The organism is Micromonospora maris AB-18-032, assembly GCF_000204155.1.
Taxonomy (GTDB): domain Bacteria; phylum Actinomycetota; class Actinomycetes; order Mycobacteriales; family Micromonosporaceae; genus Micromonospora; species Micromonospora gifhornensis.
Genome location: NC_015434.1, coordinates 1,202,452 through 1,259,428, shown reverse-complemented (window position 1 = coordinate 1,259,428; position 56,977 = coordinate 1,202,452). Strand labels below are relative to the sequence as shown.

Annotated in this window: 53 protein-coding genes (2 of these 53 running past the window's edge); 26 read left to right on the top strand and 27 right to left on the bottom strand. The window is 71.2% G+C overall.

Features of this window, described 5'->3' with window-relative positions; all coding sequences use genetic code 11:
* Positions 1-955, bottom strand: the 5' portion of a protein-coding gene (locus VAB18032_RS05790) for a P-loop NTPase family protein (protein WP_013731860.1). It extends 503 nt beyond the left edge of the window; the window shows 955 of its 1,458 coding nt (coding positions 1-955); the start codon lies at positions 953-955; its stop codon lies beyond the left edge, outside the window.
* Between the two features lie 199 nt (positions 956-1,154).
* Here VAB18032_RS05790 and VAB18032_RS05785 point away from each other — a divergent pair, with 199 nt between their 5' ends.
* The 4 genes from VAB18032_RS05785 to VAB18032_RS05770 all read left to right on the top strand — a co-directional run bounded on the left by VAB18032_RS05785 (position 1,155) and on the right by VAB18032_RS05770 (position 7,038).
* Positions 1,155-3,833, top strand: a complete 2,679-nt coding sequence (locus tag VAB18032_RS05785; protein WP_043719795.1) for a LuxR C-terminal-related transcriptional regulator — start codon at positions 1,155-1,157, stop codon at positions 3,831-3,833.
* Between the two features lie 16 nt (positions 3,834-3,849).
* The gene (locus tag VAB18032_RS05780; protein WP_013731858.1) at positions 3,850-5,136 is read left to right on the top strand and encodes a nicotinate phosphoribosyltransferase; all 1,287 of its coding nucleotides are present in this window, start codon (positions 3,850-3,852) and stop codon (positions 5,134-5,136) included.
* Positions 5,137-5,149: 13 nt separating this feature from the next.
* Entirely contained in the window at positions 5,150-5,731 is a 582-nt protein-coding gene (locus VAB18032_RS05775; RefSeq protein ID WP_013731857.1) for an isochorismatase family protein, read from the top strand.
* Between the two features lie 71 nt (positions 5,732-5,802).
* Positions 5,803-7,038 (top strand): MFS transporter, encoded by a 1,236-nt coding sequence (locus VAB18032_RS05770; protein ID WP_013731856.1) that lies wholly within the window; start codon positions 5,803-5,805, stop codon positions 7,036-7,038.
* 235 nt (positions 7,039-7,273) lie between these two features.
* Here VAB18032_RS05770 and ctaD read toward each other — a convergent pair whose 3' ends face one another.
* Both ctaD and VAB18032_RS05760 read right to left on the bottom strand, forming a co-directional pair.
* Positions 7,274-9,031, bottom strand: a complete 1,758-nt coding sequence (ctaD, locus tag VAB18032_RS05765; RefSeq protein ID WP_013731855.1) for an aa3-type cytochrome oxidase subunit I — start codon at positions 9,029-9,031, stop codon at positions 7,274-7,276.
* A 114-nt stretch (positions 9,032-9,145) separates the two neighbouring features.
* Positions 9,146-10,252, bottom strand: a complete 1,107-nt coding sequence (locus tag VAB18032_RS05760) for an FAD-dependent monooxygenase (protein ID WP_013731854.1) — start codon at positions 10,250-10,252, stop codon at positions 9,146-9,148.
* A gap of 365 nt (positions 10,253-10,617) precedes the next feature.
* Here VAB18032_RS05760 and VAB18032_RS05755 point away from each other — a divergent pair, with 365 nt between their 5' ends.
* Positions 10,618-11,739, top strand: a complete 1,122-nt coding sequence (locus VAB18032_RS05755; RefSeq protein ID WP_013731853.1) for a glycoside hydrolase family 12 protein — start codon at positions 10,618-10,620, stop codon at positions 11,737-11,739.
* Between the two features lie 45 nt (positions 11,740-11,784).
* Here VAB18032_RS05755 and VAB18032_RS05750 read toward each other — a convergent pair whose 3' ends face one another.
* Positions 11,785-12,573 carry an aldo/keto reductase gene (locus VAB18032_RS05750; RefSeq protein WP_013731852.1) on the bottom strand — a complete coding sequence of 263 codons (789 nt, stop codon included), beginning with the start codon at positions 12,571-12,573 and terminating at the stop codon, positions 11,785-11,787.
* Between the two features lie 141 nt (positions 12,574-12,714).
* Between VAB18032_RS05750 and VAB18032_RS05745 the strand changes: the two genes are divergently transcribed.
* Both VAB18032_RS05745 and VAB18032_RS05740 read left to right on the top strand, forming a co-directional pair.
* Positions 12,715-13,761, top strand: coding sequence for a DNA polymerase ligase N-terminal domain-containing protein (locus VAB18032_RS05745; protein WP_013731851.1), 1,047 nt, complete (start codon positions 12,715-12,717; stop codon positions 13,759-13,761).
* Between the two features lie 16 nt (positions 13,762-13,777).
* Positions 13,778-14,971 carry a threonine synthase gene (locus tag VAB18032_RS05740; RefSeq protein WP_013731850.1) on the top strand — a complete coding sequence of 398 codons (1,194 nt, stop codon included), beginning with the start codon at positions 13,778-13,780 and terminating at the stop codon, positions 14,969-14,971.
* 7 nt (positions 14,972-14,978) lie between these two features.
* On the opposite strand, the gene VAB18032_RS05735 is transcribed toward VAB18032_RS05740, so the two are convergent.
* The 4 genes from VAB18032_RS05735 to VAB18032_RS05720 form a co-directional block, all read right to left on the bottom strand.
* Positions 14,979-16,772: a glycoside hydrolase family 15 protein gene (locus VAB18032_RS05735; protein WP_013731849.1), complete on the bottom strand. Its 1,794-nt coding sequence runs from the start codon at positions 16,770-16,772 to the stop codon at positions 14,979-14,981.
* A 30-nt stretch (positions 16,773-16,802) separates the two neighbouring features.
* Positions 16,803-17,192 carry a cupin domain-containing protein gene (locus VAB18032_RS05730; RefSeq protein WP_013731848.1) on the bottom strand — a complete coding sequence of 130 codons (390 nt, stop codon included), beginning with the start codon at positions 17,190-17,192 and terminating at the stop codon, positions 16,803-16,805.
* A 244-nt stretch (positions 17,193-17,436) separates the two neighbouring features.
* The gene (locus VAB18032_RS05725) at positions 17,437-17,811 is read right to left on the bottom strand and encodes a hypothetical protein (RefSeq protein WP_013731847.1); all 375 of its coding nucleotides are present in this window, start codon (positions 17,809-17,811) and stop codon (positions 17,437-17,439) included.
* Between the two features lie 303 nt (positions 17,812-18,114).
* Positions 18,115-18,618: a septum formation initiator gene (locus VAB18032_RS05720; RefSeq protein WP_013731846.1), complete on the bottom strand. Its 504-nt coding sequence runs from the start codon at positions 18,616-18,618 to the stop codon at positions 18,115-18,117.
* Between the two features lie 103 nt (positions 18,619-18,721).
* On the opposite strand from VAB18032_RS05720, the gene VAB18032_RS05715 reads away from it, so the two are divergent.
* The 3 genes from VAB18032_RS05715 (at position 18,722) to VAB18032_RS29935 (ending at position 21,421) form a co-directional block, all read left to right on the top strand.
* Positions 18,722-19,417 carry a response regulator transcription factor gene (locus VAB18032_RS05715; RefSeq protein WP_013731845.1) on the top strand — a complete coding sequence of 232 codons (696 nt, stop codon included), beginning with the start codon at positions 18,722-18,724 and terminating at the stop codon, positions 19,415-19,417.
* A complete protein-coding gene (locus VAB18032_RS05710; RefSeq protein WP_013731844.1) occupies positions 19,414-20,688 on the top strand; it encodes a sensor histidine kinase in 1,275 nt (424 codons plus the stop codon). Before VAB18032_RS05715 ends, VAB18032_RS05710 begins: the two co-directional genes overlap by 4 nt.
* 205 nt (positions 20,689-20,893) lie before the next feature.
* On the top strand, positions 20,894-21,421 hold the full coding sequence (locus VAB18032_RS29935) for a PepSY domain-containing protein (RefSeq protein WP_013731843.1): 528 nt from the start codon (positions 20,894-20,896) through the stop codon (positions 21,419-21,421).
* A 144-nt stretch (positions 21,422-21,565) separates the two neighbouring features.
* Here VAB18032_RS29935 and VAB18032_RS05700 read toward each other — a convergent pair whose 3' ends face one another.
* Positions 21,566-22,450, bottom strand: a complete 885-nt coding sequence (locus tag VAB18032_RS05700; RefSeq protein WP_013731842.1) for a sulfotransferase domain-containing protein — start codon at positions 22,448-22,450, stop codon at positions 21,566-21,568.
* A 115-nt stretch (positions 22,451-22,565) separates the two neighbouring features.
* On the opposite strand from VAB18032_RS05700, the gene VAB18032_RS05695 reads away from it, so the two are divergent.
* On the top strand, positions 22,566-23,624 hold the full coding sequence (locus tag VAB18032_RS05695) for a beta family protein (protein WP_013731841.1): 1,059 nt from the start codon (positions 22,566-22,568) through the stop codon (positions 23,622-23,624).
* Positions 23,625-23,632: 8 nt separating this feature from the next.
* On the opposite strand, the gene VAB18032_RS05690 is transcribed toward VAB18032_RS05695, so the two are convergent.
* The 5 genes from VAB18032_RS05690 to VAB18032_RS05670 all read right to left on the bottom strand — a co-directional run bounded on the left by VAB18032_RS05690 (position 23,633) and on the right by VAB18032_RS05670 (position 26,717).
* A complete protein-coding gene (locus tag VAB18032_RS05690; RefSeq protein ID WP_013731840.1) occupies positions 23,633-23,914 on the bottom strand; it encodes an adhesin in 282 nt (93 codons plus the stop codon).
* 300 nt (positions 23,915-24,214) lie between these two features.
* Positions 24,215-24,529, bottom strand: coding sequence for a hypothetical protein (locus VAB18032_RS05685; RefSeq protein ID WP_013731839.1), 315 nt, complete (start codon positions 24,527-24,529; stop codon positions 24,215-24,217).
* 99 nt (positions 24,530-24,628) lie between these two features.
* The gene (locus VAB18032_RS05680) at positions 24,629-25,066 is read right to left on the bottom strand and encodes a nitroreductase family deazaflavin-dependent oxidoreductase (RefSeq protein ID WP_013731838.1); all 438 of its coding nucleotides are present in this window, start codon (positions 25,064-25,066) and stop codon (positions 24,629-24,631) included.
* A gap of 75 nt (positions 25,067-25,141) precedes the next feature.
* Entirely contained in the window at positions 25,142-26,002 is an 861-nt protein-coding gene (locus VAB18032_RS05675; RefSeq protein WP_013731837.1) for a hypothetical protein, read from the bottom strand.
* Between the two features lie 118 nt (positions 26,003-26,120).
* On the bottom strand, positions 26,121-26,717 hold the full coding sequence (locus VAB18032_RS05670; RefSeq protein ID WP_013731836.1) for a pentapeptide repeat-containing protein: 597 nt from the start codon (positions 26,715-26,717) through the stop codon (positions 26,121-26,123).
* Between the two features lie 70 nt (positions 26,718-26,787).
* Here VAB18032_RS05670 and VAB18032_RS05665 point away from each other — a divergent pair, with 70 nt between their 5' ends.
* The 3 genes from VAB18032_RS05665 (at position 26,788) to VAB18032_RS05655 (ending at position 30,281) form a co-directional block, all read left to right on the top strand.
* Positions 26,788-28,020 (top strand): serine hydrolase domain-containing protein, encoded by a 1,233-nt coding sequence (locus VAB18032_RS05665; protein WP_013731835.1) that lies wholly within the window; start codon positions 26,788-26,790, stop codon positions 28,018-28,020.
* Positions 28,021-28,090: 70 nt separating this feature from the next.
* Positions 28,091-28,732, top strand: coding sequence for an NAD(P)-dependent oxidoreductase (locus VAB18032_RS05660; protein WP_013731834.1), 642 nt, complete (start codon positions 28,091-28,093; stop codon positions 28,730-28,732).
* 106 nt (positions 28,733-28,838) lie between these two features.
* Positions 28,839-30,281, top strand: coding sequence for a M28 family peptidase (locus tag VAB18032_RS05655; protein WP_198408924.1), 1,443 nt, complete (start codon positions 28,839-28,841; stop codon positions 30,279-30,281).
* A gap of 84 nt (positions 30,282-30,365) precedes the next feature.
* Here VAB18032_RS05655 and VAB18032_RS05650 read toward each other — a convergent pair whose 3' ends face one another.
* Complete coding sequence (locus tag VAB18032_RS05650) at positions 30,366-30,830, bottom strand: PPOX class F420-dependent oxidoreductase (protein ID WP_043719790.1); 465 nt, start codon at positions 30,828-30,830, stop codon at positions 30,366-30,368.
* A gap of 69 nt (positions 30,831-30,899) precedes the next feature.
* The gene (locus VAB18032_RS05645) at positions 30,900-31,529 is read right to left on the bottom strand and encodes a DUF6642 family protein (RefSeq protein ID WP_013731830.1); all 630 of its coding nucleotides are present in this window, start codon (positions 31,527-31,529) and stop codon (positions 30,900-30,902) included.
* Between the two features lie 302 nt (positions 31,530-31,831).
* On the opposite strand from VAB18032_RS05645, the gene VAB18032_RS33140 reads away from it, so the two are divergent.
* Positions 31,832-32,620: a M15 family metallopeptidase gene (locus tag VAB18032_RS33140; protein WP_013731829.1), complete on the top strand. Its 789-nt coding sequence runs from the start codon at positions 31,832-31,834 to the stop codon at positions 32,618-32,620.
* A gap of 83 nt (positions 32,621-32,703) precedes the next feature.
* Here the strand turns inward: VAB18032_RS33140 and VAB18032_RS05635 are convergent, their stop codons facing one another.
* The 3 genes from VAB18032_RS05635 to VAB18032_RS05625 all read right to left on the bottom strand — a co-directional run bounded on the left by VAB18032_RS05635 (position 32,704) and on the right by VAB18032_RS05625 (position 35,316).
* Positions 32,704-33,249, bottom strand: a complete 546-nt coding sequence (locus VAB18032_RS05635) for a hypothetical protein (RefSeq protein ID WP_013731828.1) — start codon at positions 33,247-33,249, stop codon at positions 32,704-32,706.
* Between the two features lie 115 nt (positions 33,250-33,364).
* Positions 33,365-34,099: a response regulator gene (locus tag VAB18032_RS05630; RefSeq protein WP_081476030.1), complete on the bottom strand. Its 735-nt coding sequence runs from the start codon at positions 34,097-34,099 to the stop codon at positions 33,365-33,367.
* The gene (locus VAB18032_RS05625) at positions 34,075-35,316 is read right to left on the bottom strand and encodes a sensor histidine kinase (protein WP_013731826.1); all 1,242 of its coding nucleotides are present in this window, start codon (positions 35,314-35,316) and stop codon (positions 34,075-34,077) included. Before VAB18032_RS05625 ends, VAB18032_RS05630 begins: the two co-directional genes overlap by 25 nt.
* Before the next feature lie 133 nt (positions 35,317-35,449).
* On the opposite strand from VAB18032_RS05625, the gene VAB18032_RS05620 reads away from it, so the two are divergent.
* Genes VAB18032_RS05620 through VAB18032_RS05610 form a run of 3 tightly spaced genes read left to right on the top strand, consistent with a single transcriptional unit; the run spans position 35,450 to position 37,901 of the window.
* Positions 35,450-36,421: an ABC transporter ATP-binding protein gene (locus VAB18032_RS05620; RefSeq protein WP_013731825.1), complete on the top strand. Its 972-nt coding sequence runs from the start codon at positions 35,450-35,452 to the stop codon at positions 36,419-36,421.
* Positions 36,418-37,203, top strand: a complete 786-nt coding sequence (locus tag VAB18032_RS05615) for an ABC-2 transporter permease (protein ID WP_013731824.1) — start codon at positions 36,418-36,420, stop codon at positions 37,201-37,203. Before VAB18032_RS05620 ends, VAB18032_RS05615 begins: the two co-directional genes overlap by 4 nt.
* Positions 37,200-37,901, top strand: coding sequence for a YqeB family protein (locus VAB18032_RS05610; RefSeq protein WP_013731823.1), 702 nt, complete (start codon positions 37,200-37,202; stop codon positions 37,899-37,901). Before VAB18032_RS05615 ends, VAB18032_RS05610 begins: the two co-directional genes overlap by 4 nt.
* A gap of 95 nt (positions 37,902-37,996) precedes the next feature.
* On the opposite strand, the gene VAB18032_RS05605 is transcribed toward VAB18032_RS05610, so the two are convergent.
* The 6 genes from VAB18032_RS05605 to VAB18032_RS05580 form a co-directional block, all read right to left on the bottom strand.
* Complete coding sequence (locus VAB18032_RS05605; protein ID WP_013731822.1) at positions 37,997-39,601, bottom strand: M28 family metallopeptidase; 1,605 nt, start codon at positions 39,599-39,601, stop codon at positions 37,997-37,999.
* A 232-nt stretch (positions 39,602-39,833) separates the two neighbouring features.
* Positions 39,834-40,484, bottom strand: a complete 651-nt coding sequence (locus VAB18032_RS05600) for a 4Fe-4S single cluster domain-containing protein (RefSeq protein ID WP_013731821.1) — start codon at positions 40,482-40,484, stop codon at positions 39,834-39,836.
* Positions 40,477-41,391, bottom strand: coding sequence for a ComEA family DNA-binding protein (locus VAB18032_RS05595; RefSeq protein ID WP_081476029.1), 915 nt, complete (start codon positions 41,389-41,391; stop codon positions 40,477-40,479). Before VAB18032_RS05595 ends, VAB18032_RS05600 begins: the two co-directional genes overlap by 8 nt.
* Complete coding sequence (locus VAB18032_RS05590) at positions 41,375-41,587, bottom strand: DUF2997 domain-containing protein (RefSeq protein WP_013731819.1); 213 nt, start codon at positions 41,585-41,587, stop codon at positions 41,375-41,377. The genes VAB18032_RS05595 and VAB18032_RS05590 overlap by 17 nt, the downstream gene beginning before the upstream one ends.
* Entirely contained in the window at positions 41,587-42,039 is a 453-nt protein-coding gene (locus tag VAB18032_RS05585; protein ID WP_013731818.1) for a hypothetical protein, read from the bottom strand. Before VAB18032_RS05585 ends, VAB18032_RS05590 begins: the two co-directional genes overlap by 1 nt.
* A gap of 28 nt (positions 42,040-42,067) precedes the next feature.
* On the bottom strand, positions 42,068-43,714 hold the full coding sequence (locus VAB18032_RS05580) for an AAA family ATPase (RefSeq protein ID WP_013731817.1): 1,647 nt from the start codon (positions 43,712-43,714) through the stop codon (positions 42,068-42,070).
* A 147-nt stretch (positions 43,715-43,861) separates the two neighbouring features.
* Between VAB18032_RS05580 and VAB18032_RS05575 the strand changes: the two genes are divergently transcribed.
* From VAB18032_RS05575 to VAB18032_RS05565, 3 genes are all read left to right on the top strand, one after another.
* Positions 43,862-44,701, top strand: coding sequence for an aldo/keto reductase (locus VAB18032_RS05575; protein ID WP_013731816.1), 840 nt, complete (start codon positions 43,862-43,864; stop codon positions 44,699-44,701).
* Between the two features lie 255 nt (positions 44,702-44,956).
* The gene (locus VAB18032_RS05570) at positions 44,957-45,970 is read left to right on the top strand and encodes a daunorubicin resistance protein DrrA family ABC transporter ATP-binding protein (protein WP_013731815.1); all 1,014 of its coding nucleotides are present in this window, start codon (positions 44,957-44,959) and stop codon (positions 45,968-45,970) included.
* On the top strand, positions 45,967-46,824 hold the full coding sequence (locus tag VAB18032_RS05565) for an ABC transporter permease (protein ID WP_013731814.1): 858 nt from the start codon (positions 45,967-45,969) through the stop codon (positions 46,822-46,824). Before VAB18032_RS05570 ends, VAB18032_RS05565 begins: the two co-directional genes overlap by 4 nt.
* Positions 46,825-46,907: 83 nt before the next feature.
* On the opposite strand, the gene VAB18032_RS05560 is transcribed toward VAB18032_RS05565, so the two are convergent.
* Together VAB18032_RS05560 and VAB18032_RS05555 are read right to left on the bottom strand one after the other, a co-directional pair.
* Complete coding sequence (locus VAB18032_RS05560) at positions 46,908-50,156, bottom strand: ATP-binding protein (protein ID WP_013731813.1); 3,249 nt, start codon at positions 50,154-50,156, stop codon at positions 46,908-46,910.
* Between the two features lie 65 nt (positions 50,157-50,221).
* Entirely contained in the window at positions 50,222-51,559 is a 1,338-nt protein-coding gene (locus tag VAB18032_RS05555; protein ID WP_013731812.1) for an AAA domain-containing protein, read from the bottom strand.
* A gap of 448 nt (positions 51,560-52,007) precedes the next feature.
* Between VAB18032_RS05555 and VAB18032_RS05550 the strand changes: the two genes are divergently transcribed.
* From VAB18032_RS05550 to VAB18032_RS05530, 5 genes are all read left to right on the top strand, one after another.
* The gene (locus VAB18032_RS05550; protein WP_050814547.1) at positions 52,008-52,760 is read left to right on the top strand and encodes a Crp/Fnr family transcriptional regulator; all 753 of its coding nucleotides are present in this window, start codon (positions 52,008-52,010) and stop codon (positions 52,758-52,760) included.
* A 153-nt stretch (positions 52,761-52,913) separates the two neighbouring features.
* On the top strand, positions 52,914-53,417 hold the full coding sequence (locus VAB18032_RS29930) for a Pycsar system effector family protein (RefSeq protein ID WP_050814546.1): 504 nt from the start codon (positions 52,914-52,916) through the stop codon (positions 53,415-53,417).
* Between the two features lie 13 nt (positions 53,418-53,430).
* Complete coding sequence (locus VAB18032_RS30520; RefSeq protein WP_081476028.1) at positions 53,431-54,153, top strand: Crp/Fnr family transcriptional regulator; 723 nt, start codon at positions 53,431-53,433, stop codon at positions 54,151-54,153.
* Positions 54,154-54,265: 112 nt separating this feature from the next.
* The gene (locus VAB18032_RS05535; RefSeq protein WP_148272204.1) at positions 54,266-55,051 is read left to right on the top strand and encodes a hypothetical protein; all 786 of its coding nucleotides are present in this window, start codon (positions 54,266-54,268) and stop codon (positions 55,049-55,051) included.
* A protein-coding gene (locus VAB18032_RS05530; RefSeq protein ID WP_148272203.1) for a hypothetical protein crosses the window boundary here: on the top strand, positions 55,048-56,977 show its 5' portion. The gene runs 398 nt beyond the window's last position; the window shows 1,930 of its 2,328 coding nt (coding positions 1-1,930); its start codon is at positions 55,048-55,050; its stop codon lies beyond the right edge, outside the window. Before VAB18032_RS05535 ends, VAB18032_RS05530 begins: the two co-directional genes overlap by 4 nt.

Genomic DNA, 56,977 nt, shown 5'->3' with positions numbered 1-56,977 from the left:
CGACCAGTTGGGGCAGGCCGGCGCAGCCGCCGCCGAAGAGGATGTCCTGCACCACGCGCAGGTGCACCCTGGCCAACTCCAGCGCCAGACACTGACGGATCCGCTGGGCGGCCGCACGCGACTGCCGGTCGAGTTGTTCGGACCAGGCCCCCGGCTCCGCCACCACCGGCACCCGACCGTGCGTACCGGGCAGCTCCGGCGGCTCGCCGCTGGCGCGGCACAGCCCTTCGTCGGCGGCCCAGGCGACCATGGCCCGCTTCAGGTCGGCCGCGTCACCGTTGATGATCGGGAACCAGCGGGCGTCGGCCAGTCCCGGCACAGCGGCGAGCAGCGCGGCCCGGCACGCGTCGACGGCGGCCGGATCGATCGTGGGGTTGCCGGTGCCCGGCGTGACCGCGAAGAAGACCTGCACCGGGGTTCCTGCGATCTCGGCGAGCAGGTTCAACTCGGCGGAGCTGAAGGACTGGTCCGCCGCGATCACGAAGAGCAGGGCACCGGCCCGACCGACCGCGTCCAGCAGGATCTGTCCGCCGGCCGGGCCCATCGTCCCGGTGTCCGGCGTGTCGACCAGGGCGAAGTGCTTCAGCAACGGCTCGGGAAGGTTCAACTCGACCCGGCGCGGCGGCCGCGCCAGGGCCGGCCCCACCGTGGGCAGGTCCACCCGGTACGAGTGCGGCTGCCGGTAGCCGGGCACGAAGGCGGCCCGGGAAGGCTGTAGGGCATGGCGTACCACCAGCCAGCTACCGGCCAGGGTGGTGAGCATGCCGGCGTCGAGTTCCAGCAGCGCGGCGAGCACCTCGGTGCGGCCGGCACCGGCCGGGCCGACGGCGATCACCGCGAGCGGCTCGCGCGGGCTGGTGGCGCTGACCCCGAGCCGTTCCGGAAACGGACCGGTGCCCGATAGGCCCGGCGTGCCGTCGGTCGTACCCAGGTGATGGAGAGGGCCCGGCTTCATCAGGCGGCGGCCTCCGTGGCAAGGCGACCGGCAGCGCCGGCCGCGTGAGCATCCGGTGGCGACATCCGGATGCCGGAAGAGTACGGCCGCCAGCGTCGCGTACGAGACAAATCGAGTACTCAGCGGTAACTGTGGCACTACTCAACTTCGCCCGGTCGGGCTACCGGTCGACGCGCAGTAACGTCGATATGCTGCGCGGATGACTCCGTGGAGGTTCGTGGGCCGCACGATGGAACTCGACCGCCTGCATGCGGCGGTGACCGGCCCTCAGGGACGGGGGATGTTCTTCACCGGCAGCGCCGGCATCGGCAAGAGTCGCCTGCTGCGGGAGGGCATGGCCGCCCTGCCCGCCGAGAACTACGCGGTCTGGTGGATCGCGGCCAGCGCCACCACCGCGGCGATGCCCTTCGGTGGCCTGGTGCAGGTCCTTCCCGTCGAGCAACCGCAAGGGCTCTCGCCCGCCGGCATCCTGCGGTGGGCGGTCGACGTGTTGCAGCAGCAGGCCGCCGGTCGACGGATCGTGCTCGCGGTCGACGACGCGCATCTGCTGGATCCGCCGTCGGCGGCCCTGGTGCACCTGGTGGCCCGTTCCGAGAACGCCTGCGTGGTAGGCACGCTGCGCGACGGTGAGCAGATCCCGCTGCCGATCAGGGCACTGTGGACGGACGGGCTGGTCGAGCACGCCGAGCTCAGTCCACTGGCGCCGACCGAGACCGCCGGGCTGCTCGCCGCCATCCTCGGTGGCCCGGTCGACGGCGGCTCGTCGGACCGGCTCGGCCGGCTCAGCTCCGGCAATCCGCTGCTGCTGCGCGAGCTGGTGCACGCCGCCCAGGGCAGCGAGGAGCTCACCAGGCGGTACGGCATCTGGACCTGGACCGGGCGGCTGGAGCTCGCCCCCAGCCTCACGGATCTGATCGACATCCGGATCGGCCAGCTCAGCCCCGGGGTGCGCACGGTGGTCGAGTTGGTCGCCTTCGGCGAGCCGCTGGGGCTCCAACTGCTCTACCGGGCCGCCAGTCAGACCGATGTGGAGACCGCTGAGGAACGTGGGCTGATCACGATGGTCAAGTCCGACCGGCGGCTCGACGTCCGGCTGGCCCATCCGCTCTACGGCGAGGTGGTACGCCGGCAGTGCCCGGTCAGCCGGACCCGTCGGTTGCAGGCGGACCTGGCCGAACTGTTGGAGGGGGTCGGTAAACGGCGGCGGGAGGATCTGCTGCGGGTGGCGGTCTGGCGACTGGACTCCGGCACCGCGCAGGATCCGTCGATGCTTGTCGCCGCCGCCGGGCAGGCGTTCGCCCGGTACGACGTACCGTTGGCGACCCGGCTGGCGCGGGCGGCGCTCGACGCCGACGGCGGCTTCAACGCGGCGGAGCTGCTGGCCACCATCCTGATGTTCGCCGACCGGCCGGCCGAGGCGCTCGGTGTGCTCGACGCCGTCGCTCCCGACAGCGACGACGAGGATCGGCTCAGCCGGTGGCTGACCGCCCGCGGCATGGTCAGCTACTGGGGGCTCAGTCAGGAGTCGACGGTGGAGGAGATCGCCGAGCGCGGCGCCAGCCTGACCGATCTCGCCGCGCAGGCCCGGATCCGCGCCTTCGAGGGGATCATGCGTCTGCACCGGCTGGACGCGCCGGCCGCGCTGCGGCTCGCGCAGGGCGTCCTGGACCGGCCGGCGGCCAGCACCGCCGCGCGTGAGCTGGCCCGGTGCACCATCGCCCACCTTCAGGCCGTGCAGGGTCAGCTGTGCCGCAGCGCCACGGCGGTGGACCTGGTCCAGGCGAAGGCGGCCAGTTGGCGGGCGGACATGCCGTACCTGCAACTCGCGGTGGAGCTGGCTCGGGGCACCCGGCTGGCGCTCTCCGGCGACCTGGCCGGCATCGACCGGCTGGTCGCGGACGAGTTCGCCGACCTGGCCGACGCGGGTGACTTCCGGCTCGGCAGCGGATATCTGGCGATCCTGCGGGCGTACGCGGCACGGCTGCGCGGGCGCAGCGACACCGCCCTGCAGGCCGCGCTCGGCGCCTGCGCGATCCTGGCTACCAGCCGGGTGTACGCCGGACTGGCCCAGGCCGAGCGGGCGCAGGCCGCCGCCCTGCGCGGTGACGCCCGGCAGGCGGCCGAGGCGATGGCCGAGGCCGACCGGATCCACGCGCCGAACATGGCGGTGCTGTACCCGTGGCTGGAGCAGGCCCGGGCGGCGGCGCTCGCCGTCGGCGGTGACCTGCCCGCAGCCGTGGCACACCTGCACGACCTGGTCGGTCGGTTGCGTGCCGACGGTTTCACCGGGCACGAGGTGCTGGCCCTGCACGACCTGGTACGCCTCGGCGAGGCCGGCGCGGCGACCGGCCCGACCTGTTCCGACGACAACCGCCGTACCGTCGCCCAGCGGTTGGCCGAGTTGTCGGAACGGGTCGACGGGGATCTTCCCCCGCTGCTGGCCCGGCATGCGCGGGCGGCTGTCGAGGGCTCACCCGAGCAGTTGCTCTCGGTCGCCGACAACTTCATGGATCTGGGGCTGGCCCTGCCGGCCGCGGAGGCCGCCGCAGGGGCCGTGCACCTGCTGCGGCAGCGCCGCTCGCCGGACATCGCCGTGGCCAGCGAGCGGCTCGCCGTCCTGCTCGGCTGCTGCGACCTGGTGCAGACCCCGGCCCTGCGGGCGGCCACGCCGGTGCTGACCGAGCGGGAGTGGCAGGTGGCCCGACTGGCGGCGGACGGCGAAACCAGCCGGGCCATCGCCGAACAACTCTTCCTCTCCGCCCGTACGGTGGAGAACCACCTGCAGCGGGTGTACACCAAGCTCGGGCTCAACGGTCGTGCGGAGTTGAAGGCGGCATTGCGGACGATCCCGGGGCACGACGGCACGACGAGCACCTGAACTCTAGGCTGAGGGCGTGCACACCCTTCGTCCCGCGCTGTTGACCGACCACTACGAGCTGACCATGGTCAGTGCCGCCCTGCGGGACGGCACAGCGCACCGCCACTGCGTCTTCGAGGTGTTCAGTCGCCGGTTGCCCGCCGGACGTCGCTACGGCGTGGTCGCCGGCACCGCGCGGCTGATGGAGCTGATCCGCGAGTTCCGCTTCGACCCGGCCGAGATCGACTTCTTGCGGCGTACCGGCGTGGTGGACGAGCCGGCCGCCGCGTGGCTGGCCGACTACCGGTTCACCGGCGACATCGACGGGTACGCCGAGGGTGAGTTGTTCTTCCCCGGGTCGCCCATCCTCACCGTCTCCGGCACCTTCGCCGAGTGCGTGGTGTTGGAGACGGTGGTGCTGTCGGTGCTCAACCACGACTGCGCGGTGGCGGCCGCCGCGGCCCGGATGGTGACCGCGGCCCGAGGTCGCGCCCTGATCGAGATGGGGTCCCGCCGGGCGCACGAGGAGGCCGCGGTGGCGGCGGCCCGGGCGGCGTACCTGGCCGGGTTCCAGTTCACCTCCAACCTGGCCGCCGGTCAGCGGTACGGCATCCCCACCGCCGGCACCGCCGCGCACGCGTTCACCCTGCTGCACGACGACGAGCGGACCGCGTTCGCCTCGCAGGTCGCCACGCTGGGCAGCCAGACCACGCTGCTGGTCGACACGTACGACATCAGTCAGGGCATCCGCAACGCGATCGAGGTGGCCGGGCCGGAGCTACGGGCGGTCCGGATCGACTCCGGTGACCTGGCGGTGATCGCCCAGCAGTCTCGGGAGTTGCTGGACTCGCTCGGCGCCACCGAAACCAAGATCATCGTCTCGGGTGACCTCGACGAGTACGCCATCGCCGCGCTGGCCGCCGAGCCGGTCGACATGTACGGTGCCGGCACCTCGGTGGTGACCGGCTCCGGCGCGCCCACCGCCGGCCTGGTCTACAAGCTGGTCGAGGTCGAGGGACGTCCGGTGGTGAAGCGCTCCGAGCAGAAGGCCACCATCGGCGGGCGCAAGGTCGCCGTACGCCGGCACAAGCCGACCGGCACCGCCACCGAGGAGATCATCGTCCCGCAGGGCGTGCCGGACCGGCACCCGAACGACCGGCTGCTGCAACGGTCGTACCTGACCGGCGGCGAGGCGGTGGCCCTGCCGACGCTTGACGAGTCGCGGGATCACCTGCGGCAGTGCCTGATCTCCATCCCGTGGGAGGGACTGAAGCTTTCCGCAGGTGACCCGGCCATTCCGGTCACCGTGGTACCGACCGAGTAAGAGGAGCAGGTCCATGGCCAACGCCCTGATCATCGTTGACGTGCAGAAGGACTTCTGCGAGGGCGGCTCACTCGCCGTCGCCGGCGGCGCGGGGGTGGCCGCCGGGATCTCCCGGTTGCTGGCCAGCGAGCCGCACCGCTGGGATCACGTGGTGGCGACGAAGGATTACCACGTCGATCCCGGCGCGCACTTCGGCGATCCGCCGGACTTCGTGAGCACCTGGCCACAGCACTGCGTGGTCGGCACCCCCGGTTCGGAGTTCCACCCCGAGTTGGCCACCGACCGGGTGGAGGCCATCTTTCACAAGGGCGAGTACGCCGCCGCGTACTCCGGTTTCGAGGGCCATGCCGGGGACGGCGAGACTCTGGCCGACTGGTTGCGCCGGCACCAGGTCGACTCGGTCGACGTGGTCGGCATCGCCACCGACCACTGCGTACGCGCCACCGCCCTGGACGCCGCGCAGGAGGGCTTCGCCACCACCGTGCTGCTCGACCTGACCGCCGCCGTCGCTCCGGACACCCTCGACGTCGCGCTGCGGGCGTTCGAGGGGGCCGGGATCACCACGCATGGCACCCCTGTGATCAGGGCCGCATGATGCGCTAATTCGTTGGCGGTCGTCGTGCCACCGGTCGAGGATGTCCGGCGGAGGTACGGACCGACGTGAACATGAAGCCTTACCGGGAGGCGCTCGCCCTGCCCGGTCTGCGGTCGCTGCTGCTGGTGGCGATCCTGGCCCGGGTGCCGTTGACCGCGACCGGGATCACGCTGACGTTCTACGTCGTACAGGATCTGGGGCGCGGCTACGGCGCGGCCGGGCTGGTCGGCGCGGCGATCACCGTCGGCGCGGCGATCGGTGCTCCGCTGCTCGGCCGGCTGGTGGACCGCCGTGGCTTGCGGCCCGTCCTGGTCCTCACCGTGGTGGCCGAGGCGATCTTCTGGTCCACCGCGCCGATGCTCTCGTACGCCCTGCTGCTGCCCGCCGCGTTCCTGGCCGGCCTGCTGGCACTGCCGATCTTCTCGGTGATCCGGCAGTCCATCGCCGCGCTGGTGCCGGTGGCGAAACGACGCCCGGCGTACGCGCTGGACTCCATGTCGGTCGAGCTGTCCTTCATGATCGGCCCGGCGCTCGCCACGGTCGGCGTCACCACCATCTCGGCCCGTCTCACGCTCTACCTGGTCGGCGCCGGCATCGTCGTCTCCGGTGCCGTGCTGTGGCTGCTCAACCCCCCGGTACGCAGCGCAAGCGAGACGACCAGCGGACCGCAGCCGAGGCTGGCCCGCCGGCAGTGGCTCACCTCCCGGATGATCGCCGTCTTCGCGGTGAGCGCCGCGGCCACCCTGGTCCTCGGCGGCACCGACGTGGCGGTCATCGCCGCACTGCGGGAGAACGACGACACCGCCTTCACCGGTGTGGTGCTCGCGGTCTGGGCAATCGCCTCGCTGGTGGGCGGCTTCGCCTACGGCGCCGCCCGCCGCTCCTTCTCACCGGTCGCGCTGATCGGCCTGCTGGGCCTGCTCACCATCCCGGTCGGGTTGGGCGGTTCACACTGGTGGCTGCTCGCTCTGGCGCTGATCCCCGCCGGCGTGCTCTGCGCACCGACCCTCGCCTCCACCTCCGACGCGGTCAGCCGGCTCGCTCCAGCGAGCGTCCGCGGCGAGGCGATGGGCCTGCACGGTTCCGCGGTCACCCTCGGCATGGCCGTGGGCGCCCCACTGTCCGGGGCGGTCATCGACGCCTCCAGCCCGCTGTGGGGCTTCGCCGTCATCGGCGCGATCGGCACCCTGGTGACCCTCGCCGTACTCCCCGTCGAACTACGCCACCGCCGCGACGACGCCGCCGCGCTCACCACCGCCACCACCGACAAGAACACCCCGCAGCCCCTCACCCCCACCTCCGCCTGACCACCCGCCCTGACGCCCACACTCGGAAGGGCTGACGCGCTGGGGGCGAGGCGTGCGGAGAGCGAGGTGCCGGGAGCCAGGCGTCCCCGGGGTGGCGAGGTGCGGGAGCCAGGGGTCCCTGGAGGGCGAGCGTCCGGAGGGGAGGGCGTCCGGCGAGGTGTCGGGGGAGGGCAGGCAAACAGGAACGGGCGCCACGCCCTGGTGGGGGCGGCGCCCGTTCTGCGGGGTACGGAGGTCAGCGGCGGTCGATGTCGCTGGCCACGTCCTCGGTGTAGCTGGCGCCACCGTCGGACTCGCTGGTCAGGGGCTTGGAACCACCCTCGGGCGGGCCGGCGATGGTCTGGCCGGCCGCCAGCTCGGGGAACTTCGCGTCGAAGGCGGGGCGCTCGGAGCGGATCCGCGGCATCCGGTCGAAGTTGCGCAGCGGGGGCGGGGAGCTGGTCGCCCACTCCAGCGAGTTGCCGTGGCCCCACGGGTCGTCGACCTCGACCACCGGGCCGGCCTTGTAGGCCTTCCAGCAGTTGTAGAGGAACGGCAGCGTGGAGATACCGGTGATGAACGCGCCGATCGTGGAGACCATGTTCAGCGTCGTCCAGCCGTCGATGGCCTGGTAGTCGGCGTAGCGGCGGGGCATGCCCTCGTTGCCCAGCCAGTGCTGCACCAGGAACGTGGTGTGGAAGCCGATCATGGTCAGCCAGAAGTGAATCTTGGCGAGGCGCTCGTCGAGCATCCGGCCGAACATCTTCGGGAACCAGAAGTAGATGCCGGCGAAGACCGCGAACACGATCGTGCCGAAGAGCACGTAGTGGAAGTGCGCCACCACGAAGTACGAGTCGTGCAGGTGGAAGTCCAGCGGCGGGGCGGCCAGCAGAACGCCGGTCAGACCACCGAAGAGGAACGTCACCAGGAAGCCGATGGACCAGAGCATCGGCGACTCGAAGCTGATCTGGCCCCGCCACATGGTGCCGATCCAGTTGAAGAACTTCATACCGGTCGGCACGGCGATCAGGTAGCTCAGGAAGCTGAAGAACGGCAGCAGCACCTGGCCGGTGGCGAACATGTGGTGCGCCCACACGCTCATCGACAGGCCGGCGATGGCGATGGTCGCGGCGACCAGGCCCTTGTAGCCGAAGATCGGCTTGCGGGAGAAGACCGGGATGATCTCGCTGATGATGCCGAAGAACGGCAGCGCGATGATGTAGACCTCGGGGTGCCCGAAGAACCAGAACAGGTGCTGCCAGAGCATCGGCCCACCGGTGTCCGGGCTGTAGACCTGGGCACCGAGCAGACGGTCGGCGGCGAGTGCGAACAGCGCGGCGGCCAGCAGCGGGAAGACCAGGATCACCAGGAGGCTGGTGACCAGCATGTTCCAGGTGAAGATCGGCATCCGGAACATGGTCATGCCGGGGGCGCGCAGGGTCAGGATCGTGGTGATCAGGTTGACCGCGCCGAGGATGGTGCCCAGACCGGAGATGGCCAGACCCATCACCCACATGTTCCCGCCGACGCCCGGGGCGTGTTCGGTGGTGCTCAGCGGGGTGTACGCGGTCCAGCCGAAGTCGGCCGCTCCGCCCGGGGTGAGGAAGCCGGCGGTGGCCATGGTCCCGCCGAACAGGTACAGCCAGTACGCGAAGCTGTTCAACCGCGGGAACGACACGTCCGGCGCGCCGATCTGGATCGGCACGATGTAGTTACCGAACGCGAACACGATGGGCGTCGCGAAGAACAGCAACATGATCGTGCCGTGCATGGTGAACAGCTGGTTGTACTGCTCGGGCGACAGGAACTGCAGCCCGGGCCGGGCCAGCTCGGCCCGCATGATCAGGGCCATCAGACCACCGATCATGAAGAACACGAACGCGGTGACCATGTACATGATCCCGATTTGCTTCGCGTCCGTGGTCCGCAGCATCCGCGCGATGGCCGACCCCTTGACCGGCTCCCGGACCGGCCAGGGCCGGGTCACGACCGGCTTGGGTGCGACGGTGGTCACGAGTGGCCTCCGGTTCTGGGTTGTCCCGCTCGGCACGCTGTCGGGGCGGCCGTCATCCGCAAGGAGGATAGTCCCCGGCAGGTGGCAGCGCCGCGTGGGGTCACCGGGCGTGGATCACAGGGGGCCCAGTAGCAACCGATAGTGCTCGCCGAAGATGCGGTCGCCGCGTCCGCGCAGCAGCGGATCGCGCAGCGCGGGCGGCACGTCGCGGGTGCGGTTGCGGTCGCGGGTCCGGTCCCGCACCCATCGGGTACGCGGCCGGCGGCGACTCTCGTACGCGGTGAGCGCGGCCTCCACGCTGTTCGCGGCGTGCAGCGACTCGGCGAGCACCACCGCGTCCTCCAGCGCCATCGCCGCCCCCTGGGACAGGGTCGGTGCGGTGGCGTGGGCAGCATCACCCACCAGCAGCACCCGACCCCGGTACCAGCGCCCGAGTTCGACCTCGTCGGTGGTCGTGACGTGCACCTGGTCGAGTGCGTCGAGCACCTCCGGCACCGGCCCGCCGTAGTCACCGAACAGCTCCACCAGCCGAGCCCGGGGGTCCGCCGGCACCTCGGTGCCGGCCTCGTCGGCGTAGCAGTGCAGTCGGCCGGCGCCGATCGGCACCACGAGGAAGCCGCTGCGCTGCCCGAGCAGCGCAGTCCACTCGTCGACCGCCGGGCCGTCGCGCACGATGCTGCGGTACACCACCTGCCCGGCAGGTCGGGGCGGGCCGCCGAGGGCCGCCAGAGCGCGGATCGAGGACCGTGGCCCGTCCGCGCCGATCACCAGGTCGTACTCCGACCAGGTGCCGTCGACGAAGGTGACGCCGACGCTTGTGGGCAGCAGGTCGATGCTGCACACCTCGGCGCCGTGCCGGACCGCGCCGCCGGCTCCGCTGAGCAACACCCGGTGCAGGTCGCAGCGGGACAGTGCCCGGCACTCGCCGACCTCGGCCCACAGCGCGTCGAGATCAACCTCACAGAGCGGCAGCCCGGCCGCGTCGAGGAAGCGTTGCCGGTGGATGACCTGACCGAAGGGGCGGACCGGACCGTCGAGATCCAGCCGCTGCAGCGCCCGGGCGGCGTTGCCGGGAAGGTAGAGACCGCCGTCGTCGAGCTCGTTCGATGGCGCCTTGTCGGTGACATCCGGCCGGAAGCCGGCCAGGCGCAAGGCCCGGGCCACGGAGAGACCGGCGATGCCTGCGCCGACGACAAGGATGCGCAGGGGGGAGCCACGCATGGGGGTGTACGCCTCCCGGAGGGGGTTCGGAACGCGTCGGAGGCAAGACACTACTCGGCGCAATCGCCGCACACCAGAGGCAATCGGATTCAGCACCGGCGCCCACCGATGGGCCACGCCGCCCTTCAGACCCCTCCCGATCCGACCAAGGGGCAGCGGCGACGCACCGCTCGGGCGACGCCTGACACACCTCACTTTCCACCTCATTCTCCCTCGTCGGTTGCGCCAATTGGTCGAGGGATGTAAATGTGACGATGAAGATGGGAGCGCTCCCGGTCCCCACCACCCGTCCGCGTTCCCCCACCACTTCCGTCCGCACCTCCCGTCCCCGGCGTTTCTGCGACGCCGCAGCGCAAGGAGCACTCATGAGACGTACCCTGCGAGCCCTCGCGGCCGCCGGCCTGCTCGCCGCGAGTTCGGTCGTCGCCGTGGCTCTCGGCGGCACCGCCGCCGCCGACACGGTGATCTGCGAGCAGTACGGCAGCACCGTGATCCAGAACCGCTACGTGGTGCAGAACAACAAGTGGGGCACCACCGCCCAGCAGTGCATCAACGTCACCAGCAACGGCTTTGAGATCACCACCCAGAACGGCAGCAACCCGACAAACGGCGCCCCGACGGCGTACCCGTCGGTCTTCCTGGGCTGCCACTACACGAACTGCTCCCCCGGCACCAACCTGCCGATCCAGGTCAGCCAGATCAGCAGCGCGACAAGCAGCATCAACTACCGGTACGTGAGCAACGCCATCTACAACGCCTCGTACGACATCTGGCTGGACCCGTCGCCCAAGCGGGACGGGGTGAACCAGATGGAGATCATGATCTGGCTGAACCGGCAGGGCTCGATCCAGCCCATCGGCTCCCCGGTCGGCAACGCCAACATCGACGGGCGCAACTGGGAGGTCTGGCGGGGCAACAACGGCGGCAACAACGTCATCTCGTACGTGGCCCCGTCGGCGATCAGCAGCGCGAACCTCAACCTGCTGGCCTTCATCAACGACACCCGTAACCGCGGTGCGATCACCAACTCCTGGTACCTGACCAGCATCCAGGCCGGCTTCGAGCCGTGGCAGGGTGGCGCCGGGCTGGCGGTGACCAACTTCTCGGCCGCGGTCAACGGCGGCGGCAACAACCCGCCGCCCACCACCACGCCCCCGCCGTCGGGTTCGGGCGCCTGCGCGGTGAAGTACACGGCCAACTCGTGGAACAACGGTTTCACCGCCGACGTGCAGATCACCAACACCGGGTCGAGCACCATCAACGGCTGGACGCTGGCGTACTCGCTGCCGTCCGGTCAGCAGGTGACCAACTCCTGGAACGCCACGGTGAGCCAGAGCGGATCGTCGGTGACCGCCCGCAACGTCGGCCACAACGGCACGATCCCGCCCGGCGGTACGGCCAGCTTCGGCTACCAGGGCACCCTGAACGGGGCGTACGCCAACCCCACCAGCTTCACCCTGAACGGCACCGCCTGCTCGCGCTCCTGACCAGACCGGCCGGGGGCGCGGCGGTTGCCGCGCCCCCGGCACGGTTCAGACCGTGCCGAGGGCGTCGATGTCGCGCATCTCCTCGGCGGTCAGCGAGAAACCGAAGACGTCCGCGTTGGCCCGGATCCGCTCCGGGGTCACCGACTTCGGGATGGCCACGATCTCGTGGTCGAGGTGCCAACGCAGCACCACCTGGGCCGGCGAGACGTCGTGCGCCGCGGCGATCCGGACCAGCACCGGATCGGACAGGTCGCTGGTCTTGAACGGGCTGTATCCCTCCAGCACCACCCCACGGTCCCGGTGCTCGATGTGCCGCTGCCGGTCGTACAGGAACGGGCTCCACTTGATCTGGTTGACCGCCGGGTTCTCCTCGGTGGCCTGGATCAGCTCGTCGATCTGCCCGGTGCTGAAGTTGCTCACGCCCACCGCGCGGGCCAGCCCTTCGTCGCGCGCGGCAAGCATCTCCCGCCAGACCGGGATCAGCGCTCCCGGCTCACTCGGCGGCCAGTGCACCAGCCAGAGGTCGACGTGGTCGACGCCGAGGGCACGCAGACTCTCCTCGATGGTCCGCCGTTCCTGGCCGACGCGCTCGGGCGGCAGTTTGGTGGTGAGGAAGACGTCCTCTCGACGCAGCCCACTCTCCCGGACGGCCCGGCCGACCTCCTCCTCGTTGCCGTACATGGTGGCGGTGTCGATGTGCCGGTAGCCGGCGTCGAGCGCGGCGAGGACGGCCTTGAAGGCGGTTTCGCCTGTCGCCTGCCAGGTGCCGAAGCCGAGCAGGGGGATCCGGACGTCGCCGGGGAGAAGTGCGGTGGGCTGGTGAGCATGCTCCATACTGCCCGTTTTACCCCTGATTGTGCATACCTCGCGCGGGAACGGAGACGCCAGCCGGATCGCAGGCGGCAACCGGCACCCCATCGGGGTGGGGACGGGTCGAACCGGGCACGACCGGCCGGCGTGACGGAGAATGCGGGTGTGGCTGACCGGCTGGAGGAGTACCGGCGCAAGCGCGACGCGACGCGTACCCCGGAACCGGTTCCGGCGGAACGACGGCGCCGCCGCTCCGGCGGCGACCGGAGGCGGTTCGTGATCCAGCAGCACCACGCGCGCAGCCTGCACTGGGACCTTCGGCTGGAGCACGACGGGGTGCTCGCCTCCTGGGCGGTGCCGCGCGGCCTGCCCCGTGAACCCGGCCGCAACCACCTTGCCGTGCACACCGAGGACCACCCGATGGAGTACCTCGACTTCGCCGGTGAGATCCCGGCCGGCGAGTACGGCGGCGGACAGATGATCATTCACGACCGGGGCACCTACCACTGCGAGAAGTGGCAGGAGCGCGAGGTGGTCGTGGACCTGCGCGGCGATCGGACGGCCGGCCGGTACGTGCTGTTCGCCACCGGCGGCCGGGACGGCCGGGACTGGATGGTGCGGCGCACCGACCCGGCGCCGCCGGGCTGGACCTCCATGCCCGACCTGGTCGCGCCGATGCACACCACCTCCGCCACCCGGCTGCCGAACGACCCGGCGAACTGGGGGTACGAGCTGAGCTGGGACGGCGTCCGGGCGGTGGCGTACGTCTCGGGAGGCCGGTTGCGGCTGCTCTCCGCGACGGGTGAGGACATCACCGGCGAGTACTCCTGGCTGCGGCCGATGGCCGAGACACTGGCGCCCACCGAGGCCGTACTCGACGGTGTGCTGGTGCGCATCGACCGGGCCGGGCGGGTTCGGCCGGCCCGCGGCGGACGTGGCACCACCGACGCCCAGTACCTCCTGGTCGACCTGCTCTGGCTGGAAGGGTCGACCAGCACGGACCTGCCGTACCGGCAGCGCCGGGAGCTGCTCGAAGCGCTGGCCCTGACCGGCCCGCACTGGCAGACTCCGCCGTGGTTCCCCGGCAGCGGCGCCGAGGCCCGGCACACCGCCCGCGAACAGGGCCTGCCCGGGGTGATCGCGAAACGGTTGGACTCGGTCTACGAGCCGGGTCGGCGCAGCCGGGCGTGGCGTCGCATCGAGGCGAGCTGAGACGGCGAGGAGCATCGTGTACCTGACCCATCTCGAATGCCCGGGCTGCGGCCGGGAACACGACGCCGACGTACCGCAGAACCTGTGCGACTGCGGCTCGCCGCTGCTGGCCCGCTACGACCTGGCCACGGTCGCCGGGGTGCTGCAACCGGAGCGGTTCGGGTTGCGCCCGGCCACCCTGTGGCGTTACCGGGAGTTGCTGCCGGTGGCCGACCCCGCCCACGTCACCACCCTCGGCGAGGGGTGGACGCCGATGCTGCGCGCCCCGACGTACGGCGCCCGGATCGGCGTGGACGAACTGCTGGTCAAGGACGAGGGGCTGACCCCGACCGGCTCGTTCAAGGCACGCGGCGCGGCTGTGGGCGTCAGTCGCGCCCGCGAGCTGGGCATCCGTCGGATCGCCATGCCGACCAACGGCAACGCCGGTGCCGCCTGGGCCACCTACGCGGCCCGAGCCGGGCTGGACGCGATCATCGCCATGCCGGTGGACGCGCCGAGCATCTGCCGCCGCGAGTGCGTGGCCGCCGGCGCGGACCTGCGTCTGGTCGACGGGCTGATCGGCGACGCCGGGCGGCAGATCGCCGCGCTGGTCGCGGCCTCCGCCGGCACCATCTTCGACGCCGGCACGCTGCGCGAGCCGTACCGCCTCGAAGGCAAGAAGACGATGGGGTACGAGATCGTCGAACAGCTCGGCTGGCAGGTGCCCGACGTGATCATCTACCCGACCGGCGGTGGGGTGGGGCTGATCGGCATCCACAAGGCGCTCGGCGAGCTGCGCGAACTGGGCTGGATCGAGGACCGGCTGCCCCGCCTGGTGGCGGTGCAGTCCACCGGCTGCGCGCCGATCGTGCGGGCCTTCGCCGCCGGGGAGGACCGGGCCGATCCCTGGCCGGACGCGCACACCGTGGCGTTCGGCATCACGGTGCCCGCGCCGCTGGGCGATCAGCTGATCCTGGCCGCGCTGCGGGCGAGTGCCGGCACCGCGATCGCGGTCGACGACGCCGAGATCCTGGCCGACCTGCGGGACTTCGCCGCCCGGGAGGGCCTGCTGCTCTGCCCGGAGGGGGCTGCCTGCCTGACCGCTGCCCGCAAGCTACGGGCCGGCGGATGGATCCGGGCCGGGGAACGGGTGGTGGTGCTCAACACCGGAGCAGGCGTGAAGTACCCGGACACGGTGGACGTCTCCGACGTGCCGGTGCTGCCCAGCTGAGGGCAGCTCACTGCCCGCCCGACTCGGTCAACCGCCACGCGGCGTTGATCAGGCCGATGTGCGACAGCGCCTGAGGCGTGTTGCCCAGGTGCGCCCCGCTGTCCAGGTCGATCTGTTCGCTGAGCAGCCCAAGGTCGTTGGCGTGGCCGGTGATCTGCTCGAACAGCGACGCCGCCCGCTCCCGCTCACCGGCCATCGCCAGGCACTCCACCAGCCAGAACGAGCAGAGCAGGAAGCCGCCGGGTTCGTCCTGCCAGCGGCGGATCAGTCCACCGGGGCCGCCCAACTCCCGCTCCACGGCCGCGATGGTGGCCCGCATTCTCGGATCGTCGGCCGGCAGGAAACCCATCACCGGCAGGTACAGCGCCGAGGCGTCCAGTTCCGACGAGCCGAAGGCGCCGGTGTACGCCCCGCTGCGTTCGTCGAAGCCCTCACGCAGCACCGTGGCCCGGATCTCGTCCCGGATGGCCGCCCACCGCCGCACGTCGGCACGTTCCCCGAGGTGCGGGCCGAGTTGCACCGCCTTGTCCAGCGCCACCCAGCAGAGCACCTTGGACGACAGGAAGTGCCGCTCCTTCTCGCGCGGCTCCCAGATGCCCCGGTCCGGCAGCCGCCAGGTGGCCGCCACCTGCTCGGTCAGACCGAGCACCATCTCCAGCATCTCGTCGTCGAACTCGTCACCGAGGTAGTCACGCAGCAGCCACGCCGCCGAGACGATCTCGCCGGGCACGTCCGACTGCCGTTGCTGCCAGGCATCGTTGCCGACGCGTACCGGCGTGCTGCCCGCATAGCCGGCGAGGCGGGGACACTCGTGCTCGTAGACGTCGCGTTCGCCTTCCAATCCGAACAGCACCGGGATCGGCTCGGCACCGATGCGACCGATCGAACGGGTCGCCCAGGCGAACAGCCGCGACGACTCGGCCGGGCAGGCCGCCACCCACAGCGCGCGCAGTGTCATGGCGAAGTCCCGCAACCAGGCGAAGCGGTAGTCGTAGTTGCGGTCACCGCCGATCACCTCCGGCAGTGAGGTGGTCGCCGCCGCGGTGACCGCGCCGCTGCGGGCGTACGTCAGGCCGGTGAGCACCGTCGCACTGCGCCGAACCAGATCCTGGTAGCGGCCCTCGTACTGGTGGAGCTCGCGGAACGCCTGCCAGGCCTGCACGGTGTCGGTCACGGCGGCGACCGGGTCCAGTTCCGCCGGAGGATCGCCGTAGGCGGCGCCGTACGCCAGGTCGAATCCGAGCACCTGCCCCTCGGCGATCTCGAAGCTCTGTCGGACCCGGTCGTCATCGGCGCGCAGCCGCAGGCCGTGGCAGCGCAGCACCAGGTCGACCGGGCCGGCACCGGCCAGCACCGCACCGTCGGCCCGTTCCTTGAGGTACGGCGCGGTCAGGCTGTACTGCGGTCGCGGCCGGAACTCCACGGTCATCGGCACCCGACCGGACAGCCCTTCGACCACGCGCACCAGCACCGCCGGCGAGTTCATGCCGAGTTCGTGAGCCCGCGCCCCCGGTTCACCGGCCAGCGCGTCGGTGACCGCGACACTGCCCTCCGGGGTGCGGTGCACGGTGCGCAGGACCAGCGTGTCCGGCTGGTACGACCGGTGCACCCGGTGCCCGGCGGACCCGGCGGCGGCCGGTGCGAGCCGCCAGTGGCCGCCGCCGGGGTCGAGCAGTCGCGCGAAGACCGACGGGGAGTCGAACCGCTGCGGGCACCACCAGTCGACCGATCCGTCCCTGCTCACCAACGCACTCGAACGGAGGTCGGAGAGGAACCCGTAATCGGAGATCGGCGGCTGCATCCGGTCTGCGTACCCGGTCTCCGGGACGCCTCACGTCGGGGGTTCGTCGTCCCCGGCAGCCTCGGCCGCGTCGGCCTCCTCCTTGGTCCGGTGCACCGCCTGGTCGGCATGCTCCGGCGGACCGTAGACGGTGTAGAGCACCAGCGGGTTCGGGCCGGTGTTGACGAAGTTGTGTTTGGTGCCTGCTGGTACGACCACCAGGTCGCCCTGCACGACCTCACGCTTCTCGCCGGCGACCCGGGCTTCACCGGTGCCGCTGACGAAGGTGAGGATCTGGTCGATGCCCTCGTGGACCTCCTCGCCGATCTCACCACCGGCGGGGATAGTCATGATCACCAGCTGGGTGTTCTTCCCGGTCCACAGCACGCGGCGGAAATCCGGGCTCTTCTCGGCGACGGTCGCGATAGTGAAGTGCTCCATGCCTGGGCACATACCCCGTTACCGGCCCCGCCACGCCGGGACTGGCACATGGTGGAAATGACCACGGATCGAGGGTTTGCCACGCCATCGAACGGGGATCGACACCACGGCCGGCAAGCTCCGGCGATGCCAGGTCCCCGCTGACGTACCGCCGTCGGGCTGCGGTGGCGGGAGACGGCCGAGCGCGGCGACGTTTCGATCTCGGGTCGAACGGCGCCGCGCGCTCGTGCGTGCCTGCCGGGTTTCAGGAGAGTACGGCCAGGTGGAACGGCCGGTCGGCGGAAACGCCGGCGCTGTCGTGGGTGGTCACGAAGACCGCGTTCGGGATGCCGGTGCGGCCGGCGACGGTGATCTGTCCGGTCGGGGCGAGGCCGATGCTGCCGGACAGGCCGACCGTGCCGACGCAACTGGCCCCGGTCACATCCTGGTCGAACACCACCTGGTACATGCCGGTACCGAGGCGGTTGGCGGTGGCCGCTCCCAGCCCGCGAACCAGCACACCCTGGGCGTTGACGACCGCGAACAGCACCCGGGCGGTCAGTGGCATGCCCGCACCGGCGCAGGTGGTGTGTTCGGCATCAGCACGGTCCGTCGCGCCCTCCTTGGGCACGGGTTGCACCCATGACCTGCTTCTTGCTTTCGCGCTGGACATCAGACTCCTTTCCGGCCGGCCGCCGCCTTGGCGGGATGTGTGGTCTGAACGGAAACCAGTTGTTCCTCCCAGCCGTCCGGCCGGGAGGTTCACCGCTGAATAGAGGGTCAGGCGTGCCCCGACACGCCTCGCCTTTCCGGGCGACCAGGGACAATCGCACCGTTTCCGTCTCCGAAGGTATGTCGCTCCACCGGCCCGCAGCCACGCGAGGAGCTGTCCGATCAAGGACACCAAAACGACATGATCATGCCCTTGACCTGGGCGTGAGACCTAGTCGTCGGTTTCCAGGACCGGCACGCCGCCCTGGCAGCGCAGCGACAACTCGTGCTCTCCGCTCGGGCCGACGAACGTCACCTCGGCGTCGTCGTCGGGCCCCCGGTCGTAGTCGTCGACCCGGTAGCCCTGCCGCGGCGTCCAGGACACCAGGTACACGCCGCCCGGCACGCACTCGGCGACCACGCTGCCACCGGGGCTGGTGAAGCTGCGCCGGCTACCCGCCTCGACGCTCGGGCTCGCCGTGCCGGGCGCGCTCGTCGTACCGCTCGGGTTCGACGGCGTGCCGCTCGGGTTCGACGGGGCCGCGGTCGGGTTGGCGGACGGGACGACCGGCGGCGGCTCGGCCAGGGCGCGGGCAACTTCCTGTTGGCTGCGCACGCCGCCCGGCGTACCGGTGAGGCTCTCCCCCACCAGTTGGATCGCGGCGACCCCGATCAGCGTGGCGAGCACCGCGGTGGCCAGCCATCCGGCGGCGGCGAGAAAGGTACGACGGCCCATGACCCGACTATCCCCGATCACCGGTTCAGATGAGCTTCAGGCAACCCTAAGAGTGGGTTAACGCGACCCGCCGAGCGGCGTGGGCAGGGATACTCTGCCTGCTGTGGCCCGCCTGCTGCTGATCGAGGACGACCTGACCATCCGTACGCCACTGGTGCGGGCACTGCGTGAGCGGGGCCACGCCGTGGCGGCCGCGTCGACCGCGATGACCGGTCTGCGCGACGCCCTCGACGACCGACCGGACCTGGTCGTCCTCGACCTCGGCCTGCCCGACCTGGACGGCCGGGAACTGCTGCGGATGCTGCGCGCGGTCAGCGCGGTGCCGGTCATCGTGGCCACCGCCCGCGACGACGAACGGGAGATCGTCCGGGTCCTCGACGCGGGCGCCGACGACTACGTGGTCAAACCGTTCACCGCCGCCCAACTCGACGCACGGGTACGGGCGGTGTTGCGCCGTGGACCCGGCGGACCGGCCGACGAGGACCCGACCCTGGTCGTCGGGGGTCTGCGGATCGACCCCCGCTCCCGGCAGGTCAGCCTGGACGGCACGCCGATCGAGCTGACCCCCCGCGAGTTCGACCTGCTGCGGCACCTGGCCACCAAGGTCGGTGAGGTGGTGACCAAGCGGGAACTGCTGACCGAGGTGTGGCAGATCCCCTACGGCGGGGCGGACAAGACGGTCGACGTGCACCTGTCCTGGCTGCGCCGCAAGCTCGGTGAGAACGCCCAGCAGCCGCGCTACCTGCATACCGTACGTGGAGTCGGGGTGCGCCTGGTCGTCCCGGAGGTGGGCGGATGAGGGCCCGCCTGGCGCTGCTGGTCGCGGCGGTGAGCGTGCTCATCGTGATCGCCTTCCTGGTGCCGCTGGCGCTGCTGCTGCGTACCGCCGCCGAGGACCGGGCCACCGTACGCGCCACCGGGGACGCGCAGAGCCTCGCCACAGTGGTCGGCACCGCCGACCCGGACACCATCCGGCTGACCGTCGACCAGCTTGTCGCCGAGTCCGGCCGCCCGGTCAGCGTGTTCCTGCCCGACGGCACGGTGCTCGGTTCACCCGCCGCGCCCACCCCGGCGGTCGAGTTAGCCGCCCGGGGCCAGAGCCTCACCGCCGAGACGTCCGACGGCCGGGAGGTGGTGATCGCGGTGCAGGGCCGAGCGGACGGCACGGCGGTCATCCGCACGGTCGTGCCGTACGCCGAGATGACCGCCGGGGTGGGTCGGGCCTGGCTGGTGCTGGCCCTGCTCGGGGTGGTGCTGGTGCTGATCGGCCTGACCGTGGCCGACCGGTTGGCCCGGACCCTGGTCCGGCCGATCGGTGAGCTGTCGGCGGTGTCCCATCGGCTGGCGAACGCCGAGTTGGACGCGCGGGTGCAGCCGGCCGGGCCGGCGGAGCTACGCGAGGTGGGCGGCGCGCTCAACCATCTGGCCGGCCGGATCCAGGAGTTGCTGGTGCAGGAGCGCGAACAGGTGGCCGACCTGTCCCACCGGCTGCGAACCCCGCTGACCGCGCTGCGGCTGGAAGCGGAGTCGCTGCGCGACCCGCAGGACGCGGCCCGGATCACCGAGGCGGTCGACGGGCTGGAACGGGCCGTGACCGGGTTGATCCGGCAGGCCCGTTGGCGTACCCCGGCCGACGGTGCGGTCGCCACCGACGCCGTGGCGACGGTGGCCGAGCGGGTCGCCTTCTGGTCGGTACTCGCCGAGGACACCGGCCGCGCGGTCGACCTGAACCTGGCACCCGGTCCGCTGCCCGTCGGGGTCCCCGCCGACGAGTTGGCGGCGGCGGTCGACGCGCTGCTGGGCAACGTCTTCGCGCACACCCCGGACGGCACCGCCTTCGCGGTACGACTCGCCCCCACCGGCCACCACGTCGCGCTGACCGTCGCCGACGAAGGCCCCGGCATCGCCGCCGACTCCGTCCGCCGAGGTGCCAGCCAGGCCGGGTCGACCGGCCTCGGACTGGACATCGCCCGTCGGGCGGCCCAGGCCAGCGGCGGTCGCCTCGAACTGGGCGAACGCCCCGGCGGCGGCGCCGAGGTGACCCTCCTCCTCGGCTCCCCCAGACCCTGACCCCCCGCTCCGCGGGGCTGGTGCGTGATCGACTCCGTTTCGCCGAAACGGCGGTATCCCACTGCCTCGGATACCGCCGTTTCGGCGATATGGCGCGCGCAGACTCACCGACGGTGGCCCTTAACCCGGCCTTAGCGTTCGGACAGCGCGCGGCTATCCCGCCGGCACCGATCCTCTATGCAAGAACCGAGGAAGGGTGAAGACGATGAAGCGCAACCCCCTGATGTTGGCGTCGGTCGGCGGCGCGGCGGCGGTGCTCGCCGCGACTGGAGTGTTCCTGGGTGTCACCGCCGCCGACAGCGACCGGACCCAGCAGACGACGCTGACCGCCGCGACCAGCGCCCCGACGACCGCCGGGGTTCCGGACGACGACGCCAGCAGCGCCGCGCCCGCCCCGCCGAGCGACCCGACTGTCACCGGCACCCCGGTGGCGCCGCAGTCCCCGGCGACGCCGACCGAGGGCGCGACGTCGGGCAGCCAGGACGCGGTGAGCGCCGAGCGGGCCGGTGAACTCGCGCTGGCCAAGGCGGGCGGCGGTCGGATCACCGAGATCGACCGGGACCGGGAGGACGGCCGACCGGTCTGGGAGGTCGAGATCGTCAACGGCGACGTCGAACACGAGATCGAGATCGACCGGGAGACCGGTGCCGTGCTCAAGGCCGAGCAGGAGCCGGTCGACGACGATGACGATGACGACCGGGACGACGATGACGACGACCGGGACGACGACTGACCGGACCGTCTGATCGGGACCTCTGATCGGGACCTCTGAATCGCTGACGCCTCGGCACGGCACCCGCCGTGCCGGGGCGTCTTTCGGTCCGTCCCACCGGGCCGTGTCCCTGCCCCAGACGAATCCCTGCGGGCACCGACCCGGTCAGCGGCCTCGGTGCAGCCAGGTGAGGAGGTCGGGTGGGGCCAGCGCGGCGGCCCTCGCGTGGTAGCGGGCTCGGTCGGCCGCGCTGAGCAGGGCGCTGCCCTGGCCGGAGCGGCCGGTGCGGAAGAACGCCTGCCGGTCCTTCAACACGCCGGCCGGGTCCGGGGCGAGCCGGTCGGCGCGACTGCGCATCCGATCGAAGGTGGCGGCCTCCACCAGCTCCGGGCCGGGCGGTTCGAGGTCCAGCATCTCGGCGAGGCGACGCATCTGTCCGGCCAGGTCAGCGCGGAGGTCGTCGTAGTGGATGAGGTGGACGTTTCGCTGGTCGCGTCGTGCCCAGGCGTCGCGCAGGTGCCACAGGACGCCGGGCAGCGAGTCCAACTCCTCGCGCGGGTCGGGGTCCGCGTCGATCCAGCGTACGAGCGCCTCCTCGACCGACGGGCGGCGTCGGTCCGGGTCCGGTGACCCGGGGTGGCCGGTGAGTTCGGCCAGGCGGGCCCGATCGAGATTTCCGCTCTGGTGGTGCAGGGAGACGGCCATGTCCAGCGGATGGCGGGCCACCACGAGATAGTGCACCAGCGGGTCGGCCGGTACGCCGTCGAGTGGGGTGTGGGTCTTGATGAACCGGCGGTGGCGCTGGGCGGCCAGCCGCGCGTACACCTGATCTGCCGGCTCGACAAGCCAGTCCAGCCAGGGTGAGAGCGTGGTCAGCGGTGCCGGCAGATCGGGGGTACGCAACACCAGCAAGGCGCAGATCATCTGCATCCAGGTCGTACCGCTCTTGGATCGCGTACTGATCACGATGTCGCCGGGGCGCAGCGGGAAATCGCGCCAGCGGATGCTGTCCTCGTCGGCGCACCGGTAGCGGGTCAACGGATCGGGCACGCGGTGACGATAGTCCGGCAGCTGACACCGGTCCGGGTATTTTGCCGCCGTTTACCCTGTGAGCTGGGAAATTGGCTGGCTACATTGAATTATGATGCCCGCCCGCGGAGGCCGGGTGACAGAGCCGGTCTACCGTCCGGTGCTCGCCGCCCGGCGCGGTGAGTTGGAGGCACTCGGTCACCTCGACGGCGTCCACGTCCCGCTCGTCGCTCCGATTTTCCAATTGTCCACAACAGATGTGTCGACGGTGGACTCGCTCGGTCGACTACCGGCGGGGTTGCTGCCCGCCGTCGACGTCAGTGCCCTGCCCGACGGGGCCGAAGCCGAACTGGCCCGCTGGGGCGTACCGCTGATGCCGGTGATCTGCCTGACCGACGGTGAGCGACGGCTGGCGGCACACGGGATCACGGCCCGGGCGTACGCCGGGCGGGCCGTGGTGCGGCTCCGCATCGGCCAGGACCGGGCCGGCCCGCACGCCACAAACGCGGTCGTGGAACGGATCTGGCGGTACGCGCGCCTGGCCCCCGAGCAGTGCGATCTGCTGGTCGACTGCGGGGAGGTGGGCTGTCGGGCAGACGTACGGGCGGTCGAGCCCCGGGCCCGCCGGGCGCTGGAGTGGGCGCGTCGGCACGCCTGGTGCTCGGTGAGCGTGGTGGCCGGGGGCATGCCACCGGCCCTGTCCCGGCTGCCGACCGACGAGCCGGTGCGGTTGTGCCGCTGGGACTGGCTGCTCTGGCAGCGGTTGGCCGACCTCGACGTCGGCTTCGGCGACTACGGCGTGGCGTCGGCGGCACCCGACGTGGAGCCCTCCGCCGATCGGCTGCCGACGGTCCGCTACACCGGCGACGACGCCTGGTGGATCTACCGCTGGTCGCGGCGGGGTGGGCGGGGCGACCTGCGGGTGGCTGACCTGTGCCGGGCGCTGGTGTCGGCGCCGCACTGGCCGTCGGCCGGGGCGAACTTCTCCTGGGGCGACCACGAGATCTTCCGCCGGGCCCGACGGGTGGCCGGGGCCGGTTCGACGGCGAACTGGCTGGCCTGGAGCACCTCGCACCATCTCGCTCAAGTGCTGGCGGCGCTGCATCAGCCGGCCCGGGGCGGGGAGCCACGATCCGGCCCACCGCCACCGCGCAGCCGCGCACCGCGCGGCGGGCAGCCCCGCCGCGTCGGTTGAGCTGCGCTCTACTGCTTCTCGGTGAACCCGAACTGCACGATGCCCTCGTCGTCGACCGAGGCGTCGACGGAGGCGTCGCCGAGCAGGTCGGCGGCGTCGGAGTCGAGGAAGATCCGAGCGCCCTGCGTGTCGACCACCTGGTCGCCCTCGACGGGTTCGGCGACCAGCTCGACGGTGAGCGATCCGGCCTGGGTGTCGGCGGCGATGCGCACCCCGCCGCCCTCACTCACGTCCTGCTGGGCGGCGAGGTCACGGATCACCAGGACTGCGTTGTCGGTCATCGTGAGCATGGTGGGACTCCTCGTTGGCTTTCACTCGGCTCCGGCGCGAACGCGGGCTGTGTCGCCTCGCGGGCGGATCACATCACCACCCGCACGCCGGAGGTACGTCGGCGGCCGGGGCTGACCACTGCCGGCGCGGTCGCCGGACGGCGACCAGCCACCGTCGCATCGGGGCAGCTCAGGGCCCCTCCACTGCCCACGTTGCCCCTCTGAGGGACATCCGTCAAATAGGCAGCCGCCGATAGATTTGCCGAGTTTGAACCCGCCGAGAACGGGTACCACAACGGGTTCGGTTCAGGCCTGGAGTGTTCAGGCCGGAGTCGAGGGTGGCAGCGGGGCAGCGGGGTCGCCGCGCTCGATCAGCGCGGCGATGTCGGCGTCGTGCAGGCCGCGCAGCGCCAGCACCCGGGTACCCCACCGGTGCAGGCGGCACGGGTGCGGGCTCGCGTCGTTGCGGCAGACCGTCCCCCCGGACCATCTCCTGGGCGCGTGCACCACGACGGCCCGTACGGCGAACTGTGCATCCTCGGCGGTCACGTACGGCGGCAGCGGGATCTCCCGCATGGCCGCTCCGGCCGGCTCGCCGGTAGGCGCGGTCGGACGGAGGGTACTGCTGCTTGGCATCGGCCAAACCTCCACTCAGGACGGTGTAACCCGGACAGCAGCACGGTACGAGCCGTTCACCGCGCCGCGACGGACAAACTGTCCCGGTAGCCGATCAACTCAGACGCGCTCCAGCACCACCACCGGGATGTCCCGTTCCGTCTTCGCCTGGTAGTCGTCGTACGCGGGCCAGATGTCGGTCATCATCGGCCAGAGCCGGGCCTTCTCCTCCGGCGTGGCGGTCCGCGCCCGCGCGGTGAACCGGTCCGCGCCCACCTGCACCTGGGCGGTCGGGTCGGCTTCGAGGTTGAGATACCACGCCGGGTGCCGGGGGTCTCCGCCCTGGGAAGCGACGATCACGTACGCCTCACCGTCGCGCCCGTAGATCAACGCGGTACGGCGCAGCTTCCCGCTGCGTCGGCCCCGCGTGGTCAGCAGCAGCGTGAAGACACCCGGTCGCCACTCGTGCCCCTTGTCGCCGTCGGTGGCGACGTACCGGTTGATGTGCTCGGCAACCCAGCCCGACGGGCTGTCCAGCACCTGCTCACTCGTGCTCATCGGTCCCCCTGGATGATTGTCGTCATCCCGCACACGCTACTGGGGATTCGACACGTCGACCGCCGGACCCGGCGATCACCGCAATGCCATCGCCTGGAGCCCGACGTTGCCGCAGTGCGGAGTGAAGGTCTCCTCCACCGTCCACGTGAACACCAGACGGGTCCCCTTCGGTGCCTGGAACCGGACCGTGACCTGGGTGGACGCGCTGGTGTGCCGCTCCTCCAGTCGCACCGTCCGACTCGGCCCGCCACCGGACATCCGCACATCCAGCCGACCCCGGGCCATCCACACCCCGAGATAGGCGGTGACGGTACGCGGCTGCCCGTCGGCGACGACTGCCAACTCGAAGCCGTTGCCCCGGCCGCAGACGTAGACCCCGTCGGGTGTGGGGTCGGCGGATCTCACCGGCGCGCCGTCGCGCCACCGGAACAGTTCCTGATTGCCGTCCCAGCCGCTGCGGTCACCCTTGCCGCCCAGATCACGGAGCTCGCCGGAACCGTCGCGCTTGCGCACCGCGACGTCGGCACCGCCCCGGCCCCAGTGCAGCCAGTCGCGCCGGCCCGAGGAGGTCAGGTCCACCGTCTCGGGGATGTCGGCCCGGCTCATCGCCAGGGTCATCGGCGCGGCCACCGGGGTCGGGCTGTCGCTCGGACTCGGGCTCGGGCTCGGTGACCGTTCGCGGGGTTGCAGCCCGGGCACCGCCATGGCGGTGGGCACCGGGCTGGGCAGGGTCGGTCGACCGACCACCGCAGGCAGGCCGTCAGGCTCCGCCGGATCCTCCACGGCAGGCTCCGACCACCTGTCGACGAACGCGACCAGGGCCAGCAGCCCGGCGAAGGCGGCGAGGGCCTCCACCGCGTACCGACGCCGTCGGCGGGCCCGCGCGATCCGGCGAGCGACCCGGGTGGCACCGTCCGGCCTGGGTTCCTCGGCCACCGACTCTCCACTTCTGCCGGACCGGAATCCCACCGGCATCCGCGACCCGGATGCGGGGCCGACTCACGTAGACATTACGGACACCTTTCGCGCGAGTCGATAGGAAGCGCCCGATACGTCAGGCCCGGACGTCGAACCCGAGCGCCTGCGCCAGCGCCATGGCCTGCCCGACATCCACAATGGTGCCGGTGCGCTGCACGGCGGTCGGGTCGAGCCCGGTCAGGTCGCTGCCGCGAAGGTCCGCCCGGGTCAACCGGGTGCCGCGCCACTGCGCGTCGGACAGGTCACTGCCACTGACCGTCGCCCCGGTCAGGTCGGCACCGGCCAGATCCGTCTCGCGCATCCGGACGCCTGTGAAACGGGCGCCGCGCAGGTCGGCCCCGGCGAGCGTGACGAAGGACCAGTCGCCGCCGGTCACGGTCAGCGGACGCAGGTCGCAGCGGTCGAAGGTGCTGCCGATGAACTTGCAGCCGGTGAACTCGGCCTCGAACAGGTTGCACCGGATGAACGTGCAGCGGGTGAAGGCCGAGTCGGTGTGCCGGGACACGTTGAACCGCACGTCGCCGAAGGTGCAGCCGACGAAGGAGGCACCCCGGCTGGTCGCCTCGGTCAGGTCGACCCGGTGGAAGTCGCAGTGGACGTAGTGTCGGTCGCCCAGTTCCTCGGCGTACCAGTCCTCGTCGTGAAAGGTGACACCCTCGATCGGCTCCGGCATTCCCGCAGGTTAACCACACCCACCGACAGACACCTTCCCGACGCGAGGACCGGTCGGTAGGTTCGACCGGGTGAGTATCGCGCGCAGCATCGACCCGGCACAGGTCGGCTTCGACCCGGCACGGTTGGCCCGGATCGACGAACACTTCGGCAGGTACGTCGACGACGGCCGGTTGGCAGGTTGGCAGGTGGTCGTCACCCGCCGCGGCGAGGTCGCGCACTGCTCGACGTACGGGCTGCGCGACCGGGAGTCCGGCGCGGCGGTGCAGGCCGACACCCTGTGGCGGATCTACTCGATGACCAAGCCGATCACCTCGGTGGCCGCGATGATCCTCTGGGAGGAGGGTCGGTTCGAGCTGACCGACGAGATCGGGCGCTGGCTGCCCGAGTTCGCCGACATGCGGGTCTACTCGAAGGGGTCGACGCTCAAGCCGTACACCGTTGCGGCGATCGAACCGATCCGGGTCTGGCACCTGCTCACCCACACCGCCGGCCTGACGTACGGCTTCATGCAGACCTCGGTGGTCGACGGCCTGTACCGCGCCGCCGGCTACGACCTGTACCCACCGTCGGACGTCGACCTGGCCGGGGCCTGCCGGGCCTTCGGTGAGCTGCCGTTGCTGTTCCAGCCCGGCACCGCCTGGGGTTACTCGGTCGCCACCGACGTGCTGGGCCGGTTGATCGAGGTGGTCTCCGGGCAGAGCCTGGACTCCTTCCTCACCGAGCGCATCCTGCGCCCGCTGGGCATGGAGGACACCCGGTGGTACGTCGACGGTGCCGACGCGGCCCGCCTCGCCGCGCTGTACGCCGCGGATCCGAAGACCGGCCGGGCGGTACGCCACGACGCGCTCGGCGCGCTGGCGTACGAGAAGCCTGCGCTGCTCTCCGGCGGTGGTGGCCTGATCTCGTCGGCCGCCGACTACCACCGTTTCACCCAGTTGCTGCTGCGCGGTGGCGAGCTGGACGGCGCCCGGCTGCTCGCGCCCCGCACGGTGCGTTTCATGACCCGCAACCACCTGCCCGGCGGCCGGGATCTGGGCACCCTGTCCACCGGCGGGTTCGCCGAGACGACCCTGGACGGGATCGGCTTCGGTCTCGGCTTCGCGGTGGTGGAGGACCCGATCCCCAGCCGGGTGCCGAGCAGCGTCGGTGAGTACTACTGGGGCGGCGTGGCCAGCACGGCGTTCTGGGTCGACCCGGTGGAGCAGATCACCGCCATGTTCTTCACCCAGCTGATGCCGTCGAGCACCTGGCCGATCCGTCCCCAGCTGCGGCAACTGGTCTACTCGGCGCTGGTGGGCTGAGCAGCCACCCGGGTCAGCGGGATCGGGCGTTCCGCCGACGGTGACCCGGCCCGCTCCCTAGCCTGGGATCGTGAGCGACATCGTCGTGTTCGGGGCGGGTGGCACCGCGGGTTCGCGGATCGTCACCGAGGCGTTCAACCGGGGTCACCGGGTGGTGGCCGCGGTACGCCGGCCGGAGGCCACCACCTACCTGCCGGCCGGGGTGCGGGTGGTCACCGGCGACGCCACAAGCGAACGCAGCGTACGGGAGTTGGCGCCGGCAGCGGACGCGCTCGTGGTGGCGATCGGCGGCGGCGACCGTACGCTCTGGCCGGACGCCGCCCGCGCCCTGATCGCCGGGCTGCGGCAGATGCCGGCTGCGCCCCGGATCATCCACGTTGGCGGCGGGGCGACCCTGCTGTCCCCGTCGGGACGCCGGCTGCTGGACGAGCCCGACTTCCCCGCCCAGTACCGTGACTCGGCGCTCGGCCAGGCGGAGGCGCTGGACGTCTACCGCTCAGATGCCGACGGCGTGAGCTGGACGTACGTCTCACCACCGCCGCTGGAGTTCCATCCGGGTGAACGTACCGGGCGATATCGGATCGGAACCGACCACCCGGTTACCGACACTTCCGGACGATGCGCACTCAGCTATGAGGATCTCGCTGTCGCCGTCATTGACGAAATCGAAAATTCGCAATTCCCGAATTCTCGTTTCACCGTCGCCTACTGACCCCTGATCTTGAGTAGCGGCAGCTCGCGGGTTAGATTCAAGCCTCCTTGACCCGGGCCGCAAACCCCCTGCGCCCGGTTCTGACCTCAATTCAGGAGGCGCAGTCTTGTCTTCATTCGACGACACCGTGACACCCTCGCACGAATCGTCCACCTCCATCGGGTCCGGGTTCCTCAATCGTCGCCGGGTGCTGACCGTCGCCCTCGGTGGTGCCGCCACCGTGGCGCTGCCCGTGCCGGCCTGGGCCGCCAACGGCCAGCGCCCCGGCTCGCACCAGGCCCCGAAGCTCACCTCGGACGACCGGAAGGTCATCGCGCAGATCTCCTCGCGCCGGGCCCTGGAGCACCTGGTCCAGCTGTCGGAGAACATCGGGCCGCGCATCGGTGGCACCGAGTCCGAGCGGCGCGCCGCCGACTACATCGCCGCTCACTTCGACAAGCTGGGCTACGACACCACCCTGCAGCCGTTCACGGTGGCCGACAAGTTCACCGGCCAGCTCAGCTCGCCGGCGGGCCTGCCGACCGACCTGAACTGGCAGACCGGGGCGAGCGCCCACGCGGCCCTGAACACCAGCGTCACCGGTGCCGTGGTTGACGTCCGCGCGGGCGCGGCCAGCGACTACCCGGCCGACGTACGCGGCAAGATCGTGCTTGTGGACTACGTCGCCAACCGGCGGGAGCAGGTCGTCGCGACCGCCGTCGCGGCCGGTGCCGCCGGCGTGATCCTTCTCGCCGCCGACGCTGCGGCGCCGCGTCTGGCCGGGACCTTCTCGCCCACCCTGCCCGGCTCGGCCAACAACCCGGTGCCGATCCCGGTGCTCGGCGTTGCGCAGTCCCAGAAGAACCGGCTGCGTGAGCTGCTGGCCGCCGGTCCGCTCACCCTCACCGTCGCCACCACCGCGCACCGCAACCTGACCTCGAACAACGTGCTGGCCGAGCGCGTCGGACGGTCGGGGGCGAACGGCCCGATCGTCATGATCAGCGCCCACTACGACACCGTCATCGGTGCCCCGGGTGCCAACGACGACGGTTCCGGCACCGCGCTCTGCATGGAGCTGGGTCGGGTGCTGAAGGCGATCCCGACCAACGCCACCATCCGGTTCGGCCTGTGGGGCTCGGAGGAGCAGGGCCTGATCGGCTCGCGCTACTACGTCCGCCAGATGCCGCAGGCCGAGCGGGACCGGATCCTCGCCGTCTACCAGAACGACATGGTCGCCACCAGCTGGGACCCGGCCACGAGGTACTGGCTGCTCTCCTTCGACGGCCAGGACAACCGGGCCACCGCCGAGGTCGCCGCCTCGGCCCGCCGCCTCGGCTACGAGCCGCAGATCTCCCCGGTGACCCAGCGTGGTTCCAGCGACCACCAGTCGTTCCAGGAGGTCGGCATCGCCAGCGCCAACTTCTCCTGGCGTGGCGAGGAGTCGCCGGCGCTGCTGGAGCCTCCGTACCACACCCCGGAGGACACCATCGCCAAGAACATCAGCCTGGAGCGGCTCCAGGTGTCGATGGAGCTGATCGGCACCGCCGCGTACGCGACCGCGCGGGCCTGATCTGTTCGTGAGCGGGGGTGCGGCCGGTCGGCCGCGCCCCCGTTTCGCGTCTGCCGCGAGGCACCGGCCGCGGGGACGCCGTCCTCAGTCGGCCAGCCGTGCCGGGAACCCGCCGGTGGCCACCGGCCCCCACGAGGTGATGGTGACCCGGATCAGCGACTTGCCCTGCCGGATCATGGCCTGCCGGTACTCGTCCCAGTCGGGGTGCTCGCCGGAGATGCTGCGGAAGTACTCCACAAGCGGTTCGAGGGCATCCGGCAGGTCGAGCACCTCGGCGGTGCCGTCGACCTGCACCCAGGGGCCGTTCCAGTCGTCGGACAGCACGCACGCCGACACCCGCGGGTCACGACGGATGTTGGCGACCTTGGCGCGTTCCGGATAGGTGGAGATGACCAGGCGGCCGGCGTCGTCCACCCCGGCGGCGACCGGTGAGGACTGTGGTCGGCCGTCGGCGCGGGTGGTCATCAGCAGCACCCGGTGCCGGGGGCGGAGAAACTCGACGAGACCGTCCCGGTCGACCCGGGTGTTGCGTGCGATCATGCGTGCCATCGCTCGTTTCTACCAGCCTGTGCCGGCGGACCAGCGGTACGGCGTGCGCAGCGCGGTCGCGTGCCGGGGTCAGCCGGCCCGGCCGGCCGTCGACTGGCTGGGCACCCTCGGTCGCACCGAGGGCCGCCAGGCCCGGCCGTTGGCGTAGATGATCCGGAAGCCGAGGTACGACGCCAACGGTGCCCAGTGCGCCGACCCCATCCGCAGCTCGGCGGCGTTGTGCCGCTGACCGTTGGCGAGGACGTCGAGCAGGACGGTCTCGAACGCGGCGGACTCGACCCAGTCCACCTCGCGGGTGAAGCCGCAGATCAAGGCCGCACCGGTGACGGCGAGGAACTCGCGCAGCGCCGACTCGGGGGCGCGCAGCACCGAGCAGCTGCCGAAGTAGAGCCGCCGTCCCTCGCAGCGCCCGGCCATCCGCTCGGCCACCTCGGTGAGTTCGACGGAGTGCCAGTCGGTCAGGCAGAGCCGGTTCGGCTCGCCGTGCATGGCGAAGAAGCCCAACCGGTGGTCGGCGTACTGCTTGAGCAGCCAGCGGTCGACGAAGTAGAACAACTCGTCGCGGGTGGCGGCGTCCTTGTGAATGAAGCGGATCTTGCCGAGCCGTTCGAGCAGTTCGAGGGTGGGCAGCACCGAGCCACGTTCGTTGAGATCCCGGTGCCACTGACCCTCGACACAGAAGATGCCACCGCGCGCCACGCCGCCTCCCCGTCGTAACCCGCGCTGACGTTACCGGGATCACTGCGGTCAGGGAACCTCGCCAACCCCGGTGACCAGCTGCGATGTTCCGCCCTCGCAGAGCCCTCTGGGCGGTGCTGGGGGTCAATGCCCGGTTGCGAAAAAGCGACCAGTTCTCAGCAAATCCTCAGCTACGGCGAATCCTGAGGACAATTCTTGTTAATAGCCGCGAACCGTCCCGTCGGGTGCGAGGGTGGATCTACGGGATCACCCTCACCAAAGGCCCGCACGCCACCCCAATCGCTCTTATCGGGAGGACTTCTGTGCGCGTACACAGCTTGAAACGGGTTCTGGTCGCCCTCGCCCTGGCTCTGCCGGGCGCCGCGATCGCCTCCGTGGTCGCCGCGCCAGCGGCCCATGCCGACGCCTGTTACACCTGGGACCGCACCCTCTCCCAGGGGCGTTCCGGCAGCGACGTGCGGGAGCTGCAACTGCGGGTGGCCGGCTGGGCGGGCAACCGCGACATCGTCGAACTCGACGGCCGGTACGGCCCGAAGACCGCCGCCGCGGTACGCCGGTTCCAGTCGGCGTACGGTCTCACCGCCGACGGGATCGCCGGCCCGCAGACCTTCGCGAAGCTGTACCAGCTCCAGGACAACGACTGCACGCCCCGGCACTTCAACTGGGCCGAGATGGACGACGGCTGCGGCCGGGGCGGCTGGACCGGTGGCCCGTTGACGACGGCGCAGACCCGGCAGAACGCGTTGCGCACGATGTGGAAGCTGGAGGCGCTGCGCAAGAGCCTCGGCGACAAGCCGCTGATCGTCACCAGTGGCTTCCGCAGCAGTACCTGCAACAGCCAGGTGGGCGGCGCGTCGAACAGCCAGCACCTCTACGGCAACGCCGCCGACCTGATCTCACGGGACCGGTCGCTGTGCGACGTCGCCCGCGCCGCCCGCAACCACGGGTTCAGCGGCATCATCGGGCCCGGCGTGTCGGGCCACAACACCCACGTCCACGTCGACTCGCGGCGGGAGAACAACCGGGACGGCGTCACGAACAACACCTACTGGGCCGCCCCCGACTGCGGAATCCCCGCCGGTAACCGCTGAGGGAGCGACGCCGGCCCGGGGTCAGGCGGGGGGAACCAACCCGCACCCCGGGCCGGCGTCGTACCGCCGGCGGGCGAGCCCTCTCAACTCGCCCGTGGCCAGCGCGGCGCGGTGGCGGGGGGTGCCACCGGCCGGCCGGTACCGGCGGTGCGGGCGCCGGCCCGCACCGGGGGAGCCGCCACCCGGGGAACCGGACCCCGCGCCGGATAGCCGGCGGCGAGGCCCTGGCGTGGCGGATACCCGGCGGCCCGGTCGGCGGTCCGCCCTGGGTGGGAAGCGGTCCGGTCGCCGCCCGACGGACGCGCCGCCGGGGTACGTCCCGGGTTGGGTCCGTTCACCAGAAACGGGAACGGCACGTGTACGAACGGGTTGCCGTGCCGGATGAGGGCGTCGAGCTGTCGCTCGTTGAGCCCGTGGTTCAGCAGCACCTGCCGACCCCAGCGGTGCAGACGGCAGGGGAACCGGGATCCGTCGTTGCGGCACAGCGCCCCGGAGGGCCACTCCTCGGCCGCGTGTACCACCACCGCCCGGACCGCCAGCCGGACATCCTCGGGGGTCAGCGGCGTCGGCACCGGCAACTCACCCAGAATCTGATCGATGGGATCCGTCGACTGCTCATCAACTCGCACGGCAGGCCTCCCGCAACTGAGGTGGCGGTGCGCTTGAGCAGCGCACCTCAACCATTGGTACGGCCCCCGGGGCGGGATAGTTCAACGCCGTTCACCGGCCTTGGCCGAATTCGACTCAGACCAGCCCGGCGTCGTGCACGAGCAGCGCGACCTGCACCCGGTTGTTCAGGTCGAGGCGGGTCAACAGCCGAGAGACGTACGCCTTCACGGTGGCGACGCTCATGAACAGCTCGGCGGCGATCTCGGCGTTGGTGCGCCCTCGCCCGAGGGCCACCGCGACGGCCCGCTCCCGTTCGGTGAGCCCGGCGAGCAGGTGGGCCGCCCGGTCCCGGCGCGGATCGGCGGCGGTGCCCGCCGTGACGTGGGCGATCAGGGTGCGGGTGACCGTCGGGGACAGGGTCGCCTCCCCCGCCGCCACTCGGCGTACCGCCCGGACGATCTCCGCAGGTGGCGTGTCCTTGAGCAGGAAGCCACCGGCACCGGCCCGCAGTGCCCGCAGCACGTGCTCGTCCGCGTCGAAGGTGGTCAGCACGAGCACCTCGGGCGGCTTGGGCAGCGCCCGCAGCAGCTCGGTGGCGGCCAGCCCGTCCAGCCGGGGCATCCGGATGTCCATCAGCACCACGTCCGGCCGGCAGGCGGCGGTCGCGGCCATCACCTCGCTGCCGTCGGCCGCCTCCCCGACGACCGTCAGGTCGGGCGTACCGCCGAGGATCATCGACAGCCCGGCCCGGACCAGGGCGTCGTCGTCCACGATCAGGATCCGCACCGGCCGCAGCGCCGCGTCGGGCGACTCCGACCGGGCCTGCTCGCCCACCGGTCCGCCGCTCACGTCGCCGGCCAGGGCAGCCAGGCGGCCAGGCGGAAGTCGCCGCTGCCGTCACGGCCGTGTTCCAGCCGCCCGCCGGCGAGGTGCACCCGCTCGGCGATGCCGATCAGTCCGGTGCCGGCACCGGGGATGGCGTCGGTGTCCGGCTCGCCCACCGGCCACCGGTTACGGATCTCCACGCTCAACCCCTCGGCCGGTGCGCCGCGCAGCCCCACGGTGACCGCCGCGCCACGGGCGTGCTTGCGGGCGTTGGTCAGCCCTTCCTGCACGATCCGGTAGGCGGTCCGGCCGGTCGCGGCGGGCAGCTCGTCGGCGGCGGACACCTCGTCGTGCAGATCGACCCGGACCCCGGCGGCCCGGGATTCGGCGACCAGGGTGGGCAGGTCCGCGATGGTGGGTTGGGGGCGTTCCGGTTCCGTGGCGAGCGAACCCTCGGCCCGCAGCACGCCGATCACCTCGCGCAGGTCCTGCAACGCGGCGTGGGCGCTGCTGCGGATCACCCCGGCCGCCCGCGCCACCTCCTCGGCGGGCGCGTCGGGACGGAACTCCAGCGCACCGGCGTGCAGGCTGAGCAGCGAGATGCGGTGGGCCAGCACGTCGTGCATCTCCCGGGCGATGCGGGTGCGCTCCACCTGCTGGGCCTGGGCCACCCGCAGTTGCTGCTCGGCCTCGGCCCGCTCGGCGCGCTCCCGCAGCGACAGCACCAACTGCCGGCGGGCCCGCACGAACATCCCCCAGGCCAGCACCAGCAGCGTGATCGCCACCCCCCAGGTGGTGGTCGGCCAGTACGCCAGGTCGGGATCGGGACGCAACAGCGCGAAGAACATGTTCGCCACCAGGCCACCCGCGGTGACCGCCAGCGCCACCGCGGTACGCCGGTGCACCACGACCGTGAAGTAGATGACCAGCAGCGAGACCACGGAGGTCATCGAGAACGCCGACAGTGGCAGGGTGGCCACCGCCAGCCCGACCGGCCAGCGGCGGCGGAACCAGAGCGCCACCGCCAAGGCCACCCCGATCACCGCGTCCGCGGGGATCATCCACGGGTACGGCAGCCGCTCGGCGTAGCTCGGTACCGGGGAGGCGGCATCCAGGGTCGCCACCACCACCCAGCCGAGAGCCGCCACGAAGCAGAGGCTGTCGACCAGCCAGTCCCGGGCCGTACGGCGGGCGTGCGGGCGCGTCGGGTCCAGCGCCCCGGGCAGCAACCCGGGGTGTTCGAGGACGGCGGCGCTGGTCACAGGCGCAATGGTAGGCAGCCGCCGCAGGGCCGACCAGCTACCAAAGTCGAGACCTCGGCGTCGACCTTGGTCGACGCGACGGCAGACCGTCGGCCGCTGCGCACGACCGGGTGGCCCGGGCAGGCTGACCGGCATGATCGCGGTACAGCAGCTCACCAAACGGTACGGACGGCACACCGCCGTCGACGACGTGTCGTTCCACTGCGAGCCGGGCACGGTGACCGGCTTCCTCGGCCCCAACGGGGCCGGCAAGTCCACCACGATGCGGATGATCTGCGGGCTCACCCCGCCGACCTCCGGCACCGCCACGGTGGCCGGACACCCGTACCGCCACCTGCCCAACCCCGGCCGTACGGTCGGCGTCCTGCTGGACGCCTCCGCGCAGCACGCCGGGCGGACCGGGCGGGAGGCGCTGGCCCTGTCCGCCGCCACGATGGGCGTGGACCGACGGGCGGTCGGCGAGTTGCTCGACCGGGTCGGCCTCAACGGGGCGGCGGCCCGGCGCCGGGTGCGGGCGTACTCCCTGGGCATGCGGCAGCGGCTCGGCCTGGCGCACGCGCTGCTCGGCGATCCTGCGGTGCTGGTGCTGGACGAGCCGGCCAACGGGCTGGACCCGGAGGGCATCTTCTGGATGCGCGGGCTGCTGCGCGACTTCGCCGACCGGGGTGGCACCGTGCTGCTCTCCTCCCACCTGCTGCGCGAGGTGGAGGCGGTCGCGGACCGGCTGGTGGTGATCGGGGGTGGCCGGGTCGTGGCGCAGGGCAGCAAGGAGGAACTGCTCGCCGGCAGCGGCACCCTGGTGCGCGCCCGCGACCGTGCGGCGCTGCGCGACGCGCTGGAGCGAGCCGGTCTGCCGGTCGGCGACAGCACCGACGGGCTGCTGGTGAGCGCCGACAGCGAGGCGGTCGGGCTGGCCGCTGCCGCGGCCGGGGTCGCCCTGACCGAGTTGCGTCCGGCCGGCGCGGGCGGTCTGGAGCAGCTCTTCCTCACCCTCACCGCCGAGGCCGCTACCGGCCCGACCTCGACCCGGTCCGCCGAGACCGCCACCGGCCCGACCTCGGCCCGGTCCGCCGCCGTCCTGCCCACCGAGGAGATCGTCCGATGACCGCCACCATCGACCCCGCCGTGGGCCAGGATGTCGCCGCCGGGCAGCCCCGGCCGCCCATGAGCCGGCTGACCGTGGTCGAGCTGCGCAAGCTCGTCAACACCCGGGCCGGCCGCTGGCTGCTGATCGCCATCGGGGTGGTCGCCGCCGGCATCATCGCCCTGCAACTGGCGTACGCGCCGGACGACGAGCAGACCTTCGCCAACTTCTTCGTCCCGTCGCTGTTCCCGGTCGGGGTGCTGCTGCCGGTGCTGGGCATCCTGTCGATCACCACCGAGTGGTCGCAGCGCACCGCGCTGACCACCTTCGCGCTGGTTCCCCGTCGGGAGCGGGTGATCATCGCCAAGCTCACCGCGGTGGTGCTGGCGGCGCTGGCCTCGGTGCTGGTCAGCCTGGCCGTCGCGGCCGTCGCGACACTGATCGCCGAGGCGACCGGCGGGGCGGGCACCTGGCGCCTCGACGGGATGCTGATCGTGCACGCCGTCGTGCTCCAGGTCTCCACCGCCCTGATCGGGGCGGGCTTCGGCCTGCTGTTGCTGCACACCCCACTGGCCATCGTGGCCTACCTGGTGCTGCCCATCGCGTGGTCCATCCTGGGCGCTCTGGTCCAGCCGCTGTACCGCGCCGGCGAGTGGCTGGACACCAACCGGACGATGGAACCGCTGTTCACCCCCGAAATGACCAGCGGCCAGTGGCAGCGGCTCGCGGTTTCGTTGCTGGTGTGGCTGGTCGTACCCTTGGCCGCCGGGCTGGTCCGCACGATGCGCCAGGAGGTGACGTGACGGCGTACGGGGAACCGACGGTGGTCGGCGACGGTGTCGGGGAACTGGTGGTGCTCTGGGGCGGATTCCCGATCGTCGGTGCCGCGGCGGGTGGACTGCTGGCCGCCGGGGCGGGCTGGGTGACGGGTCTGGCCTGGGCACCCGCCCAGGGTCTGTTCCGGCTGGTCGACGGGCTGCCCGACGGGTACGCCATGGGCGGCGGCGTGGGGCTGGGAGTGCTGGCCGGGCTGGTGATCGCCGCGCTGGGCACCGCCGACCGGGTGCTTGTCACAGTGGACGGCACCCGGATCCGGCTGCGTCACGGCGACACCGAGCAGGAGGTTCCCCGGTCGCGTACCCGGGTGGCGTTCGTCGACGGCAAGGATCTGGTGCTGCTCGACGGTGACGCCGGTGAACTGGTCCGGCAACGGTCCGACCTGCCGGCCGACCGACTGGCCGCGGCGTTGCAGGAGCACGGCTGGCCGTGGGCGGACACCGATCCGCACCGGGACGAGTACCGGCGCTGGGTGCCCGACCTGCCCGGCCTGCCGACCGGCGCGGACGCGCTGCTGCGGGCTCGGCAGGAGGCGTTGGAGCGGGACCGTCGCGACGAGGCGCGGGAGTTGCGCGCGGAACTCGGCCGCTACGGCGTGGTGGTCCGCGACGACGCCAAGCGCCAGTACTGGCGGTTGACCCGATCGGGCCGGCCACCGCAGTGACGGTCTGCGCCTAGCGTTACCCGAACGCGTTAATAAGGGGCCCCTCCTCTGCCGCAGGCGTTAAGAAGGGGCCCCTCCTTTCGAGCTGAGCCGGCCTACTTCCAGTGGTGCTTGTGGCCGTGCTTGTGGTGATGCTTGTGCCCCTTGCCCTTACCCTTGCCCTTTCCAGGTGCCTTGCCCGGCACGCCGTTGACGGCCGAGGTGTCGAAGGCAAAGGTGATCACCGAGGCGGCGACCGCGTCGGAGTTGACGTCGAGCGCGAACACGTTGACGTTGCCGTGGAGCTTGTACTTCTTGCCCAGCGACTTGTACACCGCCGCGTCGGCCCCGTCGGCGACCGGCGTACGGCTGTCGCAGGCCAGGTGGTAGCAGGGGTCGTAGGCGACTCCCGCCACACCGCCGAAGAGGGCGGCTTCCTCGGCCGTCTTGACGCCTTCCGCCCCGGTGAACAGACCACCGGCGGGGATGTTGACGTCGATGAACGCGCCGTAGTCCGAGCGACCGGTGAAGTCGGAGGCCACCGTGGGCAGCTTCCGGGAGGCGAAGAACTTCTCGAAGACCTTCTCGATCTGCGCCGAACCCTCCGGCCCCGGGCCGGAACCCTCCTGCGCCGAGTCGTCACCGTCGTACACCCCGAACACGTAGTTCGGCGAGCCGATCATGTCGAAGTTGAGGTAGAGGGCGATGTCGGCGACCTGCTGCTCGCTCAGGCTGTCCACGTAGTACTGCGAGCCGATCAGACCCGCCTCCTCCGCACCCCACCAGGCGAAACGGACCGCGTTGTACGGCTTGACCTTCGCCATCTGGAGCGCGACCTCCAGCAGCGCGGCGCTGCCGGTGGCGTTGTCGTTGAAGCCCGGGCCGGCCGGGTCCGAGTCGAGGTGCGCCCCGGCCATGACGACGTTGTCGGTGCGGCCGTGCTTGCTCTGGGCGATGACGTTCTCGGTGCTGCGGATCTCCGAGGTGGTGTCGGCCTCGATCCGCAGGGTGAGGCCCGGCGTCGTCGCGAACTGCGCACCGGTGTTGTAGGACACCGAGACCGTCGGGATGCCGACCGGGGCGCCGAGGGTGCCGGCGAACAGGTCGTAGCGGTCGGCGTTGGCCTCCGGCGTACCGTTGCCCTGGTTCATCACGATGGCGCCGATCGCGCCGGCGGCCTCCGCGTTGACGACCTTGTCGCCGAAGGCGCAGGTGCCCCGCTGCAGCAGAGCGATCTTGCCGGCGACGTCCACGCCGGCGAAGTCGCTTGCCTCACAGCCCGACGTCGACGCGCGCGGCGGGTCGAGGGCGAGGTCCACCGGGACGACGAGGCCCTGGGCGACGCCAGCGCCGGAGTAGTCCATCAGCGTGTAGTCGACCCCGTCGACGTACGTGGTGGCGGTCGGCGCCACCTGCGCGAACGACGAGCCGAACTCCTCGTAGAACGCGAAGTCGAACTGCTGCCGGCTGACCTGGTAGCCGGCCTTCTTCAGCAGCCCGACCACATAGTCGGCGCTCGCGTCGTAACCCGGGGTCCCGGAGGCGCGGGTGCCGTTGTTGGCGTTGGCGATGTCCTGGAACTTGTCGAGGTGCTTGAGCACCCCCTTGACCGTCACCGCCTTGGTCAGCTTGTCGACGGTGTTGTTGTTCGGGCTGGCCTGCGCCGGGCCGGCCAGCGCCATCGTGCCGAGGAGAGTGCTGGCCGCGATAGCGGCGACCACCCGCCTACCTGAGAAAGGCACCACGATGTGCCACGTCCTTCCTCTGTGGATATCCGGCTCCCCGCACCCCCGTGCGCCGGATTGTTCGTCAATCCTGCTGCACCGGGGCGGCACCGCAAAGCACCTGTTCAGCCGAGTCACATAGACGTTCGTCCCAGGCACTCATCTGCCCCGATGACTGCTCCGGAGTGACGGTATCCGATGTCACCGATCGGCGCAGGTCAGCGCCGGTTCACCGGTGTGAGGCCCGCAGACCCGCCAGCAGTTCGTCGAGGGCGTCCGGGTCGGCCCACCCGTTCACCGCGACCCGCCCGGCCGGGTCCACGGTGATCTCGACCCGGTCGGGGTTCGCCGGCAGCTCGTCCAACAGATCCGGGAACCGGTCGCTGAGCACCACGAACTCCTGATTCGTGGAGCCCACCCACGGGCGGCGGATGTCGATCCGGTCCGCCTGGAACGGGCCGGCCACCAGCAGGTCGGTCGCCGCGAGCAGCGCGGCGACGTCGGTACGTCCGGCGTCCACCGCCGCGTCCAACTGCGACCGGGTGTAGCCGGTGAAGGTCATCACCGAGCGTCCGGCCGCCCCCACCTCGGCGGCCACCCGGGCCAGGGCTGCCGCCTGGTCGAAGGGTTCGCCGCCCAACAGCGTCAGCCCGTCGGTGCCGGCGTCGAGCACCAGGCGCGCCAACTCGTGCGGCGCGACCTGCTCGCCGCCCCGGAATCCCCACAGGTGCGGGTTGAAACAGCCGGGGCAGCGGATGGCGCAGCCCTGCACCCAGATGGCGGTCCGCTCGCCCGGTCCCTCGGCTCGGGTGGCGGCGAGGAACCGGGCCAGGGCAACGGTCTCCGCCGGGCCGCGCGGGATCGGAACAGGCTCAGACATCCAGTACGCGCCCCTGCGGCGGTAGTCCCGGCGCGGGTGGTGCAGGTGGTGCGCACACCAGACGGTCCCGCAGTCGGGCGTACTCGTGCGGGGCCAGTCCGGCGGCGGCGACGAACTCCGACAGGCTGCCGAATCCCCCGCGCCGGTCCCGCTCGGCGAGCACCTGCCGGGCGCGCTGCGGATCGAAGCCGGGCAGCGCCGCAAGGTCGTGCGGCCCGGCGCTGTTCACCTCCACCGGCCCGGTGTTCGCCGCCTGAGGTCCGGCGTCCACCCGCTGGTCCGGCACCGGCCCGGCGGCCGGACCGGGTCCGAAATAGTCCGTCGGCTGCGGCAGCGGCGGATAGGCAGCAAAGGTCGGGTCCCCCGCCGGATACACCGGCATGGTCGGCGCCTCGGACGGGTACGCCGGAGAGATCGGCGGGGTCGACGGGTATTCCGGGGCGGTCGGGCTCAGGCTCGGTGGTGGTGCGAGCGGGCCGGGCGGGTACGGGCTGCCCGGTCCCCCGGGTGGCTGCTCGGCGTACCAGGGACGGTGTCCGGCCCGCCACTTCAGCCACGAGGAGTTGATCAGGAAGGCATGCACGATGCTGGCGGCCCAGACAGCCAGCACCAGACCAGCCATCCAGTCGGACAGGGCGCTCTCCGAGTCGGTTTCACCGGTCAGGACGAACGCCGTCCAGCCGATCAGCAGGTAGCCGATGCCGGCGATCCACCAGGCCGGCCGACGGGCCCGCAGTCCCACGTAGAGGAAGCCGAACCCGCCGAGACAGCTGAGGCCGAGAATCGGCAGGAGCAGCCACCAGCTGTGCATCAGACGCCAGGAGAATTTCGCCGCCGGCGACGGGTGGCCGGGTGGCGGGTGACCGGTGAGGGGAGGCCACCGCCCCGGCTCAGGCGCGCTCGACATCACGGTTCTCCTGGCGTACGGCCATGGGGGTACGGGCGTGGTCGGCGGTGAAGGCGCTGTGGAGCGTACGGGCCGCCAGCAGGTCCTCCAGCACGTCGACATAGTCCAGGCACTGGTCACCGAAGATGTCGCGCGTCTCGGCGCTCACCTCACCCGAACTGCTCACGGTGATCACGATTCGCGGTCGCTCGGCCATCAGGACCGCCCCTCGACGGCGAACACCAGCCGTACGCTGTCGTCCTCGACGACCTGTTCGGACTCGAGCCGCAGGCCGGCGGCGGGGGCCTGCTGGCGCAGCCGCTCCAGCACCGCCCGCTGGACCTGCCGCCCGTACGCGACATCGATGGCCCGGACCACCTCGACGGCCCGCTGCTCGTCGACCTCGCCGGCGAAGTGCGCCGTCCAGATGCCGTCGGCACCGCGCTGGAACCTCGCCCGTACGCCCGTCCACTCCGCGGTGATGGCGTCCTGGTCGACGCCGACCACCGCGGCGGTGTCGTGCAGCGCGGCGGCGAGCAGTGTCTCGTCGCGCATCCGGGTCTGCACCTGGCAGACCACCCGGCCCTGCCCGTCGCGTCCGGCCGAAACGCCCTGCGCCGCCGCCACGGCCGCCACGGCCAGCGGCAGCAGTACCAGCGAGATGCTCATGATCGATCTCCCGTGCTCGGCATGGCACTCAGAATTCCACCGCTCGTCCACCCTGCCCGCGCGCAGCGGGCGGGGCGACGGGCGGGGGGACCTCGTCGCGGAGGCCGGACCGGGCGCCACCGTCCCAGTCCTCGGCAGCGGTGGCGGCGACGGCCCGGGTGTCGGCCCAGGTACGCAGGGCGTCGATCCGCTCGGCCTGGGTGACGCTCAGCGGCACCATGCTCACCACCGACTGGGCCAGGTCGTCGCGGCGCAACGGGCGACGCTCGGAGAAGGCGTCGAAGAGCCCGCCGACGACCGCCTGCTCGATCTCCGCCCCCGAGTAGCCCTCGCTCAGTGCGGCGAGTTCGGCGAGCAGCGGTTCGTCGAGGGTCAACCCACCGGCGACGGCCGGATTGCGCAGCCGTCGGGCGAGGTGTACCCGCCAGATCGAGGCCCGTTCGGCGCGGGTAGGCAGGTCGACGAAGAAGATCTCGTCGAAGCGCCCCTTGCGGAGCAGCTCCGGAGGCAGCGCCTCGATGTTGTTGGCGGTGGCGATGACGAAGACGGACTGCTTCTTCTCCTGCATCCAGGTCAGGAAGGACCCGAAGACCCGGGTGGAGGTGCCGGAGTCCCCGGTTCCACCGGCGAAGCCCTTTTCGATCTCGTCGATCCAGAGCACGCAGGGGGCGCTGGCCTCGGCCGTACGGATGGCGGTGCGCATGTTCTGCTCGCTGGAGCCGACGAGCCCGGCGAAGACCCGACCGATGTCCAGCCGCAGCAGCGGCAGCCCCCAGGCGGCGGCGATCGCCTTCGCGGTCAGCGACTTGCCGCACCCGGGCACCCCGGTGATCAGCACGCCCCGCGGCGCGGGCAGCCCGTACGCGGCCGCCTCCGCCAGCCAGGATCCGTCCCGCTTGGCCAGCCACCGCTTGAGGTTCTCCAGCCCACCGACGTCGTCGAGGTCGACGTCGGCTTCGACGAACTCCAGCAGCCCCGACTTGCGGACGGTCTGCCGCTTCTCCTCGTGCACCACCTCGAGGTCGTGAGCGTCGAGCATCCCGTCGTTGACCATCGCCCGGGCGAAGGCGTTCTCCGCCTCGTGCAGGGTCAGCCCGAGGGCCGCCTTGGCGAACCGTTCCCGGCCCTGGTCGTCCAGCACCATCTGGATGCGTCCGTTGGCGGCATTGGCGGCGATCATCGCGTCCAGCACCTGCCGGATCTCCGCCTCGGTGGGCAGCGGGAAGTCGACGATCGTCACCTCCTTGTCCAGCTCGGCCGGGATGTGCAGCACCGGCGAGACCAGCACGAGGGTGCGCGGCACCGGACCGGACTTGAACGCGGCGACCAGATCCCGCAGCCGCCGGATCAGGCCGGGACTGCCGGGTCGACCGTCGGCGCCGAGTGCCGGATGCAGATCCTTGAAGATCAGTACGCTCGGCTGGTCGACCCGCAACGCGGCGTCGAGGGCTGCCTCGGGATCGGTGGTGCCCTGGCGGGGCGTGCCGTCGGGCGCCACCAACCCGGTCGTCAGCGACCAGATCCAGACAGCGCGGGGCGTACGCACCGCCGTGGCGTCCCCGGCGATGGCGCAGACCTCGGCGACGACCCGCTGTTCCTCGGACGACTCGACGTAGAGAATCGGAAACCGAGCCTTGAACATCTGGGCCAGCGCATCGCGGAACGCAATTACCACGCCGCATTCCCTCCCCGCAGAACACCGCCGACGAGGGCAAACCATAACAGCCCTCACCTGTGCCGAAACTCGGGTGCAACCCGGCTAGCGGCATCGACAGCGGCGGGTCGACGTGCGAAGTTCGACGTCAACGGGTAAGCCGATGCGATGGCGAACATCATTCCGACCGTCACGCTGAACGACGGCAACACCATCCCGCAGCTCGGCTTCGGGGTGTTCCAGATCTCCCCGGCCGACAGCACCGAGGCGGTACGCCGCGCGCTGGACATCGGCTACCGGCACATCGACACCGCGCAGGGTTACGGCAACGAGGCCGAGGTCGGTCAGGGCGTACGCACCGCGGGGCTGGCCCGCGAGGAGGTCTACCTCACCAGCAAGCTCAACAACAACGCCCACCGTCCGGCGGACGCCCGCGCGGCGTTCCAGGCGTCGCTGGACGCGCTGCGCACCGACTACCTCGACCTGTTCCTGATCCACTGGCCGGTGCCGACCCGCTACGACGGTGACTTCGTCTCCACCTGGAAGGTGCTGGAGGAGTTCAAGGCCGACGGCCGGGCCCGGTCCATCGGGGTGTCCAACTTCCAGGTGCCGCACCTGGAGCGGCTGGCCGCCGAGACGGAGGTGGTGCCCGCGGTCAACCAGATCGAGGCGCACCCCTATCTCAGCAACGACGAGGTGCGGGCGTACGGCGCGAAGAACGGCATCGTCACCGAGGCGTGGTCGCCCATCGCCCAGGGTGCGGTGCTCGACGACCCGACCATCACCGACATCGCCGCGCAACTCGGCCGCACGCCGGCCCAGGTGGTGCTGCGCTGGCACATCCAGCGCGGCGATGTGGTCTTCCCGAAGTCGGTCACGCCGACGCGGATGGCGGAGAACTTCCAGATCTTCGACTTCGCGCTGGACGAGGCGACCATGGAACGGATCACCCGGCTGGATCGGGGTGAGGACGGACGGACCGGCCCGCACCCGGACACCTTCGGATAGCTGCCGAGCTGACCTCACGGTTGTTCGCCGGCCGCCGCTAGATCGGATCTAGCGGCGGCCGGTCGCCGTCTCGCGCCAGTAAGGCGAAGCTGGCTACAACCACGGCCGACCGCCATCGTTGTAGGAGTGGTCGGCCACGCTGCGAATTGTCGTACGCGTGCGCTGTGGTGGGGCAGCATGCGGGTCGAGCGTACGGGCGTACCTCCGGTGCCCTGGCGACCTGCAGACGTCCCGGACGGAAGGAAGAACAAGATCATGAGTAGACGCGCCACCGGCCTCGCCATCGAGGCCGCGGGGCTGACCAAGTCGTTCGGCGAGACCCATGCGCTCGCCGGACTGGACCTGGCGGTGCCCGCCGGTGCCGTGTACGGGCTGCTCGGCCCGAACGGCGCCGGCAAGACCACGGCGGTGCGGGTGCTGGCCACGCTGCTGCGCCCGGACGGCGGGCAGGCCCGGGTCTTCGGCCACGACGTGGTCGGCGAGGCCGACGCGGTCCGCGCCCGGGTCAGCCTGACCGGCCAGTACGCCTCCGTCGACGAGGACCTGACCGGCACGGAGAATCTGGTCCTGCTGGGCCGGCTGCTCGGTCTGGGCAAGGCGGCCGCCCGGGCGCGGGCCGAGCAGCTGCTGGAGGCGTTCGGGCTGACCGAGGCCGCCGGTCGGCAGGTCAAGAAGTACTCCGGCGGCATGCGGCGGCGCATCGACATCGCGGCGAGCATCCTCAGCACACCCGACCTGCTGTTTCTCGACGAACCGACCACCGGGCTCGACCCGCGCAGCCGCAACCAGGTGTGGGAGATCGTCCGGGCGGTGGTGGCCCACGGCACCACCGTCCTGCTTACCACTCAGTACCTCGACGAAGCCGACAAGCTGGCCAGCCGGATCGCGGTGGTCGACCACGGCCGGGTGATCGCGGAGGGCACCCCGGGCGAGTTGAAGTCGTCGGTCGGCTCCGGCACCATCCACCTGCGCCTACGGGACGCGGCGAAGCGGCCGGACGCCGAGCAGTTGCTGCGGACCACCCTCAACGTGCCGGTGCAGCTGGATCCGGATCCGGTGGCGATCACCGCTCGGGTCGGCGGCGACGGCAGCGACCTCGACGCCGGCGCCCAGGCGGCCCGGGCGCTGGGCGAGTTGTCCCGCGCCGGGATCGTGGTGGACGACTTCTCCCTCGGTCAGCCCAGCCTGGACGAGGTCTTCCTGGCCCTGACCGACCGTCCCGCCGTGCCGGCCGAAGCCGAGCCGGAAGCCTTGGAGGCAGCCCGATGAGCAGCGACACCGCCACCTCGAGCGGCCGGGCACCGTCGGTCTACGTGCCGTCGACCGAGGCGTTGGCGACGATTCTCGCGCCGGGGCAGCGACCGCCGCGGCCCAGCCCGCTGGCGGCGTCACTGGCCTTCAGCTGGCGCGCCCTACTCAAGATCAAGCACGTGCCGGAGCAGCTGTTCGACGTGACGGCGTTCCCGATCATCATGGTGCTGATGTTCACGTACCTGTTCGGCGGGGCGCTCGCCGACAGCCCGCGTGACTACCTCCAGTTCTTCCTGCCGGGCATCATGGTGACAAGCGTCGTGATGATCACCATGTACACCGGGGTCGGGCTGAACACCGACATCGAGAAGGGCGTCTTCGACCGGTTCCGGACGCTGCCGGTGTGGCGACCCGCCGCGCTGGTCGGCATGATCGTCGGGGACGTGCTGCGCTACATCCTGGCGGCGGTGGTGATCCTGACCGTCGGGCTGGTGCTCGGCTTCCGCCCGGACGGCGGGGTGCTCGGCGTACTCGCCGGGATCGGCCTGCTCGTGATCTTCTCGTTCGCGTTCTCCTGGGTGTGGACGTTCTTCGGGCTCGTCCTGCGCAGCGAGAAGTCCGTGATGGGGGTCAGCATGATGGTGCTGTTCCCGCTGACCTTCCTCAGCAACGTCTTCGTCGACCCGTCGACCATGCCGGGCTGGCTCCAGGCGTTCGTCAAGGCCAACCCGATCACGCACCTGGTGTCGTCGGTGCGGGCCGCGATGGGCGGTACGACGGACGCGTCGAGCATGACCTGGATGGTGGTGTGGAGCGCCCTGTTCATCGTGGTCTTCGGCACCCTGACCATGTACCGCTACAACCGCCGCTGATCAGGACGCGGCGCCCGGGCCGTGGCGGGACCGGCAGACCGGTCACCGTCACGGCCCGGCCACCGCGGCCACGACCCGGTCGGTCACCGTCGCCACGGCACGGGTTCGGTGGGCTGGTAGCGGCAGGCGGTGCCGGTGGAGATGGTCTGACGCAGGTGCGCGGCGAGCGGCGGGTGTTGCTGGTCGAGCCGGCGCAGCGTGTCCCGGATCCGGGCGGTAACGGTCTTGCGGGCCCGTTCCGCCTCGTCGCCGAGGCGGCGGTGGCGCCCGGCCAGGCCGGCGGCCGAGCGCAGTTGGCCGATCAGGGCCCGACGCTCGTCGTCGAGGGTCGCCACGCGCGCCGTGTCGTCCCGCATCGCCGCCCGGTCGATCTCGTCGTCGAGCAGCGCCAGGTGCCGCCGGTAGCGGTTCCTGGCCTCCTCGTCGAGAATCTCGTCACCACCGAGCCGTCGAGCGGCGACGAGTTCCGGCCCGGCGGCCGGGTCGAGCAGCCCGACCGCCGGCACGTCGACACCGGGGCAGCCGAGCAGCAGATGCAGGTCGTTGAGCCCTTTGGTGTCCGGCAGGTACGCGGTGGTGCCGCCGTACGTGAGTCGCCAGACCGCCCCGTCCCGGCAGAACTCGTACGCCGGGGTGGTTGTCCCCGCACCCGACCCGGAATCGGGCGATGGCCCACCGGCCGGTGCCGGAGACGAGCCGACGGGTGTGGGGGCGGCCAGCCGGGCGAGCACCTGCCGCATGTCGAGGCCGCGCGCCTCGCGCTCGGCTTCGCGGCGCAGACCGGCGGCGACCGCCGAGTCGCCGGGGCCGTCGCGGGCGATGAGCGCGTCGGCCAATGCGGTGCTGGCGATCAGCGACCAGGGCCGTGAACCCATCCGGTCGGCGTTGTCGCGGGCGGCGGTGAAGCCGGCGACGGCGTCGTCCCAGCGCTTGTCGGCCGCGTCGACCACGGCCAGCCAGTGGTCGACCGGGCCGCTGATGTCACAGCCGTACACGGCGACCAGCCACTGCCCCCGGTACGGCAGCAGGGCCTGCCGGGCGGCCTCGCAGCGATCGGGGGCGGTCACCGTGACCTGGGCCTGCAACCGCAGCCACAACGGCAGGATCACCGACGGGTAGGTGCCACCGGCCGCTTCCAACCGGGCGGTGATCCGGGCGGCGTGGCGGTGGCCGCCACGTTCGGCAGCGGTGACCGCGTGGAGCAGGTCGAGGAACTGATGCTCGGCCGGATCAAGCCCGTCGAGCAACGCCTGCGCCTCGTCGAGGCGACCACGCAGCAGCAACAGCGACCAGATCAGGTGCAGGTCGATGAACAGGTGTTTGTCGTCCTCCCATCCCTCCCACCACAAGCCCGACGACGATTCCGCGACGGGGCTGCGCAGTTCGGCGTAGCAGGCTTCGGCGGCCGCGAAGTCGCCCCGGAAGGCGCTGATGATTCCGCTGTCGATGTTGGCGGCCATCTGATGCCGGACCTTGCCGGCCTGCCGGCCGGCGGTCACGAAGGCGGTGAGCTCGTCGAGGTAGCGCGGATCGCCGAGTTCCAGTAGCGCGACCCAGCGCAGCGACGTGGCCCAGAGCGGGGTTTCCTGGTCACCGGAGCGGCGGGCCACCTCGCGGATCTCGGCGGTCAGCGCCGCCCTGTTGGCGGCCGTCCCCGGCCCCCATGCTGCGTCGTGGCGGGCCCAGAGGCTGACGCTGAGCGCGTCGTCGTCCTGGTTGCGTCGGGCAAGCTCCTCGGTGGCGTTGATCAGGCCGACTTCCAGGGTTTCGACCGGCACGTCGGACCCCGGCTCCCCGACGAGCCGCCGGTACGCCTCCCGCACCAGCGCCTCCGTGTCGATCTCCGGCCGCGAGGTGAGCTGACAGTGTCGGTAGACGCTGAGCGCGAAGCGGGCCATCAGCGCCGGTTCGTCGACCGCCAGCGCCTGCACGGTGGTCTCGGCGAGCAGTCGACTCGCCTCGGCCTGATCGCCGGTGTGGAAAAGGCGATCGGCCAACTCGATCATGATGCGTACCCGTTGCACCTCGTTTCGGCTGACCACCAGCGCCCGACGCAGGTGCACCGTCGACTCCTCCAACGCGAGCCGGCAACTGGCGTCGCGGGCGGCGGCGATCAGCAGGTCGGCGCAGCGGTACGGGTCGAGCCGGTCACCGGCCAGCCAGGCGTGCCGGGCCAGGTCGGCGGGGACCAGCCGCTCGGCGAGCGCGGCGTGCTCGTCGACGGCACGGACCACGGCCGCGTGGTGATCATTGCGATCGTCGTCGGTGAGCCCCTCGTAGAGGGTCTCCCGGACCAGGTCGTGGGCGAAGGCGTACCCGCCGTCGGGCTGGGCGAGCACGAGGCGCGCGCTCACCGCGACGTCGAGCAGCTGGTCGAGGCGGGTCGGCGGCAGCCCGGCGCCGGCGGCGAGGACCGCGCGGTGGAACTCCCGGCCGAGCACCGCGGCGACCACGAGCGTGTGGACCACCGCCTCCGGCAGATGATCCAAGCGTCTGCGCACCACCTCCCGGACACCGGGCGCGATGCCGCTCGCCGCGCCGTCGACGTGCCAGAGCCGAGCGGTCTGCTCGACGAAGAACGGGTTGCCACCGGTGCGCCGGTAGACGTCGTCGACGCAGTCGGCGGTGGGTTCCTGCCCGGTGACGCGGGCGATCAGCACCCCGACCTCGTCGCGGGACAGGCCGGTGAGGGTGATCGGGGTGGCCTTGGCGGTCAGCGACATCAACAGCGGGCGCAGCGGATGATCACCCGCTTCGACCTCGGCGTCCCGGTACGTGCCGACGAACAGCAGCCGCTCGAACCAGGTGTGCTGGGCGGCGAACTGCAACAACCGCATGGACGCCGCGTCGGCCCAGTGCAGGTCGTCCAGGACCACCACGACCGGCCGACGTTGGGAGACCGCGACCAGGGCGGTGGTGACCGCGTCGTAGAGGGCGAACGCCTCCTGCTCGACCGCGTCACCCTCGCCGTGCGACCCGCTTACCATGCGGTGGCCGGCCGGCTCGCCGTGCAGCAGGGCGAGGGCCGGCTCGGCGGACTCCCGGGCCACCGCCCAGTCGGCGGCCGACCGGCGCAACCCACGCAGCACCTGCAACCAGGGCCAGTAACCGGGAGCGCTCGCCGAATCCCAGCAGGCGGCACCGAGGACCAGCGCGCCCTGCCGGCGGGCCTCGTCGGCGACGGCGGTCACCAGGGTCGTCTTGCCGATGCCCGGCTCACCGCCGACCAGCACGAGACCGCCGTGACTGGCGGTGGCGCGGTCCAGCTCCGCCCGGAGCAGGCCGGCCGGATGTTCCCGCCCGATCAGCGCCGCGCCGGACTGCGTCCCCATGAACCGACGGTAACCGACACCACCGACACCACGGGCAGGCCCGGGGCGGCACTCCGACGAGCCGATCAGCCCGATTTCTGGTGCGGGACCGCCGTCGCGCGCAGGTGGGCCAGGATGGCCTGGTTGGCCTCCCAGCCGTCGGGGAACTTCACCGGCACGTCCAGTTGCGGCACGTCGGTCGACGGGTGGGCGTCGAGCAGTTCACCGATGCCGGCCCGGGCCACCACCACGCAGGCCTGCCGGTGCCGGGAGGCGAGCACGCAGAGCCGCCCCGACTCCAGGTGGAAGGCGGTCGCGTCGCGTCGGCCGGAGAGCGGGTGCAGCACGATTGTCATGTCGTACTCCCGGCCCTGGAGGCGGTTGGCGGTGTCGACGGTGATGCCCGCTCCCGTCTCGCCCAGCTGGGCCCGGATGGCCGCGACCTGGTCGCGGTGCGCGGCCCCCACGGCGATCCGGTCCGCAGTGACCGGCGCGCCGTCGGGCGCCTGCTCACAGACCGCGACCGCGCCGCGCGCCAGCACCCGCAGCGCGAGCGCGGCGCACGCGGCGGCGGCCTCGGCATCGGTACGCAAAGTGTGCCGCGCCGGCAGCTCGTAGAGCGCCCAGCCGGTGTCGGTCGCCAACTCCACCGCCCGGTCCACCGCGTCACCGCGCCCGGCCCCGGTCAACCGCAGGGCCCGGTCGGCGGAGCCGGTGCCGGCCCGGAAGCCGCTGAACGGGTAGAACGCCGTCGACACCACCGGGGCCGCCGAGGCGGGCAGCCGCCACGAGACCGGCAGCCGATGCACCGGCAGCTGCGGGTTGTGCCGCAGCAGCACCGCCACCGCCGACTGCATCGGATCCCAGGTCAGCCCCGCCCACCGACCGACCTCCACAGTGGAGAACGGGTCGAGCTGCCCCGGATCCCCCACGAACAGGGCCCGTTCGAACCTGCCGGCCACTCGCAGCAGGGCGTCCGAGCGCATCTGGTACGCCTCGTCCACGATCGCCCACGGCCAGCGGCCCTCGGTGACCGTGGCCCACTTGGCGGCCGTACCGATGATGACGGCCGAAGCCGCGAGGTCGGTGACCTTCGCGGCGACCCGGACCTGCTCGTGCGCCCGCACCCGGGCCGACGGCCGGTAGTCACCCGCGGAGAGCCGCCCGACCCGCAGCTCGGGTGCCTTGCGGGCGAGCCGGTCGATCAGGTCGTCCACCTGCTCGTTGGTCTGCGCGATGACCATGAGCGGCTCGCCGGCGCCGGCCAGCTCCACGGCGGCCCGCACCACAAGCGTCGACTTGCCCGCCCCGGGCGGCGAGTCGACGACCACACCCCGATGCTCCCCGGAGCGCAGGTCGGCCAGCACGGCGGTGATCACCCGCTCCGCCTCGACACCCGGCGGCACGTCCCACTCGGCCCGCATCCTCGCCTGCCCACCTCCTGGTCCGTGGCACGGACCCTACCGGTCGCAAGTTCGGCAGTGGTCGCTGGCACATCCGACACCTCCGAGCTCGACACGAGCCAATTCTCGAATTTCGAGATTGATCAGTGTGACGGCACCAGTGACAGCCGCACAGCCGACGAATTTGCTCCGGCCGGTTTCGCTGGGCGTACCACCACCGCACCCCTCCCACTACCGGCGGGCACTGTCAGCCGATCGTTCATGCGATCGATCCGCGCAAAGGTTTGACCATCTATCAACAAGAAGCTACCCAGCGACCCAATGGCGAATGGCTTAAAGCATCTCGCTGCTGCCCATTCGGCCGATCACCGCACATTGCGGCAACCGATAGAAACGAGGCGCCTCATGCTCATGCACGATTCGTCAACGGGATGACTGCCTGGGCAACTACGTCGATAGGAGCATTGCCGTGAGATCACCCCCGACCGCGCCAGGCCGCACCAGCGGCTCGCCCGAACCGGACGAAGTAAGAATTACCAACTTCGCGGCCAGCCTGTCACCGGACGCGCTCGCCGCGATGACGAGGGCCGGCACCCAACGGTCCTACTCGGCGGGCACTGTCCTGCTCCATCAGGGCGACCCATCCCGACATGTCCTGCTGATCGAGAAGGGTTGGGTGAAGGTCACCTCGACCTCCCGGCGCGGTTGGGAGGCACTGCTCGCTCTCCGTGGTCCCGGCGACATCCTAGGCGAACTCTCCGCCGTGGACGGTCAACCTCGCCTCTCCACCGTCACCACCCTGACCGGGATCGAGGCGACCATACTCAGCGCCGAACGGTTCCACGCCTGCCTGGCACAGTGGCCGGAGATCGCGCTGTCGCTGCTTCGACAGGTCACCGCCAGCCTCCGCGAGGCCGACGGACGCAGAGTCGAGTACGGCTCCAGCAACGGCGACGATCGTCTGGTCGTACTCCTTGTCGAACTACTCGACAAGCATGGCGTCGAAACCTCGGACGGCGTGCTGCTCGATCTTCCGCTCACCCAACAGGATCTCGCGGCGGCGGTCGGGGCCTCTCGGGAGGTGGTGGCACGCACGCTGCGGGTGTTGCGCGAGCGACGGATCGCAATAACTCAGCGTCGCCGAATCGTCATCGTTCGCCCGGATCTGCTGCGTTCGCTGGCGGGCTCTGTGTCGATGTCGACACAGCATTTGTGGCCTTAGACGAGGTGGGCGGAGCCGAATACCGAGACCCTCATCATCGGAAACAGCAGTCCGTGAAGGAGGCTCATGGTGCGTCCAGGGTTCGTTCGGCAGCTTCCGAAGCCACAGCGGCGGAGACAATCGAGTGGCCCGCAGGTCGGCCAGACGGCCCAGTTGCACCGGCGCAACACCGGTCAGGCAGCCGCCGTACGGCTGACCGAACGGCTTTTGGCTGAGGCACGCGAAGAGCTTCGACGCGCCGACGCCAAGGCTGTCCAGTGGTTGAGTCTGTTCGGCGGCGCCCTGCTCGCTCTGGTTACGGTCCTGGTCGGCGTCTCCTGGTCACCACGGCACTTGACCGGCACCGTCGCTTGGACGTGGTGGAGCGGCGTCCTGTGCGGTGCAGCTGCCCTGCTGAGTCTGATCATGGCGCTGCTGCCCCGGCCGAACGGCGATCAGGAGCTGCAGCTCGTGGCCTACTTCGGCCACGTGCACAAGCTGCGCGATCCGGTTCTGGTCCAGCGGTACGTGGAGCGGGTCGCCCACGACACCCTGCCGAGCCTGATCTACCAGCTTTGCTGGATCAGCCGGCTGGCCATGACGAAGTACCGCTGGACGCGAGCCGGGACAGTCTTCTCGATGCTGGCCGCCGCACTGATCGCGGTGAGTCTGCTCTGACCCGAGCACAGACATGGAGGAAGTGGTGGCGGAGACAGGTAAAGCAGGTAGGGCGGCGAAGATGTCGTGGTCGCGGACGAGCTTCGCGGGTCGTCTTTCCCCAGCCCACGGGGCGGCGTTGCTGCGTCTCGGCGAGCGCGAAGAGTTCGCCGACGGACGGGATCTACTCCAACAGGGTGCGCAAGGTCGGCATCTGATGCTGCTCAGCAGCGGCCGGGCAAACGTCGTTGTGAAGGGTGCTCGTCGCAGGCCTATGCGCATCGCGGTTCGGTCGTCGGGAGATCTTGTCGGAGAGCTGTCGTACCTCGATGGTGGGCCGCGTTGTGCGTCGGTGATCGCCGCTGGCCCGGTCACAGCCTGGACGATCAGCGCTGCGGCATTCGACCATTTTCTCAAGCACCATCCGATCGCCCACCGGCCGTTCGCGCAACTTCTCGCCGACCGGCTCCGGGCCGCCGACCAGCGGAGTGTCGCCGCCTCCTATGACACCGCCACGAGGGTCGCCGGCGCACTGTGCAACCTGGCCGCCGCTGTCGGGGAAACATTGGTTGCCCACACCACTCAGAGCGAACTGGCTCAACTCGTCGGAGCGTCGGAAGTCTCGGTGCATCGGGTCCTGCGCCGGTTCGCCCACTCGGGCCTGTTGGAGACCCGGCACGGCTCGATCCTCATTCGCAACGAGGCCGCCCTGTCCGCAGCCGCCGAGACGCAAGGCCAATTGCATCACCTGACGTAGATCAACTGGCTGACGCCGCAATTGCCGCCGCACAGTGACACATCCCTTCTCGCAAGGCAGGTGAAACTCTGTGGAACTTCCACGCCCCTGGAATGTCATTTCGGTCGACATCGTGAAATCGAGTTCGGGCGGATACCCTCGGCACTCTGAACTCAGCACCGCCACGGAGCGGATCGTCGCGGCAGTGCATCGCGCCTGCCCGCCGGGACGCTGGATCCGCCGCGAACGGGGTGATGGGGAACTCATCCTGATCTCGGCCGAAGTGCCGTGCGCCTGGGTGGTCGCCGAGTTCCTCCGCCTGCTGCGTAACGGGGTGCTGGCGTACAACCGGAACAAGAACCAGGAGAGCCAACTACGGCTCCGCGCCGGCATCGACCGCGGCGATGTGTTGGTGGACGACGCTGACATCCCGCGGGGCGGCGACGCGATCGTCAGTGCGGTGCGGCTGCAAGGCTGTGAGGCCGCCAACGAAGCGGCCGTCGCCGTACCGGCCGCCCCGGTCGTCGCGGTCATCTCCGACGAGGTCTACCGGGCGACGGTGCGGTTCCGGGAGTTGGGCCTTGAGCCGGAGTTGTTCCGGGACGTTCGAGTTGCCGTGCCGCAGAAGGACTTCGTGGCAACCGGTTGGCTGCACCTGCCGGGGCACGTTCCGCCCATCGTCACGGCCGGTTATCCGGAGGATGACCTACCCGGCCCGGAGCCGACCCGGGCTAAGGGACCCGCCGGCACCACATCGTCGGCCCGGGTATCCGACAGGGCTTCCGATCACGAGGAGCACAGGCCGCCCTCGGGCGGAAAGTACCAGTACAACCAGCATGGGAGCACCGGTGTGATCACGCAGGGCGACGGCACCCACATCGACGCCAGGGGCATGAACGTCTACGGCGGCTCGGCATGACCGCCGAGACGCCACCGTCCGGCCCGGCCGACGTTTCCGGCGAGCCGCCGTCCTCTGCCGAGCCGCCGACTCCGGTTGCCGACACAGCGGAGAGCCCGGCCGGGCCAGCTTCTCAGGGTGCCGACAACGGGAACGGATCGCAGCGAGACGCCGGCTACCCACAGTGGCAGGAACACCTGCCGCCGGAGCCGTCGACGACCGGACCCGCTCCATTGCCGGCCACCCTGTTACCCGGTGAAGCGCTCGACGAGGCCGGTGCCGTCGACGCGACTCCCCGCGCGATGGCCGGTAGCGCCACCGGCATCGCCGTGCACGGCGACTACACGCTAATCAACCTCTCTCAGCCGGACGGCCGGAAGGCCAGTGTGCACCGCTGGGTGCGCGACCCGGCGATCCTTGAGGAGACCGCACGCACGTATGTGGAGGTCACCGACTTCACGCAGATGGCCGCCCGCCTACCGGAGCATCGTGTGATCCTGCTCGGCGGGAAGGTCGGCACCGGCCGACGTACCACCGCCGAGATGCTTCTGTGGCAGGTGGCCGGCATCGACCGCGTCGCCGGAGTCGAGCCGGTACATGCCGATGTGACGGCTGCGGAGCTGGCCGGAACGGACAACTTACTGCTCCGCGGATACGGCACGGTGCTGGAGTTGCCGCCGAACGCCAAGGTGACCATCGGAACGTTGCGCGCCTTCGAGCGGCTTGCCCGCGACCACAAGGCACACCTGGTGATCCTGCACGACCGGACCGACCCGCCTGGTCCGGAACTCATGCCGTACGGGGCCGCCTACCTGCCGCCCTCGACAGAGAACGTGCTACGCCGACACTTGCTGCGGATGCTCGCTCGGGAGCAGAGATGCGTCGGGGACTGCCCGAACTGCCATGGCGGATGCAGGACCGCGTTCGTCGACCGCTGCCTCGCCAACGGACAGGTCCAGGCTGAACTCGCGGCTGATCCCCGACCGGTTCAGATCGTGGGCCTGGCCACCGCGTTGGCAGGCTGGAGCGGGGTGGACAGCGATCTGGGGGCCGCGCTGGGCGGCCTGCTGAGTCGCCGGCGGGCCTTTGTGGCGAGACTGCTCAAGACAGCGAACAGCCCTCGACAGGACGAGAAGGAGGAGGATCCGCAGGCCGCGCCACGTCGGCAGGCCTTTCAGATCGCGTACGCGGCCTTCGACGAACACCCGCTCGCCGACGTCTTCGACGCGGCCGAGCTGCTGCTGACCATCCTGCGCGCGGTCGAGGTCGGCACCGAGCACCAGACCCGGGTGGTCTTCGACGGCGGGGTAGAGCAGATGCTCCGCGCACCCGACGGGGAGGGCCAGTTCACTGCGGCCGAGGTCCTGGAGCAACCGCGGCGCGCCCGACTGGCACATCCCGAATTGCTGACCGACGTGCTGGATGTGGTCTGGCACGACTTCGACGGCGGGCGCCGCCCACTGCTGCACTGGCTGGAGCAGCTGGTCATCTCCGGGCGCGACGCCGTTCGGCAACGGGCGGCGTACCTCGCCGGATGGCTAGCCAGATACGACTTCGACGAGGTGTGGGCGGTCCTCATACGGAACTGGGCAGCAGACGAGCGGGGCACCATCCGGCAGGCCGCCGCCTGGGCTCTGCACATCGCAGCCACCGACAAGACCCTGCTCGCCCGGATTCGTGTGCGGGTACGCAACTGGGTGCGCAGCGGCAGCCCGAGGTTGCACGACACGGCCGCTCGCGCATATGGAACTTTGCTGGGGCTGGCAGTTGCGGAGGAGTCGCTGGCGGAGCTGCGGACTCTGGCCAGCCGGGACGACCTCAACAACAGCGCCGCCGTAGCCCGCACGCTTATCACCCTCTATGATCCGCCCGAGCCCTACCAGAACGCCGCCGCGCCGGCGGCCACCTGGCGGACGCTGGTCACCTGGCACGGCGAGAACCTCTACC

Excerpts from the sequence above, each read along its gene's own strand:
- VAB18032_RS05785 (WP_043719795.1), top strand. The coding sequence starts at position 1,155 with ATGACTCCGTGGAGGTTCGTGGGCCGCACGATGGAACTCGACCGCCTG.
- VAB18032_RS05775 (WP_013731857.1), top strand. The coding sequence starts at position 5,150 with ATGGCCAACGCCCTGATCATCGTTGACGTGCAGAAGGACTTCTGCGAG.
- VAB18032_RS05770 (WP_013731856.1), top strand. The coding sequence starts at position 5,803 with ATGAAGCCTTACCGGGAGGCGCTCGCCCTGCCCGGTCTGCGGTCGCTG.
- VAB18032_RS05760 (WP_013731854.1), bottom strand. The coding sequence starts at position 10,252 with ATGCGTGGCTCCCCCCTGCGCATCCTTGTCGTCGGCGCAGGCATCGCC.
- VAB18032_RS05755 (WP_013731853.1), top strand. The coding sequence starts at position 10,618 with ATGAGACGTACCCTGCGAGCCCTCGCGGCCGCCGGCCTGCTCGCCGCG.
- VAB18032_RS05750 (WP_013731852.1), bottom strand. The coding sequence starts at position 12,573 with ATGGAGCATGCTCACCAGCCCACCGCACTTCTCCCCGGCGACGTCCGG.
- VAB18032_RS05735 (WP_013731849.1), bottom strand. The coding sequence starts at position 16,772 with ATGCAGCCGCCGATCTCCGATTACGGGTTCCTCTCCGACCTCCGTTCG.
- VAB18032_RS05730 (WP_013731848.1), bottom strand. The coding sequence starts at position 17,192 with ATGGAGCACTTCACTATCGCGACCGTCGCCGAGAAGAGCCCGGATTTC.
- VAB18032_RS05720 (WP_013731846.1), bottom strand. The coding sequence starts at position 18,618 with ATGGGCCGTCGTACCTTTCTCGCCGCCGCCGGATGGCTGGCCACCGCG.
- VAB18032_RS05710 (WP_013731844.1), top strand. The coding sequence starts at position 19,414 with ATGAGGGCCCGCCTGGCGCTGCTGGTCGCGGCGGTGAGCGTGCTCATC.
- VAB18032_RS29935 (WP_013731843.1), top strand. The coding sequence starts at position 20,894 with ATGAAGCGCAACCCCCTGATGTTGGCGTCGGTCGGCGGCGCGGCGGCG.
- VAB18032_RS05690 (WP_013731840.1), bottom strand. The coding sequence starts at position 23,914 with ATGCTCACGATGACCGACAACGCAGTCCTGGTGATCCGTGACCTCGCC.
- VAB18032_RS05685 (WP_013731839.1), bottom strand. The coding sequence starts at position 24,529 with ATGCCAAGCAGCAGTACCCTCCGTCCGACCGCGCCTACCGGCGAGCCG.
- VAB18032_RS05680 (WP_013731838.1), bottom strand. The coding sequence starts at position 25,066 with ATGAGCACGAGTGAGCAGGTGCTGGACAGCCCGTCGGGCTGGGTTGCC.
- VAB18032_RS05670 (WP_013731836.1), bottom strand. The coding sequence starts at position 26,717 with ATGCCGGAGCCGATCGAGGGTGTCACCTTTCACGACGAGGACTGGTAC.
- VAB18032_RS05650 (WP_043719790.1), bottom strand. The coding sequence starts at position 30,830 with ATGGCACGCATGATCGCACGCAACACCCGGGTCGACCGGGACGGTCTC.
- VAB18032_RS05620 (WP_013731825.1), top strand. The coding sequence starts at position 35,450 with ATGATCGCGGTACAGCAGCTCACCAAACGGTACGGACGGCACACCGCC.
- VAB18032_RS05615 (WP_013731824.1), top strand. The coding sequence starts at position 36,418 with ATGACCGCCACCATCGACCCCGCCGTGGGCCAGGATGTCGCCGCCGGG.
- VAB18032_RS05600 (WP_013731821.1), bottom strand. The coding sequence starts at position 40,484 with ATGTCTGAGCCTGTTCCGATCCCGCGCGGCCCGGCGGAGACCGTTGCC.
- VAB18032_RS05595 (WP_081476029.1), bottom strand. The coding sequence starts at position 41,391 with ATGTCGAGCGCGCCTGAGCCGGGGCGGTGGCCTCCCCTCACCGGTCAC.
- VAB18032_RS05590 (WP_013731819.1), bottom strand. The coding sequence starts at position 41,587 with ATGGCCGAGCGACCGCGAATCGTGATCACCGTGAGCAGTTCGGGTGAG.
- VAB18032_RS05585 (WP_013731818.1), bottom strand. The coding sequence starts at position 42,039 with ATGAGCATCTCGCTGGTACTGCTGCCGCTGGCCGTGGCGGCCGTGGCG.
- VAB18032_RS05575 (WP_013731816.1), top strand. The coding sequence starts at position 43,862 with ATGGCGAACATCATTCCGACCGTCACGCTGAACGACGGCAACACCATC.
- VAB18032_RS05570 (WP_013731815.1), top strand. The coding sequence starts at position 44,957 with ATGAGTAGACGCGCCACCGGCCTCGCCATCGAGGCCGCGGGGCTGACC.
- VAB18032_RS05565 (WP_013731814.1), top strand. The coding sequence starts at position 45,967 with ATGAGCAGCGACACCGCCACCTCGAGCGGCCGGGCACCGTCGGTCTAC.
- VAB18032_RS05560 (WP_013731813.1), bottom strand. The coding sequence starts at position 50,156 with ATGGGGACGCAGTCCGGCGCGGCGCTGATCGGGCGGGAACATCCGGCC.
- VAB18032_RS05555 (WP_013731812.1), bottom strand. The coding sequence starts at position 51,559 with ATGCGGGCCGAGTGGGACGTGCCGCCGGGTGTCGAGGCGGAGCGGGTG.
- VAB18032_RS30520 (WP_081476028.1), top strand. The coding sequence starts at position 53,431 with ATGGAGGAAGTGGTGGCGGAGACAGGTAAAGCAGGTAGGGCGGCGAAG.